A 57671-nucleotide genomic window follows, 5' to 3' on the forward strand; every position below is an offset into this window, starting at 1 on the left:
GACTGCCCTGAACTGTGGCGTTGAGTTGGACAAGCTCGGAATCCTTGATAAGTATGGGGTGAAAGTGCTTGGTACGCCGGTTAGGGCTATCATGAATACGGAAGACCGTGAACTTTTTGTAGAGCAGCTTGACGAAATTAGTGTAAAAACCATCAAAAGTGAGGCTTGTGAAAATATAGAGAATGCCCGTAAGGCTGCCCAAACATTGGGTTATCCTGTCATTGTTCGTGCTGCCTACGCATTGGGTGGACTGGGTAGCGGTTTTGCTGACAATGAAGAAGAACTCAATAAACTTTGTGAGAAAGCGTTCTCCTTCTCTCCCCAAGTGCTCGTAGAAAAAAGCCTGAAAGGGTGGAAAGAGATAGAGTATGAGGTGGTTCGCGACCGTTATGATAATTGTATCACGGTCTGTAACATGGAGAACTTCGACCCTTTGGGTATCCATACGGGCGAATCTATAGTCATTGCTCCATCTCAAACCCTCACCAACAGCGAATATCACAAGCTCAGAGCTTTGGCTATTAAGATAGTGCGCCATATTGGAATCGTAGGTGAGTGTAACGTTCAGTATGCTTTTGATCCGCAAAGCGAGGACTATCGGGTCATTGAAGTAAATGCACGGCTTTCCCGTTCTTCTGCATTGGCAAGCAAAGCGACGGGCTATCCGCTTGCCTTTGTGGCTGCCAAACTTGGGATGGGCTACGGACTCTTTGAGCTGAAGAACTCTGTTACAAAAACGACCTCAGCTTTCTTTGAACCTGCCCTTGACTATGTTGTCTGCAAGATACCACGCTGGGACTTGAGCAAATTCCGTGGCGTGGACAAGGAACTCGGCTCCAGTATGAAGTCGGTTGGTGAAGTTATGGCTATCGGGCGTAATTTTGAGGAAGCTATCCAAAAGGGATTGCGCATGATAGGACAGGGGATGCATGGTTTTGTTGAGAATAAAGAACTTGAGATTGTTGATATAGATGCTGCTTTACGCGAGCCAACGGATAAGCGAATTTTCGTCATTTCAAAAGCTATGCATAAAGGCTATACGGTTGATCAAATCCATGAACTTACTAAGATTGACGGTTGGTTTCTCTATAAACTCAAGCATATCATTGATATTGACGAGGAGTTGAAGACAAAAAATGTCAATACCCTTGGCAAGGATTTGCTGCGTGATGCAAAGGTTTACGGCTTTACTGACTTCCAGATAGCTCGTGCGGTAGGGTTGGAAGGTGAGGCACGCAATATGCACAAGGCGATGCTGATTGTTCGTAAGCTCCGTAAGAGCTATGGCATCCTTCCGGTCGTCAAACAGATAGATACTCTTGCTGCCGAATATCCGGCACAGACCAATTACCTCTACGTTACTTACGCAGGAATAAATTCTGATATCAATTTCAGCAACGACCGAAATAATGTTATCGTCTTGGGATCAGGAGCTTACCGCATAGGCAGCTCCGTAGAGTTTGACTGGTGTGGCGTACAGGCCTTGAACACCATTCGTAAACAGGGCTACCGCTCCATTATGATTAATTATAACCCCGAAACCGTATCGACCGACTACGATATGTGCGACCGGCTCTACTTTGACGAGCTGACATTCGAACGTGTCATGGACATTGTTGATATGGAAACGCCACATGGCGTGATTGTCTCCACGGGCGGACAGATTCCAAACAACTTGGCAATGTATCTTGATGCAGAGAATGTTCCTATCCTTGGAACAGCAGCCAAAGACATTGACAATGCCGAAGACCGTGCTAAGTTCTCGTCAATGCTAACTAATAACGGCATCAACCAGCCGGAATGGAGTGCACTGACGAGTATGGAAGACATTGGGGAGTTTGTTGACCGTGTTGGTTTTCCGGTTCTCGTGCGTCCTTCCTATGTTCTTTCGGGTGCAGCTATGAACATCTGTTCCAATAAGGACGAGCTGACCCGATTCCTTCAGCTGGCTGCCAACGTTAGTGAGGATCATCCGGTTGTCGTCAGCAAGTTTATAGAAAATGCTAAGGAAATAGAAATGGATGCAGTAGCACGCGACGGAGAAATCCTTGCATATGCTATTTCCGAACACATTGAGTTTGCCGGTGTACACTCTGGCGATGCTACGATTCAGTTCCCACCACAGAAACTTTACGTAGAAACGGTGCGTCGCATCAAGCGCATTAGTCGTCAGATAGCAAAGGCTTTGCATATCAACGGTCCATTCAATATTCAATATATGGCTCGTGAGAATGATATTCTTGTCATAGAATGTAATCTTCGTGCAAGTCGTTCCTTCCCGTTTGTCAGCAAGGTTTTGAAGTTGAATCTGATTGATTTGGCTACCAAGGTGATGTTAGGATTGCCGGTAGAGAAGCCTAATAAGAACCTTTTCGATCTCGACTATGTAGGCATCAAGGCAAGTCAGTTTTCGTTTAACCGACTGCAAAAGGCAGATCCGGTGCTCGGAGTAGACATGAGCTCCACTGGGGAAGTCGGTTGTCTTGGAGACGATACTTCCACAGCCTTACTGAAGAGTATGCTTTCGGTTGGTCAACGTATTCCGGCCAAGAACATTCTCCTCTCTACAGGTGGTGCTAAGCAGAAAGCTGAAATGCTTGATGCAGCCAAAATGCTGAAACAGAACGGCTATAACTTGTTTGCCACAGGTGGCACTTCTAAATATCTGGCAGAGAATGGCATTGAAAACACGTTGGTCTATTGGCCTTCAGACGAAGAGAAACAGCCTCAGGCATTGGACTTACTGCGTGAGAAACAACTTGATATGGTAGTTAATATTCCGAAGGACCTTACTCCACGCGAGTTGACCAACGGCTATAAAATACGCCGTGCAGCCATAGACCTTAACGTCCCGTTGATAACGAATAGCCGACTGGCAAGTGCATTTATCTATGCCTTCTGTACCGTCAAGCCCGATGATATTGACGTCAAGGCTTGGGGTGAGTATTAAAATTGAAACAATCATCATGCGACAGGCTCATCTTCATCGTGAGGGTGAGCCTGTTCTTTTTATGGAGAATCAAGAAAATGCAGCTGAGAATAAAGTTCTTTGCCAATTCTTTGAGAAGTTTACTAAAATTAGAAAACCATGCTTGTATGGTTCTTGGTGATGGGGAACATTTTGCAGGTAATGGATATGACAGTACCAATTATGTGCGACTTTATGCTGAAGGCCGGGAAATAGGACAATATGAGTATCACCCCGAAAAGTCGAAGTAAACGGATACAATTTATATAGACAAGCCATTAGCCTTTATTTCTCACATGAAAACTTACCGGTCTGTAAAGATTGAGACTGCTACTTCCACGAGCGGAACGTTGGTTTATGAATTTGATGCTCCGTCGAGGCTTGACAAGAAGAAATCCTAAGTAATGTAAGTTCGATGAATTATAAGTTTTTAGGTGTAATGGACATTTGGCAGGCTGAAAATCATCTTCAATGTCCATTACGCCTGATTAAGCCTTATTTGCTCGTGATTAGTCCACTACGCTTAGGGCGTTTGTAGGAGCGATAGTCGTCAAGCTCTATTTCGACATCAGGCTCTTGCAGATTGCCATTGACAGGCAGATGGAACTTCATATACTTGATGTTCAGTCCCCGTTCAATCCATTGGTTCTCATAGTATGTATGGATACCGAGGATTTCGCGTGTACTTTCGTCCATTGTGGATAAAGCACTTCCGTACAGGTCTTCGGTCCGAAAGAGGGTGGGCAGTTGGTTACATTCTACCAAATAGCTGTATAGGTAAAGAGAAAGTTGGAGTCTGTCTTCAGATGTATTATACCGCCATCAATAAGGAAATGGCGATAGCGTGTAAGAAAGAAAGTAGAAGTCAGCCGTTTATGAACATTCTTCATCTGTGGGTCTGAGAATGTTAACCAGATTTCCTGTACTTCGTCTTTGCCAAAGAAACGGTCTATGATTTCAATGTTAGTGCGGAGAAAAGCAACATTGGACAGATTTTCATCCAGCGCCTGTTTAGCCCCCGTATAGATGCGTGCTCCCTTTATGTCTATTCCTATAAAGTTGATGTTAGGATAAAGCCGTGCCAACCCTACGGTATACTCTCCCTTTCCGCAGCCCAGCTCCAAAATGACGGGATTGTCATTATGGAAATATTGTTCACGCCAGTGTCCCTTCATATCGAAAGGAATCTTGCTGATAACGCCATAGGGATACTGGAAGACGTTGCTGAACGTTTCCATTTCTGCGAACTTCTGTAGCTTACCTTTACTCATAGGGTGCAAAGATACAATAAAATTTGGAATTAGGAATGTCAAATTCAGAGTTCAATCATTCATGGACAGGAAAGATTGAATAAAGTTCTCTCCGCTCTTGCTGCATTTCCATTCATAATGGGCAATGCGGATTCTGAACCTAACATTCCTAATTGACATTATCTTATTCTATTACCACCGTGGTCCAACCATGCTTGTCTTCTATAGTGCCGTACTGGATACCCCGCAGCGTATTATAGAGTTTGGTAGACCATGGTCCCGGCTTTTCACCAAAGTTATATACTTTCCCCGTATCCATGTCGTCCAGATGGGAAATCGGTGATATGACGGCTGCCGTTCCGCAGGCACCCGCTTCCTCGAACGACTCCAGCTCCTCTTCCGGGATAGGGCGGCACTCTACTTTCATGCCCAAGTCTTCGGCTATCTGCATCAGGCTCTTGTTGGTAATGGACGGGAGAATAGAGGACGACTTTGGAGTAATGTATGTGTTGTTCTTGATGCCAAAGAAGTTAGCCGCCCCACACTCGTCTACATATTTCTTTTCCCTTGAGTCGAGATAGAACTCGGAAGCATATCCCTTGTCGTGAGCAATGCTGTTTGCCTTCAGCGAGGCTGCGTAGTTGCCGCCTACCTTATACGTACCGGTACCCAACGGGGCTGCACGGTCAAAACCACGGATAATGGTGTACGGGTTGCTGGAGAAGCCTCCCTTGAAATACGGACCTACCGGCGTAACAAAGATTAGGAAGCAGTATTCTTTTGCCGGCTTGACCCCGACCTGTGCCGACGTGCCGATAAGCAGCGGGCGGATATAGAGCGTGGCTCCACTCTCGTAGGTCGGTATATATTCTTGATTGAGGCGAACAACTTTCTTCACCATTTCCTCAAAGATGCCTGTCGGAAGCTCGGGCATCATGATGCCCCGGCAAGTACGTTGCAGCCGTGCTGCATTTTCCTCCATTCTGAACACACGCACTTTCCCATCCGGACATCTGAAGGCTTTCAGCCCTTCGAATGCTTCCTGTCCATAGTGGAGGCAGGTTGCTGCCATGTGGAGTTTCAGGTATTCGTCAGAACAAACTTCTATTTCCCCCCACTTGCCGTCGCGGTAGTAGCAACGGACGTTATAGTCGGTTGGCAGGTAGCCAAAGGACAAGTTTCCCCAATCTAAATCTTTCATGTCGTTTTATTTTAAGTCCTTACTCGTTATGTCTCGTGGCAAAAGTACAAACATTTCTTTTAATCTGCAATTGTTTTTCTGATAATAATTCGGATAATAAAGCAAAATTGCCTTAAAAGAACGAAACTTTTGCTACTTGGCTTTCAGAAGTTTCTTTATCTCCATATCGGTTTTCTTGAGTCTGTCCCTGCACATTCTGACCAGCATCTGCGCTTGCTTCAGCTGTCCGGCCATCTCATCGAGGTCAAGTTCTCCGTTCTCCATTCTGGTTACTATCGCCTCAAGCTGTGCGATAGCTTCTTCATATTTCATGTCCTTCTTATTCATTGTATCTATATATTGGTTCCTGTTTGTCTTTCTCATTATGCGGATAGTCCGACGGCGTCTGGGATGCCGGCTTGTTCTTCTTGCCGGCTTATACAACGGTCGACTCCACGCAGCCCTTTTCGGTTTTCGTCGTCAGCCTGTCGCCTGTCCGGAGCTGGCGTGGGTTTCTTACAATCTGTCCGTCGTAGTAGGTTATTGAGTATCCGAGCCTTAAAAGGCGGTCAGGGTCAAGTGATTCGGCACGCTGCGAAAGCATTTCCAGTCGGTGGCGCCTTTCTGCAAAATTTCTCTGCAATGCCTGCGGAATGGCCGTGGCAAGCATTTCCAGCCGGTGGGTGCCTTTCGTCTGTCTTTCTGCGACGGCGACGGTAATGCGTTGCAGTTTTCTCTCTATGCGCATCTCCTGCCGTTGCCTTACCAGCGAGAATAGGGTAGGGATATTGGCCGAAAGCCGTTGCAAGCGCAGGTGCTCGCGTTCCATTCGTTCCCTTGTCCGTATCGAAAGCCGTTCCTGTGCGGTCTCTATCCTCTGCAACGTGCCGGCAAGATGCCCGACAAGGAAGGCTGCGGCTGCCGTAGGTGTCTTTACCCGTGTGTGGGCAATCATGTCGAGAATACTCTCGTCGCGCTCGTGCCCTATGCCGGTGATAACGGGCAGGGGGAAGTTGGCTACGTTCTCCGCCAGTTGCAGCGTATCAAATCCGCTGAGGTCTGCCGTAGCTCCTCCTCCGCGTATAATGACTACGCAGTCTGTCTCTTCTTCCCTTTTGTTGATGGCGTCAAGTGCGGCTATGATACTCCTCTCAGCCTGCTCGCCTTGCATGATGGCGGGAAAGAGCGTCACGTCGAAGGCGAATCCGTATTCATTGTTTTCCAACTGATTGCAGAAGTCTCCATAGCCTGCTGCCGTTTCGGAGGAGATAACGGCTATGTGCCGGGCAAACAATGGCAGGCGCAGTTCTTTCTGAAGGTCGAATACTCCCTCCGCCTTCAGTTGCCTGATGATTTCCTGCCGCCGGCGTGCCATGTCGCCCATCGTGTATTCGGGATTGATGTTGTCGACTATCCACGAAAATCCGTATTGCGGATGAAACTGGGCATGCACTTGCAGCAGCAGTTTCAGCCCGGCACGCACCTGAAGTCCTGTGATTTTTTCAAAATAGGGCTTCACCTGCGACCATGTCGTCCGCCAGCACTTTGCTGAAGCCCGGGCTATCGGTGTGTTAGTTCCTTCTTCTTTCTGAATCAGCTCCATGTAGAAGTGCCCGCGGTTCTCGCGCCCTTCGGAGAGTTCGGCCTCTACCCAATACGAATGTGGTATTGTTGTCGAAATGACATTTGCGACGAGCGAATTAAGCTCGTAAAGGGATATGTGCTGCTGCATGAGAGGCGGCTGAGGGGCTGTTCTGTGAATGTTCATAGCTGCAAAGTTAATAAAGAAATATCAGAAACATCCATCGCGGTGCGGTATTCTTTCTGCGCAATAGGCGAAAAGCGTCTTCCGTACAGGGGGTGGACGCCCCCTCCGCGGCATACGCATGACCGTGCAGGCAGGGCCGTAATGCAGCTTTTCGGAGAACTTTCATTAAAGAATGTTGAGAGTATGTGGCTGTCTGACAAAATATGCTTAACTTTGTTCCTCGTCGAAAAAGATTTGTTTTGCAAGAATGAAAAAAACGCTAACAACGTCCCCCTTGTCCTCCGTCAAGTTGTGGCTCTCACGCTTATCCTTCCGCACGGGCGTCATCGTCCTGCTGCTCTGTATACCTTTCTATATAGCGTCATTTGCCCAGATGCTGCTTCCGCTTTCGGTTGGCGCAAAGAGTATTCTGTGGGCTGCGCTGTTCGGGACGGCCAAGGCGTTTCAGTATAGCGGGCTTGCCATCCTCGGTGCAGAGGGCTATAGACGGTTAAAGCGTTCGTTGAGAAAGAGGGGAAAGGAGGCCGGGCTACCTGCCGTCAGGCTGATTATATTCGATTTCGACGGTACGCTGGGCGATTCGCAGAAGCTCATAACCGATACCATGCTCGCCACCATAGATCGTCTGGGACTGGAAAAGCGGAGTAGGGAGGAGTGCGCGCGCACCATCGGGCTGCCCTTGGCGAAATGCTTCTCCAGCATGATTCCCATGACCGACGGGCAGGCCGAACACTGTGCACAGACCTACCGCGAGATATTCGACCAGAAGAATGTCGCCGGAGCCGTGCAGCCGTTTCCCGGTGTCATCGGGATGCTGAAGCAGCTTGCAGCCAACGGCTATATTCTCTCCATTGCGAGCAGCCGCAGCCACCGCTCTCTGGCAGACTTTGTAGACCAGTTCGGGCTTCAGTCCTGCTTCTCCTATCTTGTCGGGGCAGACGACGTAATCCGGCACAAGCCCGAGGCAGAGCCCGTAACCAAGACCCTGAACCATTTCGGACTGCAGGCCGGCGAGGCCGTCGTGGTAGGAGACACGGCTTTCGACATAGAGATGGGGCGCAATGCCGGGACACTGACTTGCGGGGTGGACTACGGAAACGGAACGCGCGAAGAGCTGAGACAGGCCGGAGCTGACGGAATCATCAGCCATATCAGCGAACTCGCGTCGGAGTTTCTGCCCCGGCATACATTAGGCGGCAAGGCAAATCCCCGGCGGCAGAGCCGGTGTGACTGAAGAGAAGCCGGGCCGCATCAGGCGCCTGCGGCAGCAAAGTAACATGAATCCCCCCGTATCAGGCCATCCGGCACATGGAAGGCCCGAGACCGCACAGCGGGGATGACAATAAAGGAAAATAAGGACAAATATGTTTTACGTTTCAAAGGAAATGGAAATATCGGCTGCACATCAGCTGAAACTTAGCTACGAAAGCAAGTGTACGCAACTCCACGGGCACAACTGGCGTGTGCGAGTGTATTGCAAGTCGGAGGAGCTGGACGAAAACGGAATGGTGGCCGACTTCACTCACATAAAGCAGGCCATACACGGCTATCTCGACCACGGCTATCTGAACGAGCTGCTCCCTGTCAATCCGACTGCGGAGAATATTGCACGGTGGATAACCGGGCAGATTCCTACCTGCTATAAGGCCGAGGTGCAGGAGACGGAAGGCAACATAGCCGTGTATGTGGACGAGAGCAAGACCAACGGCAGGGAGGCCCTATGATGCAGGAAAGACAATATCGCATCAACGAAATCTTCTATTCCCTTCAGGGCGAGGGCTTCTGGGCAGGCCGTCCGGCCGTCTTCGTGCGCTTTTCGGGCTGCAACCTTGCCTGTCCGTTTTGCGATACCGACTTCTCCGGCTACGAGCTGATGGATGCCGGGACCATTCTGGAGCACGTAGAACGGTGGGGAAAGTGCCGCTTTGTCGTCCTTACGGGAGGAGAACCGGCACTTCAGGCAGACAATGCCCTAATAGACCTGCTTCACCGGCACGGCTACTATGTGGCCATGGAAACAAACGGAACCTGCCAGCCCCCACAGGCCGTCGACTGGCTGACGGTCTCGCCCAAGACGTCGTTCGTGAGAAGCAGGGGCGTGCGTCCCGTAGTGGAGCGTGCGCACGAGGTGAAGGTCGTATTCGACGGACAGGCCGAAGTGTCCGACGAGAAAATAAAGGCCATCCACTACTACCTGCAGCCATGCGATACGGGCGACGAAGGGCGCAACAGGGAGATATTGTACGCCTGTATAGAATACGTAAAGGCCCATCCGAAGTGGATGCTTTCGCTGCAGCAGCATAAGATTCTGAATATCAGATAACGGAGGACAGACGGCAGGTGATGATAACAAAGGACAGCATTGAGTCTGCATATTGCTTCTTCCATCAGAAGTATCGGGTCTATGCCTTCTCGCACAGCGACATGCAGCGAGACGACATAGAATACGCTATCAGCTCGTATGTGGAAGGCATGAGCCGGGAACTCTATTCGGCACTTGCCGGAAACCGCGGAGACTTCCTCCTCTGTCATGCTTCCTTCGACAGCGACATGAGAGAGGCCATTGCCCGTCTGGAGAACCTGATGGACGGGAGGCAGACAATAAAGTAACTTCAAAATAAGGAGCAGAACATGAACTTTGACAGAACAGAGAACGAACCCCGGAGGGCGGAACTGGTCCGTGCCTTGGAACATTCCATCAACCAGCTGACTTTGCCGGAACTGGAGGCATTGTACTATGACTTGGTGGCAAAGGACTATATCCGCTAAGCAAGCCGCCATGCAGAATGTACCGCATCTCCCGCAGACTTGCCAGCTTATCCCGCCCCCGTGTTTTATAATGACTATTAACAAATTTAGACTGTATGACTTTTGTTGGTTTGTTGTTGGTGGCAGGCATAACATTCGGCAGCATGGATTCCATTTCTTCTGCCAGAATATCGCCTGACGCATGCAGAGACACGGCGGCCGCCTCGGCCGCTACGGAGACTGCCGGCTCTGCCATTGTGGAGCAAAGAACAAAACGGCCGTGGAGAGCCGTTGCCGAAACCGCAGCATCCAACCTCGCTATTCTGGCCGTCGACCGCTATGTCCTCAACAAGGATTTTGCAAAGGTAACATGGCATACTATCGGGAAGAACTTCTCGCTTTCGAAGTGGTATTGGGACAGCGATGTTTTCCGTACAAACCTGATGCTGCATCCCTATCACGGCTCTCTTTATTACAATGCTGCCCGAAGCAATGGCATGAGCTACCTTGAGGCGATTCCTTTCGTCGTAGGCGGAAGCCTGATGTGGGAACTTGCCGGGGAAATGGAACAGCCCTCAATCAATGATTTTCTGACAACGTCGGCAGGCGGATTGGCCATAGGCGAGGTTACGAACAGATTGTCGGAAATGGTGTATGACGAGAAAGCCAGAGGGTTGGAACGGGTTGTGCGCGAAATCACCGGGGCATTGGTAAACCCGTCAGGTGCCATCACACGCCTGATGGACGGTAAGACCTTTCGCGTAAGGAAAGATTCTGATTCGCTTTATGGAAAATCTGTACGCCAAAGAGCTAAAATGGATATGTCCCTTCTCTTGAGCGGACGATACTTAGGAGTATGGAAAGAAACGGAATCGCGCCGTCTGGGGAGTACCTTGAATCTTGACATTCTTTATGGCTTGCCCGTTTCAGGAGCAAATTCCAAACCTTATGATTTCTTCCGGGCCAGCATCGGGGTTGATTTCTCAGGAAAAGAATCCTTGGTAAGCAACCTGAACATTATAGGACAGCTGAAAAACTGGATGCTGAAAGAAACAGAAGCCAATTGCCTTTCCTTGGGCATCTATCAGAATTTCGACTATTATTGCACAGATTCCATTCACGCCAAGACACCCTATAAAATATCCGAGGCTGCCAGCATTGGTATTGGCTTGGCATGGTATCGCCAGTTGGGCCGGACAAGAAATTTTCAAGAGCTTTATGTGAATGGCGTTATACTTGGCGGTGCGCTTTCAGATTATCGTGCGAACCGGTGTAGAAGAGATTACAGCATCGGAAGTGGCTGTAGTCTGAAAAGCCTGACGGGGTTTGATTACAACAACTGGTTGCGTCTACGGCTACTGGCAGACATGAAATTCATTCACTCATGGAAGGGCTACGAGGACGAAGATGAAACCAAGCAGTATATTGAATACAGCGTGATGGGGGACCGCGGAAATGTCGTTACCTTCCTTTTGCGCCCCTCCCTCGAGCTTTCTCTCAACAGGCATTGGGGCATGGAGGCTTCTGCATTTTACGTCTTCCGCGATTTCTGTTATAGATACCATGCTCAGGTTTCCTCTACGGCCTATGATTATAGGTTGGGAATAAAGTATAGGTTTTGAAATTGTCGTTTTCCGCCTCTGAATAGTCTGTCGTAAGATGTTTTCCGGCACTCTTGCCCGTTATGTCTCTTTCATTATCCCAAAGGGACGGTTTTACCAGACGTTGGTAATCCGGTTACCAGTGGTTGGTAATTCAATTACCAGTGGTTGGTAATCCGATTACCAGTGGTTGGTAATCCTGTTACCAGACGTCTGTAATCAAGGAAAGAGAGAACTTTGAAGGCAAGAACTCTTGTAAATATCCAAGTTGTTAATAAGAAAAACGCGCGGATGCATCCCTGCATCCGCGCATCTTTCTGTTGTCATGTATAACTCCAAACTGTCATTCTGAATAATCTTTATACCAAGAGGCCAACGCCCGGTTACCTGAAAACTCTCCTTTCTAAAAAACTACTTAAACACTATTATGATTGAATGATGGTGCAAAGATATTAATAATCCGGAAGATTGCCATTACGAATTAAACTTTATTTTTTGCGATTTTAACGGATAAGTCTTAATTCTGCTTAATCCTCATGGCAACAGGACGTTAGGGTAATGATATTTTTGTAATTTTGCAGCGTGAAAGAGATAAACAAAGACATATTGGCACTTGCCGTTCCTTCTATCGTCAGCAATATAACCGTCCCTCTCTTAGGCTTGGTAGACCTGACGATAGTCGGGCACATCGGCAGCGAGAACTACATTGGCGCAATAGCCGTCGGCTCAATGATATTCAATGTCATCTACTGGGTGTTGGGCTTTTTGCGGATGGGGACAAGTGGCATGACCTCGCAGGCTTACGGACGCAGCGATTTTGCCGGGAGTGGGCGCATCCTCCTGCGTGCCCTCGCCATAGGATGGGGAATGGGCATTGCCTTCATTGTCTGTCAGCGGTGGATGGAAAGTGCCATGTCGTTTCTGCTCCATACTCCACAGGATGCAGCATCGCTGGTTTCCGCCTATTTCCGGATTGTCATCTGGGGTGCCCCGGCCATGTTAGGGCTTTACGGACTGACTGGGTGGTTTGTCGGCATGCAGAATACGCGTGTGCCAATGATGGTGGCCATTGTGCAGAATGTGGTCAACATAGCATGCTCGCTTTTCTTTGTCTATGTACTGGGATGGAGGATAGAGGGAGTTGCGGCAGGAACACTGATAGCCCAGTGGGCAGGATTCCTGATGGCGTCGGGCTGCCTTGTCTTTCTGTCGCGTCCGGGCAGGGCTTTTGAAGAGCTGCGCCTGATAAAGGGAAAACTTACGGACTTCATACGCACAACTTTGTATGAAGGTTCGGCTTGGAAACGCTTTTTCGTTGTCAACCGTGATATTTTTCTGCGCACGCTCTGCTTAGTGGCTGTCAATATGACCTTTACTGCTGCCGGGGGCAGGCAGGGGGCAATGATGCTGGCTGTCAATACGCTGTTGATGACGATGTTTACGCTTTTTTCATACGTGATGGATGGATTCGCATACGCCGGAGAGGCATTGAGCGGAAAATATTACGGAGCAGGCGATAGGGTAGGGCTGCATCGTGTTGTCCGTCAGCTGTTCCTCTTCGGGGCAGGCATGGTGGTGCTGTTTACGGCTGTCTATGTCGCTGGCGGTACACGATTCCTGCATTTTCTGACCGATGACGGGAATGTTGTCTTAGCTGCCCAGCCCTATCTTTTATGGGCTTATCTCATTCCGACAGCCGGCGTGGCAGCCTTTATATTCGATGGCGTATTTATCGGAATAACGGAGACAAAAGGAATGTTGGTCTCGTCGATGTTGGCGGCTGGCATCTTCTTTGCCGTGTATAGGGAAGGATGGACGGCTTGGGGCAACCATGCGCTGTGGCTGGCCTTCCTGCTCTTCCTGTCGGTGAGGGGCATTACGCAATGGTTTTGGGCAAGAGTGCGTATTTTTCCTGCTTTTAGGAAATGATGACTTTGGTTGAATGGTAAAATGAATAATGTAAACAGAATGTGGATAGTATTCTTTCTTTTGTTGCTGCTTGCGGGATGCGGCTATCTGAGTTGGCATATATGGAACATCTTGCCTTTCGGAAATATAGGGAAGTGGCTGCTTGTAGGCTTATTGGCAGCCTGCATGGTGTGTTTCTTTACCAACTTTATTTTTGGACTGGACAACAAGCCGATGGCAGTGGGTTCGGTACTTTATGAAGTCGGCAATTCGTCAATCTTCGTGGCGTTGTATCTTGCAATGATATTTATCGCGCTCGATTTGGGACGTTTGGCGCGCTTGATTCCCAAATCGTTTTTCTATCATAACGGTGTGGCATCGTTGGGTATCTTTCTTTTTGTCTTCGGTCTTTTCCTCTATGGAAACCTACATTATTATAATAAGGTGAGAGTGCCGTTAGTCCTGAAGTCTGCAAAGCCATTGTCCAAGCCTGTCAGGATGGTAATGATGACCGACCTGCACTTAGGCTATCACAACCGCGTGGATGAATTTCGGAAATGGATAGACAAAGTGAATCTCGAGCAGCCCGACCTTGTGCTGATAGGTGGTGATATTGTAGACGGCAGCATCCGTGCTATCCGCGAGCAGGGGATGGCGGAAGAGTTCCGCAGGCTGAAGGCTCCAGTCTACGCTTGTCTGGGTAATCATGAGTATTATGGAGGACGAAAAGAGGCAATGCGGTTTTATGAGGATGCCGGTATTAGGTTGCTGATAGACGAGGTTGCAAAAGTAACGGTAAGGATGGTGCCGACACGCTTATCGTTATCGGACGCGACGATCGTACCAATAAGAGCCGGAAGAGTGTACGGGCACTGATGGCAGAAGCACCGAAAGGGTATTATACTATTTTGATGGATCATCAGCCTTATCACTTGGAAGAAGCCGAACAGGCCGGGATTGACTTCCAGCTGTCAGGACACACACATCATGGACAGGTCTGGCCCGTCAGTTGGATAGAAGATTTGATTTACGAGAAAGCTTTCGGCCCGTTGCGGAAAGGCAAGACCGACTATTACGTCTCGTCGGGTATCGGCATTTGGGGCGGTAAGTTCAGGATAGGAACCCGGTCAGAGTATCTTGTGGTCGACTTGAAATAGACGGCTGTAGAACGTATCTATAGTCTGTTGAATCATTCTTTTGCCTTTTTCTTCCCGCCTTCTGCATCAAGTCCGGCAATGCCAAATGTACCGGGAATATATGGGCATCGGGAAAAGTTTGGTGAACTTAGTTTCTGTAAAGCCAATATACTGCACACGCTATACAGAGGGCCAGAACGCATGCTAAGATGAGAAAGATACGGCCTATAAGTTTGCGTCGTCGTACATCAGCAGAATATCTATTGCTGTTAAAAGCCGTATAATGACTTTCATGATAGTGACGACTACGATGATGATGCTTGCGAGAGTTTGATAAATCTTCAGACATAGTTTGTAAAATAATAAAATAGTCTATATTAATTTTTTAGGGTTGCAAAGGTAAATAAAAATGCGGACATAACCTAAGTTATCCCGCATTTTAATACATTCTTCATTAAGACTTTTATAGCAAGGCTTAAAAACGGAAGCTGAGTTGCATATCTATAATAGAATAGTTGGGCTTTGCCAATGCACGGTCGTGTATGTAGGCATATTCACCGGAAAGTTTGATGTTTTTGCTGAACTCATAATCTATACCGATTTCATATTGTGTGCGCTGCTTGGCTGCTCCCTTGGATGGCTGATACATGTCGTAGCGTGCCTTGGCATGTAGTTTTTCCTTAATAATAGGTGCAATAACCATAGCATAGACACCCTGTGCCTTATCCCCATTGCTGCTCAGTGCACAATCTGATGCCGAGGCATCATTGGTGTTGTTCATCGTTTTTGCAAATGCGTAGCCTGTGGAATGTGCATATTCCGAACGGATAGTCCAGTCGTTGGTGCAGTATTCTGCCGAGAACGCATAACGTCTCTGTTGCAACTTGCGTATACCATTGTGGTCGCCTTCAGCATCGGTCCATTGCCCTTTACGTGCATACGAACCTCTCCATCCGAACCATCCGAGTCGCATTCCCTTGACAGGCATTACCCACAGACCTCCTATGAGATTCTTCTGCTGGTCAATATCTTTCACATTGATACCTTGACCGTCGGTAACTGCCACCTGATAGTGAATCAGATTACGGCCCTTGCTGTTCTTGAGAAAGTCTCCCTGAACCTGCACACCGATGTCGCGGCCGTTAGAACTATGTGTGCCGGCACGGTCAGAAAATCCTGCCAGTTTGTCAACCACCTGTGCATATCCCATAAATCCTTGCTCTACAGGGTGGATAGGATTCTCAAAAGTAAACGGATTCTTGAATTGTCCTGCTTTTACACGGAAGAAACTATACTTCTGCCATTCTACGAAAAGGTCTACTAAGCGTGGCGAAGAGCCAAGCGTAGAGGTGTTTCCATTGAATTGTATCTGCATTTTCCAATACCAGTCGCTGAGAATCCTTCCGTCTAAAGCAATACGTGCATTTCTGAGGTTGAACGAATTAGACTTGGAGTTTTCTTTTCCGTTGTACTGATACTGTACAATTCCAAATCCCGAAAGTTTCACATTATTAATCCATTTCGGAGTTTGTGCCGTCGCAGTAAGGCTGCTGAATATGACGGCTGTTGCCAATAAAAGTTTTTTCATATTATTTGTTAGGTTGTTAGTTGTCTCTATTTGGTTATTCGGCATGCTTTATGCTGTTGCATCATAACTTAAGGGCAAATAGGCAATATGTCCACCTCCTTGCAAAATTAATAATTATAAATTATAAATCAAAATCATTCGTTGTTTTTTTGTTTACTTTTGATTAACACAAGCTATTTATTTATCATAATGCCGATTATGCGATAAATTTGCGGAATCGTAAAACTGGCTAACGCAGATACAGATATTGATTAAAATGGATACATAAGAAAATCTCCTCATATTTCTGAAACAGAAAAATGAGGAGAAGTTATTTGTGAGGAGAAAGATATTAATCTACATTCAAACTCTTCTTGATAGCAGCAATTTTCTTTCTTGCACGCTCTTCGCAAATCTTGTAGTCATTGGCTTCCTTCATAATATCCTTGACCTCAAGATAGAACTTTATTTTAGGCTCAGTCCCAGAAGGACGAACACTTACCTTCGTGTCATCATCACAGAACCATTGCAGTACATTGCTGGTTGCCGGCATATCCAGTTTTTCTATCGAACCATCAGCTTTCCTCACTTCTAAGGTCTTGTAGTCTTTCCATATACAAACCTTGCTGCCACCAAGTTCCAGAGGCGGATTTTCACGGAAGTTCCTCATCATATTCTGGATTTCTTCTGCTCCGCTCTTGCCCGGACGCTCTACATTGATAGTAAATTCGTTACTATAGCCATATTCCAGATAGATGTCCATCAAAATGTCATAAAGTGTCTTGCCATGGTCTTTGGCGTATGCACAAATTTCAGCCAGCAGTGAGCAAGCACTGACTGCATCCTTATCGCGTACAAAATCCTCAGCCAAAAAGCCATAGCTTTCCTCACCGCCACCGATATACTGCTTCTCGCCTTCAGAGACGGCAATCTCACGGGCAATCCACTTGAAACCAGTATAACAATCACGCATTTCGATGTGCTGTTTGGCAGCAATCTTGGCAATAACCTCTGTTGTAACAATGGTTTTCACGATAAAATCGGTTGGTTGCATCTTGCCGACTGCCTGACGATTGGTTATGATATACCACAAGAAGAGTAAACAAGTCTGATTGCCATTTATCAGCACCCATTCGCCCTTATCGTCCTTGCAAGCCATTCCAACACGGTCGGCATCAGGGTCGGATGCCATCAGAATGTCAGCATCTAATGCCTTTGCATCACGCAAGCCCAATGTCAATGCTTCTGCAATCTCCGGATTCGGACGGTCTACCGTCGAGAAATTGCCATCTCTTACCATCTGCTCTTTCACGCAGTTCACATTATCGAATCCCCAGAACTTCAGAGATTGCGGAATCATCATCATGCCTGTACCATGAAGCGGCGTATAGACAATCTTCAGGTCGTGTTGACGCTTGATAACTTCAGGGTCAATGCAGATTGTCTTTATTTGCTCCAGATAAATCTTGTCGATTTCTTCTCCGATAATCTGAATTAGCTCCTTGTTTCCGTCAAACTTAACGTCTTCAACCTTTACTTTGTTTACTTCGCCAATGATACCTGTGTCGTGCGGACTCAATACCTGAGCACCGTCTTCCCAATAAGCCTTGTAACCATTATATTCGCGTGGGTTGTGGCTTGCTGTAATATTGACACCTGCCTGTGCCTTCAAGTGGCGGATGGCAAAGGAACATTCCGGGGTCGGACGCATGTCTTCAAAAAGATAGACCCTAATGCCATTAGCTGAGAATATATTGGCAACAGTCTCGGCATACAAACGCGAATTGTTGCGGCAATCGTGGCAAACGACAACGCTGATTTGCTCTTTATCCTTAAAGTTTATTTTCAGATAATTGGCAAATCCCTGTGTGGCCATGCCTACGGTATAGACATTCATTCGGTTAGACCCTGCCCCCATGATACCGCGGAGACCGCCTGTTCCAAACTCAAGGTCTTTATAGAAAGATTCAATAAGGTCATTCTTGTCTTCCTTATCTATCATGGCCTGAACGACTTTTCGTGTTTCTTCGTCAAACGCTGGCGACAACCATTGTTTGGCTTTTGCTTCGCACTGGGCGATGAGTGTCTGATTATTTTCCATAATAAAAATATATTGGGAATAATTGATTTATTATTATCTGCAAATATACTCATTTATTCCGAAAAGCAACACTTCGTTGGATTATTTTTTGTATTTTTGTACCTGATTTAATCAATATTGATGATGGTGCCAACAACCTCCATTCATCATTTGCTGTTGTTTTTCCGTGCTGTCCGAGGACAACTATGGAGAGCACGAAAACTGGTCATTATATGGATTTATATTTTGAAGGCGTCATTTTAGCCATTTGTACATTTCTAATCATAGGATTCTGTCATCCTTTAGTAATAAAGACCGAATACTATTTCGGTACCAAGCCGTGGACTCTATGGCTGATAGGCGGTGTTGCCTGCTGTACGGGAGCATTGTTCATTGCCAACATCTTCTGGTCTGCCCTGTTGGGTGTTACCGGTGCATCCCTGCTTTGGGGCATCGGGGAGCTTTTCGAGCAGAAGCGCAGAGTAGAAAGAGGTTGGTTCCCGATGAATCCCAAACGGAGAAATTGCTATAAGACTGATAGTCGTCCCTCCGAAACAGAGCAGAAAGCATAGACGTATGAAGGCTGTACTTATATTGGTCGGGAAGACGCAAAACAAGCATTTTATTGCGGGAATCAAGGATTATGTTGAGCGCATCTGCCACTATCTCCCCTACTCCATCATTGTTATTCCAGAATTAAAGAATACCAAGAATATCACGGAAAACCAGCAAAAAGAGCGTGAGGGAGAATTAATTCTCAAGGAAATTCAGCTATCCGACACGGTTGTACTTTTGGACGAACACGGCAAGGAGTTTCGTTCAGTGGAATATGCAGACTGGTTACAGAGGAAACTGAACACTGCGCGAAGGCTGGTCTTTGTCATCGGTGGCCCATACGGGTTTTCAGATGCCGTTTACAAGCGTTCAAACGAGATGATTAGCCTCTCCCAAATGACTTTCTCCCACCAGATGGTTCGCCTCATCTTTGTAGAACAGCTCTATCGTGCGTGCACTATTATAAAAGGAGAACCCTACCACCATGAATAGTCCGTCCATGATGAAAACTGGACAAACCGGACGTTGACGCTAAAAAAGAACATATATACATTTGCATGAAAACGACACCCTTTCGTTTAAAATAAGGTCTATCCGTAGAATACAATTACAGAGTATTCTACCCCATTTCCAGTGTATAAAAGAATAAACAAACCGTACAAAAAAATGCTTTAAGTTTATATCTTTATAGTATATCAAAATGCGCTCTTACAGAGCATGATAGAGGCGTTTACCGAAAGTGCCACTTTCACCATGCGAAAGTGGCACTTTGACTTGCTAAAACAGCCACTTTCGTTTTCCGGCTATCCCTTGTTGACCTGCTCGCCGTTGCTTTCTCTGTTCAGACTTTGCCCATGCTCGCTACCACACAATACGATAACGATGAGAACAAGGAAAATAAAAAAGTACATCAAGATGTTATTTTACCAGTTTTTTTAGTATCTTTGCACATTCATAGTTGGTTAATTTTACGATTATTCCGATTAAATATAAACATAACAGATAAACTATCGTGGCTGAAACAAAGTACATCTTCGTTACTGGCGGTGTCGTATCATCGTTGGGAAAAGGAATTATTTCGTCGTCAATCGGTAAACTTCTGCAAGCAAGGGGGTACAATATCACCATTCAGAAGTTTGACCCCTACATCAACATCGACCCGGGTACGCTGAACCCTTATGAGCATGGGGAGTGCTACGTAACGGTTGATGGTATGGAGACCGACCTTGACCTTGGACACTATGAACGGTTTACAGGCATCAAGACTACCAAAGCCAACTCCATGACGACGGGTAGAATCTACAAGAGCGTCATCGACAAGGAACGCCGAGGCGACTACTTGGGCAAGACCATTCAGGTGGTTCCCCATATCACAGACGAAATCAAGCGAAACATCAAACAGCTCGGACTAAAATATAATTACGACTTTGTTATAACGGAGATTGGCGGTACTATCGGTGATATAGAGTCGGCACCATTTCTCGAAGCCATCCGACAGATGAAGTGGGAACTGGGTAAACGCGCCATCAATCTACATCTTACATACGTTCCTTATCTGAAGGCTGCAGGCGAACTGAAGACCAAGCCGACCCAGCACAGCGTGAAGGAACTCCAAAGCGTGGGTATTCAGCCCGACCTTCTTGTCCTTCGCACAGAACAGCATCTCGGAGACGGCATCCGCAAGAAGGTTGCAGCTTTCTGCAATGTAGACTTCGACTGTGTCGTGCAGAGCGAGGACCTGCCTTGTATATACGAAGTTCCTGTCAAGATGCAGGAACAGGGACTTGACGTTGCTATTCTCCGCAAGTGCGGTGAAGAAATTAAGCCGACACCGGAACTGGGTCCTTGGAAGGCTTTCCTTGAGCGACGGAAAAATGCAACCGAAGAGATACACATAGGATTGGTCGGTAAATACGACTTGCAGGATGCCTACAAGAGTATTCGTGAAAGCCTCTCACAGGCAGGAACATACAACGACCACAAAACCGTTCTGACATTCATCAACTCCGAAGAACTTACAGAGGAGAATGTGGCAGAGCGTCTGGCAGGTCAGGATGGCATAGTTGTCTGCCCGGGATTCGGACAGCGTGGTATTGACGGGAAAGTTATCGCAGCCCATTACACCCGTACCCACAACATTCCCACCTTTGGCATTTGCCTCGGAATGCAGATGATGGTCATAGAGTTTGCCCGTAACGTTCTGGGATATAAGGATGCCAACTCACGCGAGATAGACGAGAAAACTATCCACAACGTTATAGACATCATGGAAGAACAGAAGAACATTACCAATATGGGGGGTACCATGCGTCTCGGAGCCTATGAATGTGTGCTGCGGCAGGATTCCCGTACTTTTGAGATTTACCATCAGGAGCATATTCAGGAACGCCACCGCCACCGCTATGAGTTTAACAACGACTATGAAAAAGAATACGAGAAGAACGGCATGATGTGCGTGGGCCGCAATCCAGAGAGCGACCTCGTAGAGATTGTTGAGATTCCCGGGCTGAAGTGGTATATCGGAACCCAGTTCCACCCCGAGTATCAATCCACCGTTCTTAACCCACATCCACTCTTCCTCGACTTCATCAAGACAGCAATAGAAAACAAGCAAAAATAATCAATGGATAAGAATACAATTGCAGGGTTTGTACTGATAGCCCTCGTACTCTTCGGGTTCGCTTGGTGGCAGCAGCCATCGGCTGAACAGATAGCAGAACAACGGAAGGAATTTGTAAAAGATTCGATAGCTGCGGTAAAGAAGGCGCAGGCGCAGAAGGCGGCCGACCTGAAACAGCAGCAGAAAAAGGCGGCAAGCGTAGCCGACTCTACAGCCCTTTTTCATGCAGCCTTGCAAGGAACAGCCCAAGACATCGTACTGAAAAATGGCAACGTAGAGCTAACCCTTGGAACAAAAGGCGGTGTAGTCAAGAAAGCCGTTATCAAGAACTACATCGGGCACGATGTTAAGGTGAAGGATGGCTCTAATGACAAGGGAGATGTTACCCTGTTTGACGAGAATGACCATAGCCTAAACCTCATGCTGGCCGCCAAGGAGGTCAACATCGAAACCAAAGACCTCTACTTCGTTCCATCCAATCAGACCGACTCTACCGTAACGCTGACAGCTACGGCTGGTGCAGGCAAGACCCTGACCCTCAATTATCGCCTTGGAAAGACCTATATGCTCCATGTAGACTTCCGCGCTACTGGCATGAGCGGACTTTTCGCACCGGGATACAACAAGATGGACATTGACTGGCAGGAAAAATGCCGCCAGCAGGAATTGGGCTATACTTTTGAAAACCGCTATGCCACCCTTACTTATAAGGAGGCCGAGGGTGGTACTGACTACCTGAGCGAAACCTCCGAGGCCCATGAAACGACCGAAGAAGCCATAGACTGGGTAGCCTACAAGAATCAGTTCTTCTCGGCAGTGCTCATTTCCAAGGACGGATTTGCCCAAGGGGCTTCTCTGGCCAGCACGCCTCTAAGCAAGGACACACACTATCTGAAGCAGTATTCCAGTCAGCTGAAGACAGCTTTCGACCCTACAGGCAAGAAAGCTTCGGAGTTTGAACTCTACATTGGCCCCAACGATTTCCGCCTTTTGCAAAAGGTTGAAAAGGAAAGCACCTTTGGCAAAGACCTTGACATGCAGCGTCTGGTATATCTCGGATGGCCGCTTTTCCGCACCATCAACCGTTGGTTTACTCTCTATGTGTTCGACTGGTTGAGTAAGATTTTCCCAATGGGCGTCGTGTTGATTCTCATCACTATGCTGTTGAAGGCTATTACCTACCCGATGGTAAAGAAAAGCTATATGAGTTCGGCCAAAATGCGCGTATTGAAACCGAAACTTGATGAGGCTACTAAGCAGTACAATAAACCTGAAGACCAAATGCAGAAGCAGCAGGCCATGATGCAGATGTATTCAGAATACGGAGTGAGTCCGCTTTCGGGCTGTCTCCCCATGCTTATTCAGATGCCTATTTGGATTGCTATGTTCAATTTTGTTCCCAATGCTATCCAACTGCGTGGTCAGAGTTTTCTTTGGATTGACGATCTCAGTACCTTCGACCCAGTCTTTACATGGAATCAGAACTTGTGGCTCATCGGTGACCACCTGTCGCTGACTTGTATACTCTTCTGTGCAGCCAACGTTCTGTATTCTTGGTTCACCATGCAGCAGCAGAAAGACCAAATGGTGGGTCAGCAGGCAGACCAGATGAAGATGATGCAGTGGATGATGTACCTCATGCCTGTCTTCTTCTTCTTCATGTTCAACGACTATTCTTCCGGCCTTAACTTCTACTACTTTGTTTCTCTTTTCTTTTCAGCGGCCATTATGTGGATGCTCCGTAAGACAACCGACGACGAGAAACTTCTTGCCATACTGGAAGCACGCCGTGCTGACAACAAGAAGAATCCGAAGAAGGCAAGCGGCCTGATGGCCCGTATGCAGGCTATTCAACAAATGCAGCAACAGCAGCAGGAAGAGCTGAGACGCAGACAGGAAGAACTGAACAAAAAGAAAAAAGGAATATAAGATAGTCTATAAAACAGGCTTCTAACCAAAAATCAAGAATATGAATAAAAACATTTCAGTTGCCATAACTGCTGCCCTGCTGATGGGCAGTGGTATGGCTCAAGCACAAGACGTGAACATCGGAAAGAGCAACATTACGTTGTCAAGCGATCTGATGACCCCAGAGGCTTTATGGGCTATGGGGCGAATCGGATCGGCACAGGCTTCGCCTAACGGACAGAAGATAGTCTACCAAGTAGGCTATTATAGTGTGAAGGAAAACAAAGGGCATCAGGTTCTTTGCATCATGGATGCTGACGGCAAGAACGCACGCCAGTTGACAACTTCGGCAAAGAGCGAATCTGACGCTGCATGGCTGGACGACAACACAATAGCTTTCCTTTCGGAAGGCCAATTGTGGACAATGGATGCCAATGGGGGGAGTAGAAAACAATTGTCTCATTCTAAAATTGATATTGAGGGATTTCGCTTTTCTCCCGACCGTAGCCGTGTGGTGCTGATAAAGAGCATCCCTTACTATGGAACCATCAGCAAGAATCCATCCGATTTATCAAAGGCAAGCGGAATGCTCATTACCGACATGAACTACCGTCACTGGGATCACTATGTGAAAACAAATACCCATCCTTTCCTTGCCAATGTACAGGCAAGCGGAATTGATGAAGGAATAGACATCATGGAAGGGGAGCCATACGAAAGTCCTGTTGCTCCGTTTGGTGGAATAGAACAAATAGACTGGAGCAAAGACTCAAAGACAATTGCTTACACAAGTCGCAAGCGCGAAGGGGTTCAGTATGCCATCTCTACTGATACAGACATATACCTTTATAATATAGAGACAGGCAAGACGACAAACATCTGTAAGCCGGCAGATTATCAAGAACCTGCGGTAGATGCAACCAAGTCAATGCGTAATCAGGCTGTCAACCATCAGGAGGGCGACATGAATGTGGGATACGATGTTAATCCTAAATTCTCTCCCGACGGACGGTATATTGCATGGCAAAGCATGGCCCACAACGGATACGAAAGCGACCGTAACCGCCTTTGTATCTATGAGCTGAGCACTGGCAAAAAGAGCTATGTAACCGAAAGTTTCGACTCTAATGTTGACGACTATACATGGGCACCCGACTCCAAGCAACTTTATTTTATTGGCTGCTGGCATGCTGTTATCAATGTATATCAGACCAATCTGAAAGGTGAGGTAAAACAACTGACCGATGGACAGCACAACTATGTTGGAATTTCTCTCCTTGGCAAGGATGGCAAGAAGCTCCTCGGGCTTCGGCAGAGTATGTCGCAGGCTACCGAACTATATGCCGTTACACCGTCGAAGAAAGAAAAGGACAGCAAGCAAGAGCAGATTAGCTTCGAGAACAAAGCCATCTACGACCAGCTGGCATTGGGTGAAGTGCATGACCGCTGGGTGAAGACCACCGATGGAAAAGACATGCAGGTATGGATTATCACTCCTCCTCACTTCGACCCCAATAAGAAGTATCCAACCCTTCTCTATTGTGAGGGCGGTCCGCAAAGCCCTGTATCGCAGTTCTGGAGCTTCCGATGGAACTTCCAGATGATGGCTGCACATGGCTATGTTGTTGTTGCTCCTAACCGTCGCGGCCTTCCTGGATATGGTAGCGAATGGAACGAGGAAATCAGTAGTGATTGGACAGGGCAGTGCATGAAGGACTATCTTTCTGCCATTGACGATGCTGCGGCCAACCTGCCTTTTGTTGACAAAGACCGGCTTGGTGCTGTAGGTGCTTCGTTTGGTGGATTCTCCGTCTACTATTTGGCAGGACACCATGACAAACGCTTCAAGTGCTTTATTGCTCACGACGGAGCTTTCAACTTGGAAAGCATGTACACTGATACCGAAGAGGCATGGTTCAGCAACTGGGAGTATGACGATGCTTACTGGAACAAAGACCAGACGGCGGCAGCCAAGCGGACATACGCTAACAGCCCACATCTTGACGTTGACAAGTGGGACACTCCTATCCTATGTATCCACGGAGAAAAAGACTACCGCATCAATGCTACGCAGGGCATGGGGGCCTTCAATGCGGCACGTCTCCGCGGTATCCCTGCAGAACTTCTCCTCTTCCCGGACGAAAATCACTGGGTGTTGAAGCCACAGAATGGTGTCCTGTGGCAGCGTACTTTCTTCAATTGGCTTGACCGTTGGCTGAAGAAGTAAGCTTTATTTGCCTATCCACAAAGTACAATTCAAACGAAATATAAGTTATAAATTAAATAAATATCATGACAGAAAAAATGAAAACAACAACTGAGAGATTCGGCGGCAATGCGCTGGACGGCTCTCCTCCTTTTGTCTTTGGCAATGTTCTGTTCCTACATCTTTGTAGACATCCTTTCTCCTATTAAGGATTTGATGCTTCAGCAAAGAGGTTGGGACTCCACTGCGTTCGGTACTATGCAGGGTTCGGAGACATTCCTCAACGTCTTTGTCTTCTTCCTTATCTTTGCAGGTATTATCCTTGATAAGATGGGCGTGCGCTTTACGGCTGTTTTGTCGGGAGCGGTAATGTTGGCAGGTGCGCTTATCAAATATTACGCCATCAGCGAAAGTTTTGCAGGCAGTGCCCTTGACGTTTGGTTTACCAATAACCTTAACCACATTCCTGTCTTTGAGCAGTTGGGCGTTTCTCCTTTCTATGAGGGCATGCCGTCATCTGCCAAGGTTGCTGCTTGTGGCTTTATGATATTCGGCTGTGGTACCGAGATGGCAGGTATCACGGTTTCACGTGGTATTGTAAAGTGGTTTAAGGGACGCGAGATGGCACTGGCCATGGGTTCAGAAATGGCTTTGGCTCGTCTTGGTGTTGCTACCTGTATGATTTTCTCTCCGTTCTTTGCCAAGTTGGGCGGAAGCATCGATGTTTCCCGTTCGGTAGCGTTCGGTGTCGTGCTTATCTGTATTGCGTTGATGATGTTCGTTGTTTATTTCTTTATGGATAAGAAGCTTGATTCTCAGACAGGCGAGGCCGAAGAGAAGGAAGACCCATTCAAAATCAGCGATTTGGGCAAGATTCTCACCAGTATGGGCTTCTGGCTCGTAGCACTGCTCTGCGTGCTCTATTATTCGGCTATTTTCCCATTCCAGAAGTATGCCGTAAACATGCTCCAGTGTAACCTTACATTTACAGAGCTTCCTGCCGACTCTTTCTGGGCATCCTCAAGCGTTACCATCGTTCAGTATGTTATCATGTTGGTTGTTGCAGCGACAGCATTCATGTTCAACTTCATGAAGAATAAAGCAATCAAGAATTTGACGCTTGTGCTCTCTGTTGCAAGTCTTGTACTCTACTGCTATATGGGCTACATGCGCCAGTCGGCAGAATCCATCTTTGCTGTATTCCCACTCCTTGCAGTAGGTATCACACCAATTCTGGGAAGTTATGTAGACCACAAGGGCAAGGCAGCTTCCATGCTCATCTTAGGTTCTATGCTCTTGATTCTTTGCCATCTCACCTTTGCCTTTGTTCTTCCGATATTCAAGACAAGTCAGGTAGGAGGCGTCATCGTAGCCTATGTAACGATTCTCATCCTTGGAGCATCATTCTCTTTGGTTCCAGCCTCTTTGTGGCCAAGCGTGCCGAAGTTGGTAGATGCAAAGATTATCGGCTCTGCTTATGCCTCATCTTTTGGATTCAGAACATAGGCCTATGGCTGTTCCCACTGCTTATTGGCAAGGTTCTTGACAAAACGAATGTTGGAGTAACCGACCCTACGCAGCTCAACTATACAGCTCCGCTGATCATGCTTGCCGGTTTGGGTGTAGTCGCCCTGATTATTGGACTCATCTTGAAGGTAGTTGACAAGAAGAAGCACCTTGGACTTGAAGAGCCAAATATTAAAGGCTAAATAATTATAATCAAGACAAAAGGCAGGAAACCATTTGGATTTCCTGCCTTTTATCATACCATTCTATTTATTTTCAATCAGATACAGGAGGAGTATAGATGTTTAACGTTATCTTTAGACGCCATCTGCCTCCTTGCCGATAATCTTTTTGGGAAGTACAGAGTCTACATAACCCCATCCTCACGAAGTTTCTGCTGCCACTTCCACGCACTGGCAAGAACATCAGCAAGCGGTGTGTCAGCCTTCCACCCCAATACGGTGTTAGCATGGGTACAGTCGCCCCAAATCTTCTCAATGTCTCCTTCACGACGTGGTCCATATTTCCAGTTCACCTTTACACCCGTTGCCTGCTCGAAAGTTGTAACGATTTCGAGAGTGGAATTACCACTGCCCGTCCCTATATTGAAATATTCGACAGGTTCAGTCTGCTTATCAAGTACACGGGCCATCGCGGCCACATGTGCCTTGGCAAGGTCTACGACATATATATAGTCGCGGATACAGGTGCCGTCGGGGGTATTGTAATCGTTACCAAAGATTGTCAGCTGCTCGCGGATACCCATCGCGGTTTGGGTTACATAAGGTATGAGGTTGTTGGGAACGCCATTGGGCAGTTCGCCGATAAGGGCTGTAGGATGCGCCCCTATAGGATTGAAGTAGCGGAGCACGATACTCTTGATGCCGGCACCGCTGTGGATATAGTCGTAAATAATCTGTTCGTTGATTTCCTTTGTATTGCCATAGGGCGATGTTGCCTTTTGGTGCGGGGCACTCTCGGTAACAGGAAGATGCTCGGGCTTCGGCTGGCCATAGACGGTACAGGAACTGGAAAAGATAATGCCTTTTACGCCATATTCGGGCATCAGTTCAAGAAGATTGATAAGCGAAATTACATTGTTGCGGTAGTACATCAAGGGCTGTTGAACACTTTCGCCCACTGCCTTGGAGGCAGCAAAATGAATGATGCCTTCTATGGCAGGATATTTTCTGAATACGCTTTCGGTCGCTTCTTTATCGCGAAGGTCCACTTGCTCGAAAGCCGGCCGAACACCCGTAATCTTCTCTATGCCGTCAAGCACCTCAATCTTTGAATTGGACAGATTGTCTACAATAACTACATTGTAGCCTGCCTCTATCAGCTCTACCGTCGTGTGCGAACCGATGAAGCCCGTACCGCCAGTTACTAAAATGGTCTGTTTCATATAGCCTGAATATTTGGGAGTTAAAGGAACTAAGGGAGTTGGAAGAATGAAAGCCTGATATACGACGGCTTATCGCTCCTGATATGTTTTCCCGTATGTCCGATGCAGCATCACCAAGCCATTTGTTCCGATGCGCCGGCGACAATCTGCCGTGCAAAGGTAGGGAATATTTCAGACCCTAACAATAAAAAAAGAGAAAAAGGCGAGAAGAATAACCAAATAACTAAAAGTTTCTGTATCTTTGTAGACATAGAATAAATTAGTCGTTATGAAACCAACAGAACAAACACAGCAACAGACTGAACGCTTTCTCAAGAAAGTGGCACAGAAGTTCCTGCCGACGAAGAGGCTGGGCTGATGACGGATATTCACATCAGGGTATCACAAGACAGCGGAGACTTGATGGCGTTCGACGATGATGACAAGGAAATTACCCGATGCGTCGTAGACCAATGGATAGACAATAAAGACGACAAGTTCTACCGGGATGTTGCAAACTTTCTACGTCTGGAACTAATGCGGATGAAAGAGATGGTAGACAACTTCGGCATTATGAAGCCCTACAGCTTTGTGCTCGAAAACGACGACAAGGAGAATATTGCCGAGCTTTATGTTGCAGACGGCGACACTATAATTATCGGAGGCGATTTGATGCAGGGGCTGGACGAAGAACTCAACAGCTTCCTGAAAGTATTATTAGACGAGGAATAACAAGATACAATAATATTTGTCCGATGCCCCCGGCAAAGAGACTATTAGCTTCACTTGAACAAACTTGTCCGATTTCCGCTTCATGGAGAGTACTCTCATGGCAGCCTTACCATATCAGGGAAATCGGACACATACATTTACCCTGACACAAGCAGCTTATACAGATAATTCAAACAAAAAACAACACGATGAAAGGAAAACTACTGCTGCTCTCCGTATTCTTCACGTCCTGCCCGATATTGGCGCAACGCCACGAGATACTATCGCCAGACATTCGTTCCCTTCAGGTTGTAGCCAATGGCGACTGGCTCTCTCTACCAGTGGCAGAGCTGGGTAACGGAAGCATCAGCATCGATTTTGACGATACAACCCACGAATACCGCCGATATACCTATAGGATAGAACATTGCGAGGCAGACTGGACGACATCAACCGGACTCTTTGACAGCGACATCGTGAGCGGATTCATCAACGATAATACCATTGACGACTATCAGCAATCGCTCCTTACCAATACACTCTATACACATTACCATATCACTTTACCGAATGAGAAGTGCCGTCCGAAACTATCGGGTAATTACCGCCTGACCGTACTTGACACTGACGAACAGCCCGTGCTCTCAGCTTGCTTCATGCTGACCGAACCACAGGGAATGGGTGTGGGGCTGTCGGTAACAACCCAGACCGACGCCACCATCAATACGGCTCATCAGCAGGTAGGGATGGAACTCAGCTATGGAAACTATACCGTAACCGACCCAAACAGACAAATAAAGACCGTGGTACTGCAAAACCGAAGGTGGGATGATGCCCGATGGAACTCCCGGCCACAATACGTCATGGGCGACGGACTGCGGTGGAGCCACAACAAGGACTACATCTTCATGGCAGGAAACGAATACCGAAAATTTGAAATACTGTCCACCGACTTTGCCACAATGGGCATTGAGCGGATTGGTTGGGACGGCAGCAACTTCCAAGCCTACCCGTTTACAGCCCTTCCACGTCCCAACTACCTTTACGACGAAGATGCTGACGGAGCCTTTGTAGTCAGAAACTCTAATGACGTGGAAGTCAACACACAAAGCGACTATATGACCGTCCACTTCCAATACGCCTGTCCACGCCTGACTGCAGGCGAGATTTACCTGAACGGGGACTGGACTTACGACCGCTTTGAACCGCAATACAGGATGGAATACAACGAAGACGCGAAGTCTTACGAGGCTGCCATCCCCCTGAAATTAGGCTACTACAACTACCAGTTCCTGCTCCTTGATGCCAATGGGAGGACGAGTTTTCTACCCAGTGAAGGCAGTTTCTACCAGACAGAGAATACCTATCAGGCACTGGTATATTATCGTGAAACAGGCGGAAGAACAGACCGCTTGGTAGGTTATCGCAGCATCAAAAAATAATATTCCCACACTTCGATTATCCACCGGGGACTATCGAAACGTGGGAAGAAAAGTCTGTTTAATTGCAAAGAGGCAATAGGCTTCTCAATTATCAAATATCCAAATCCGGTGCATTTTCCGCACCAGAAGCAGCCTCAAACTTTGCCATTTTGTTAAAGCCGAAAATGCCTGCGAGCATTGAGTTGGGGAAATGGCGGACTGTCTGGTTATACGCCTGTACCGATTCGTTAAACTTTCTTCGCGCCTCGTTGATTCTGTTCTCGGTTCCCTCCTCCTGTATCTGAAGCGACTTAAAATTCTCGCTTGCCTTCAGTTCCGGGTAGCGTTCGGAAACAGCAATCAGACGCGAAAAAGCCTGTGCAACTTGGTTCTGTGCCGCTTCATATTGTTTCAATTTTTCCGGGGTAAGATTGCTGGCATCTAAGTGTATTTGAGTCGCAGCATTGCGCGCCTTTGTAACCTGTTCAAAAGTCTCACGCTCATGCTTTGCATACGCCTTGACAATCTTGGCCAGTTGCGGCATCATGTCAGCCCTGCGCTGATAGGCAGCCTGTACATTACTTAAGGCCGTCGTAGCCTCCTCCTCCTTATCAACCATTCCGTTGTACCCTGAAAAAGCCCACATTCCCACTACAACGAGGACGGCTACTAAAATCCATAAAGTCTTATTCTTCATTGTTTTATACTATAATAGTTATATTAATTGTTTATTCTGAAATTGCTACCAGCCACCACCGGCACCACCACCGCCAAAGCTGCCACCACCAAAACTTCCGCCCGAAAAACCACCGCCAAAGCTATGGTCGTTCAGATGTCCGGGATTTCCCCATATAATAGGCCCCCAACCACCCGTTCTGCCGCGTCCGCCACGTCCGCCTCCACGGTTGCCATTGCGCAGGACACTATAAATCCAAAACGCAATAAGTGCTATCAGGAAAATCATTGCTCCTACACCGTCGTCGTCGGCATCTGCTTTGCTTTCTATTCCAGTCTTTCCCGTCCTGAACTTAGAGTATACGGCTTTAGCAGTAGACAACACAGCCAGACTGACATTACCTTGCCGCATATTCTTCACTATACAGGCACGGCCAATGTCATCACATTCGGCATCGGTCAAATCGCCTTCCAACCCTTCTCCCGGAGCTATGAAATACTTTCTGTCGCCGACGGCTATGACCACGACAAGCCCCCTGTCGGTCTTCTTGTTGCCTACGCCTGCCTTGTTGCCTATATCCTGTGCTACCCTGAAGACGTCTCCGTTCTCAACATTCGAGACCACTACCCAAACGGTTTCTATGCCACATTCCTTTTCAAGCCTGTGCGCATAGACATCCGTAGAATCCCGTATGGCAGCATCCATCAGCTGTTCCGGATCGCATACATATCTGCGTGCATCCTGCAAATGTACCATCGGTATGTCAGTGGCTGTCCAGTCCTTTGCCATCAGCATAGGGTGCACAAACAGCATCAGGTACAGGGTCAATATATAGCCAAATTGCTTCATACTGCAAAATTAGGCAAATTCTTTCATTGAAATCTTAAGGTTTATGTTTTTTTCTACATTTTTGAGAAATGAGAGAAAGATAGTCATATATCTCCACACTGCCATCTTACATGTTGTCTTCCATATAGGGAAGCTCTCTCCTGCTAACTGGCATCGCGCAATATCCCGTTTCAAATACAGCATCCTTCACATATCAGGTACATGACATCCTTGTTGTATATACCTCAAAAACACTATGCCAAAACATACTTATGCCATATTCTGCCACTATTTCCCGACATTCAATATAACTAAAGTATAAACATATAATAGTCAGCACTTTACGAAGATTATGCCAAAAAGGCTTTTTCACCTTGTCAAACGGGCACTTTCATAGGGTCAAAGTGTCCGTTTCACTTGGCCAAAGTAGCTGTTTCGTATGATGACCCAACATAAGCGGAAAAGAAAAAGCAAGAAAGGAAGGAGGAAAACTAATAAAAAGAAATTATAGAGATAGCCTTGTCTTGTTATTTGCAGAATCAAATTCGTCCAAGAGATGATAGTATTTTGACTCGTTCTTCTACATATAAATAAAGGTAGGAATAAGGAAGCCGCCTTATTCCTACCTTGATATTCTGAGCGATAGAAATACTATTTCAGCAATTCTTCTATCTGTGCCTGAATATGCTCTATCTTCTCTGTTGGCTCGAAACGGGCTACAACTTGGCCTTTCTTGTTGATGAGAAACTTTGTGAAGTTCCATTTAATCTCCGCACTTTCCTTGTAGTCGGGGTCAGCTTCGGAAAGCATCTTGTCGAGAACAGGATAGATAGGATGAGTCTCGTCCCAACCTGCGAAGCCTTTCTGCTCCTTGAGGAACTTGAAAAGTGGGTCTGCATCCTCTCCGTTTACCTTCACTTTCTTAAACCGCGGGAAGTCTGTGCCATAGTTGAGCTTGCAAAACTCGTGGATGCTTTCATCGGTACCCGGAGCCTGCTGTCCGAATTGGTTGCAGGGAAAGTCAAGGATTTCAAATCCCTGTGTATGATATTTCTTGTAGGTTGCCTCCAACTCGTCATAGGTTGGAGTGAAGCCGCACTTCGTTGCTGTGTTTACAATGAGTAAAACTTCGCCGGAATACTCTTTCAGTGAAACGTTTTTTCCTTTTCTGTCTTTAACAGAGAAATCGTAAACTGTCTTCATTTCTTGTTTTGAAATCTTTTTGTTATTCAATAAATTGGTATTGTATTTTTGCAAATTTACGATATTTATTTCACAAAGCATTTGGAAGTTATATTAAAAGTCCTAAAATCAAGGAGGATATGTTAATCTGCCGACTACTTTTTTACAGGATAGGGAAATCCCTATATTAAAATAGTAATTCTATTCTTCATTTTATCCGATTAATTGTCTAATTTTGTATCGTCAGAAGAATTATAAATGCTTATAATATCAAAAATTATGAAAAAAATAATGAATTACTTGATGGCATTTGCCCTGTGTGCAATGCCGTTGGCGTTTGCAAGTTGTGACAGTAGTGATGATTACTGGGGAAGTCCCCGATATGAAATCAATATCGGTCAGGCAGTTTCTGACTATTTCAACCTCTACGGAGCCTTTGGCACGGATAGGCAGGAAACTGACAGGTGGTTTTTTTCCCATTATCCGATGCCTATGACAGCGAATACAACGATTTCATAGCAGCTCTTAACAAGTATATTCTTAATATTGATGAAGTACTGGACGCTTATTTTGACAGCGAAAAAGGATTCGGAACATTTGGAACAGACGAGACTACGGCGCGGAGATGGTTCTTTTCCAACTGCGATTATGCCATAGAAAGCGACTTCATCTATTTTTGGAAAGAAGCGGCCAACGATATCCAGAAGTCCAAGGCATTGATGGCAAATATACTGTCAGGAGCCGCATGGAGGGGAAACCTGACCATGCACTACAAGAACACTGCCGCTGAGACTCAATACACGGCTGTCGGCTGTACCGAAGAACTTGACTTTGACCTTGCCGCCACGGGGGCAGCCTATGGCCGCGGCAGGGAAGTGCGGACGGGAAAAGCCGACGGCTCGCCCGACAGCGAGGATTTCTTCAGTTGGTCGATAGATGATTACGGGAACATCATCATAGACTTTGACGACGCTGAGTTAGGGCAAGGCAAGGGTGTAGAGATGGTTATCTACTATAAGGACCTGAACTATCTAGACGATGATTCCTTTTCCGGGATAATGACCAGCAACACGCAGGGATTGCTTGAATATGATGAATTCTCCCTTTCCCGCGCGACATACGCCAAGGCAAAGGGCAAGAAGACGAATCCCGCAGCCGGCAAAGTCTTCAGCGGAAAGAATACGAAGAGGCAAGACCTGAAACAAAAGAAGGTTGTTTCTACCCTCAAAGCTCCCATGAGATAATTCCGTCATGCCTGAAAAGAGAAAGGATAGCCGATTTTTCCGGCTATCCTTTCTCTTTGGGACGGACGGCTTCCGCGATAGCCCCGCACCTTTTTCATAAACCGGGAACGGGTGCAGACGGCGGCGAGTAATGGGAAGCAGAGTTTTGCAGAAAGAAAAAATATACTTAACTTTGCATGCCCTATCGGTGCCTTTCAATGAGGCCACACGCTCCATAAAGTAAAAATCCAGAAAAGAGAATGAAAGTTTGCATAGCAGAGAAACCGAGTGTCGCCAGAGACATTGCCCGCATCCTCGGAGCCAACAGCCCGCATGACGGATACATGGAAGGCAATGGCTATCAGGTTACATGGACGTTCGGGCATCTCTGTGAGCTTAAGGAGCCGAACGACTATTGCGAGAACTGGAAACGGTGGAGCCTTGGGGCACTTCCCATGATTCCCCCCCGATTCGGCATAAAGCTCATAGAGGACGAGCGCATAAAGAAGCAATTTTCCGTCATAGAGAAGCTCTACCAGTCTGCCGACGAAATCATCAACTGCGGAGACGCCGGACAGGAAGGCGAACTGATACAGCGGTGGGTGATGCAGAAGGCCGGCGTGAAATGTCCCGTAAAGCGGCTGTGGATTTCGTCAATGACCGACGAGGCCATCCGCGAAGCTTTGCCACGCTGAGAGAGCAAGAACAATATCAGCCTCTCTACCTTGCAGGCCTCTCCCGCGCCATCGGCGACTGGCTGCTCGGCATGAACGCTACCCGCCTCTACACCCTGAAGTACGGGAACAACGGCTATGGGCAAAACAGCCACGTCCTGTCCATAGGCCGGGTACAGACTCCCACGCTTGCCCTCATCGTACGACGCCAGAAAGAGATAGACAACTTCAAGCCGGAGCCTTACTGGGTACTGGCAACCATCTACCGCGACACCCAGTTCACAGCCACCAAGCAGATTCGCTTCCAAGGAAGAGGGCGGACTGGCCTTTGCCACCATCGAGGGAAAGCCGTTCGCCATCACGGGCGTAACGAAGAAGAAAGGAGCGGAACAGCCCCGGCAGCTCTACGACCTCACGTCCCTGCAGGTCGATTGCAACCGCAAGTTCGGCTACTCGGCCGAAATGACGCTGAACACCGTCCAGAGCCTCTACGAGAAGAAAATCACGACCTATCCCCGTGTCGACACGCAATATCTCTCGGACGACATTTATCCCAAGTGCCGCAAACCATGAACGGCCTTTTCCAAACGGAATTTGCAGGGAAGCGGCCCTATGCAGAGTGGGTAAAGGCACTCGGGGGAAGGCAGCTGCCGAAGCCCAAGCGCGTCTTCGACTCTTCCAAAGTAACCGACCACCATGCCATCATACCCACGGGGATTCCCCCGAAGGGGCTGACTGATGCCGAGCACAATGTCTTCGACCTCATTGCCCGCCGCTTCATCGCTGCATTTTATCCCGACTGCAAGTTTTCCATCACAACGGTTTTGGGGATGGTCGACGAGGTGGAGTTCAAGGCATCGGGCAAGGAGATACTGGATTTGGGATGGAGGGCAGTTACCGCCCCGACCTCCCCTGAAGAAGACGACGTGAAGTCGCCGGAAGCCACAACTGCAGGCAGACAGGCAGGCAAGTCCCCGTCCGCCTCAGGGAAATCAGGAGAAGCCCTCCTCCCGGCCTTCGTGAAAGGAGAGTCCGGCCCCCACGCCCCTACCCTTACGGAAAAACAGACAACGCCCCCAAAGCACTATACCGAGGCCTCGCTTCTCCGTGCCATGGAGACGGCAGGGAAACTGGTCGACGACGACACGCTCCGGGCAGCCCTGAAAGAGAACGGAATAGGCCGCCCCTCGTCGCGCGCAGGCATCATTGAGACCCTGTTCAAGCGGCATTACATCCGCAGGAAGAAGAAGAACCTTGAAGCTACGGAGACGGGCATTGCCCTGATTGACACCATTCACGAGAAGCTGCTCACCTCGGCAGAGCTGACGGGAATCTGGGAGAAGAAACTCCGCGACATCGAGCACGGGAAATACGATGCGGCACAGTTCATCGACGAACTCAAGGTGCAGATAACCAATATAGTCTATGATGTCCTTGCCGACAATTCCAACAGAAAGATAATTCAGCAAGAAGCCGATTCTTAGACTATCCCCGTGCCACATTCCGGCAGCTGCCCGGAACAAAGCCGGACGACCTTCTGCGAAAAGCCACCGGAAACGACTCCAAAAGCGAAAAATATGACGTCATATTTTTGCATCAAATCTTGCTTTTGCCCCCTATAAGAGAACTTAAAATGTCTTATAAGACATTTTCGGTTTTCATGTATCGCTGATTATCAGCTGTTTACAGACTTCACCTTACACCTTTCAGAAGACACGAATGTAAATGCTTTTTACGGCCGGGGCCAACGCTCCTCCCACAGCGAAAGACTATTCTGCACGGTCGGCCAGCAAGCCGGCATAGAAAGCCTCGTACTTCCGGGCAACTTTCCTGTAGTCGTGATGCTTCGCAACGTATTCCACGCTTTGCCGCCTGAGGCTTGGAATCATGTCCCTGTGGAGGACCAGCCGCTCAAGCTCCTCAAGGCAGCTTTCGTAGGTAGGCAGGACATTGATGATGGGATGCAGCTCCCGTTCTCCGAGAATCTCATAGTTCTCAGGCTCTCCTCCGCCCACGCATATTATGCCGCGGGCCATAGCCTCCAATGGATTCATGGAGGGAGTATAGCTGTACAGCTGGTCCAAGATGGCATCGGCACCCGACATCATCTTCACATACTGGCTGAAGGGAACTCCCTCGGCTATTTTCAGGTCGACCTTATCGGGATATTTGCTCCGGAGAGCCTGTGCGGCGGCCAGCATCACGTCCGTTCCCTTGTATTCGGAGCGGTTTCTGCTGATGCCTATAAACAGATGCACTTTCTCTGCGGAAGCCGTATCCGCCGGCCGCTCCCGATATTCCTGCACCTGAACGGGGAAAGGAATGAAGACGGTCTTGGAGGGAAAGAGAGGCTCGTAGCACACCCAATATTCGTAAAGGCCCGCGACTATGCCGTCGCAGTCCGCTGCTATCAGCCTGTTCAGCCGTTCCTTCGCCGTCCCTGCCCAGTCCCGTCTTGCCTCCGTTGCCTCCTTGTTGCTGCGGAGCTTGTTCCCGATGTTGAAGTCGCTGTATCGCAGGGGCATCCGGGTACTGCACACGTCAACCCAATAATAGTCCATGCCAAAAGCGCATAGCACCAAGCGTCCGTTATGCTTCCTGAGATACCGGTAGACGGCGAAAAGCCGCTCCGCCCTCAATTCGAGGAACATGGGATTGATAAGCTGCACGATGTCGAAGCCCCTCAGCGACGGCAGCAGCCTCCATACCTTGCAGAGCAGCCGGATTCCGCCCAGCTTCCCGGGCTTGCGGCTCACGTCTATGTCTCTGGGGTAATCCTTCCAGAAGTCTCCGTTCGAGACGACCGTAACGGAATGGCCGAGTTCGCGCAATCCCTTGGCAAGGGTGTTGTGCACATTACTGTACTCTCCTATCAGAAGTATCTTCATAGTCCGCCCTCCTACTTAGTCAGGGGAAGAAGCGTCCAAAGCGCCCTCCTGCCCAGCTTTGTGTTTGCCAATTTGCTGAAATACCTGTATTTCGGCGTGTAATTCTTCTCGGGCAACGGGAACAGCCCGCGCCGCGACAGCCGACTTAGGGCATGGTCGAGGAAAGAACGGCCGCGCGTCTGAACCATGATGTTGTAGATGTAGTCCATCGTGAGCTGGGAAACCCGCCTCCGCAGTGCCGCCTTGTCTCCGGCAGGCAGACGGTCGGCCTTCTCATGCAGGCTGACTATGATGCTTTCCATATCCATGAAGCGTCTTACCTTGGACCTTATATCTGCCTGTGCGTAATGGAATTGCTGCGGACACGGTAGTAGTAAGCCTGTGATTCCGTGGAAAAGACCCTGTCGGCACGCAGCACCAACTGTGGGGTGAACTCTTCGTCCTCATGGAGAATCCCCGGACGGAAACGCAGGTTGAGCAGAAGGGAGCGGCGGAACAGATAGCCGCAGGCAGAAGCCCTCAGGTTATGATGCCGCATAAGCTCGCTCCCCGTCAGGGGTCCCTCGTAGGAGAACCTTGTCTTGCCCTGCACCTGACTGGTCTCGCGGAACAGCACCATGTCCGCGTCTTTGTAGCGCAGCAAGTCTATGCACTGCTCGTAGGGAGGCCCTATCAGGTAATCGTCCGCATCGACGAACTGTACGAAGCTCCCCTGAGCCAGTTCTATGCCGGAGTTGCGGGCCTTGCTCAGGCCTCCGTTCTTCCTCCTGAAATAAAAGACCTCGTCGGCATAGCTCCCAGCTGTCCGAGGGGAGAAGTCTGCGAGCCGTCGTCGACTACTATGATTTCCCTCTCGTCCTCTCTCAGGCTCAGCGCAAGAATACTGGAGATACACTGCTTCAGCATCTCCGTCGGCTCGTCATAGTAAGTTATTATAAAACTTATCAACGGCTTGTTCTCGCTTTTTCTGTTGCAAACTGGCTGAGTCGTCATGGGGCTTCAAGTTCTGTTATATGGTAGGATGGCTGATTTGAGGGTGCCGCTATGGTTCGTCCGAAGTTGTCAGCTACAATTATGTGTCGCATGTCTGACGTACCATACTCCGCAAGCCGAAAGAATTTGCCCGGCGCGGAAAACACCTTATCTATATGCAAAAGTAATAAAAAGATTTTAGTTTTTCCAACATAAAGCCAAAAACATTCTCCTGTCATGCCGCGGTACGTTCCGGCTTCACGGCTTTACATGCCGTTACGCACGCTTTATACAGACACCAGTCCCCCTTTTCCGTTTCTCCCTGCCCACCTTATTATAATTAAGACATATATCAATAACGCCGATATATTCTCCATGAAAAGACATGCCGACGATATGTGCCTGCCCGCCTTGTTGGTGAAAGATATTGACATCACCTCCAATATTCTGCAACCTATCCCCTTAAGTGCGGTTTATCGGTCAGCGGAAACTAACCTACTGAAAATAAAGAATATATGTATAATCACGATAAAAGCATGGCGATGGCAAGGCGAAAGTGCCTCTTTCATGCAGCCAAAGTGCCGTTTTCGTCGGCTCGCCAAGCCCGTATCGCGGAATGGCAGGGGCTTGGCAGAAGTTTAGACTGGCAAGCCCCATGAAATTAGTTTACCAAATACCTCTCCCTATAAGCCTGATTCCTGAATGAAGTAAGACGCCCGTATGCTTGCCGGGCAGATGCTATGACAGGCTGACGGGAGTGCCAACAAATCGGCATTGACTTCCACTTTGAAAGAGGTTTCTATCCTTTATTACTATTAAATCAACTTAAACAATAAAAAAACAGCTTGGTTCTTTGTTTATAAGTATTTATTTGCTAACTTTGTAGCAACTTTTTGAAAAGGACAATAAAACCGTATCTATACATAGTATGGCTAAAATCAAGACAATCGGCATACTGACCTCTGGTGGCGACGCACCGGGAATGAATGCAGCCATCCGGGCAGTAACGCGGGCAGGCATCTTTAATGGATTTTCCATTAAGGCTGTCTATCGGGGTTTCGACGGGTTGGTAACAGACGAAATAAGGCCATTTACTACAGAGAATGTCAGCGGAATCATTGGACAGGGCGGAACTATCCTGAAGACAGCACGCTCGAAGGCCTTTATGTCCGCAGAAGGACGCCAACAGGCATACGACAATCTTATAAAGGAGGGCATTGACGCCTTAATAGTGATTGGCGGAAACGGCTCGCTGACAGGAGCCATGAACTTTGCCCAAGAGTTCGACTTTTGCTGCATAGGGCTTCCCGGAACCATTGACAACGACCTCTACGGGACTGACAATACCATCGGCTATGACACTACTATGAACACTATTGTTGAGTGTGTAGACCGAATCCGCGATACAGCACAAAGCCATGAACGAATCTTCTTTGTCGAAGTAATGGGACGCGATGCAGGCTTCCTTGCCCAGAACTCCGCCATAGCCAGTGGTGCCGAGGCAGCGATTATCCCTGAAGATTCCACCGATGTAGACCAGTTGGCAAGATTCATGGAGCGCGGTATCCGAAAATCGAAGAAGAGTTGCATCGTCATCGTCTCTGAAAGTCCCAAATGCGGTGCCATGTACTATGCCGACCGCGTCCGCAAAGAGTTTCCGGATTATGATGTACGCGTGTCTATTCTCGGACATCTCCAGCGTGGCGGCCGTCCGTCTGCACGCGACAGAATCCTTGCGAGCCGCACCGGAGTGGGCGCAATTGAGGCCATTATGCAGGGACAGCGCAACATCATGGTCGGGGTACGGAACAACGAGGTCGTTTATGTACCTCTGTCCGAGGCCATACGCTCGGATAAGCCGTTCGACAAGAAACTAATCAAGGTGCTTGATGAGCTAAGCATCTAAAAGAAAGACAAGCAATTCCTCCTGTGATAGAGCTTACGCTTCAGGAGATATATACCAGATTAAAGAAATATCAAATAAAAGCAAAGATTATGTCACAAATTAATGGACGTATTTCCCAGATTATCGGTCCTGTCATTGACGTCTACTTTGACACCAAAGGAGAAGATCCTGAGAAGATATTGCCTAAGATTTACGAAGCACTTCGCGTAAAGCGTCCCAATGGACAAGAACTTATCATTGAAGTGCAGCAGCACATCGGAGAAGATACCGTGCGGTGCGTAGCCATGGACAACACCGAAGGACTACAGCGCGGCTTGGAGGTCATCCCGACGGGCAGCCCCATTGTAATGCCGTCAGGAGAGCAAATCAAAGGCCGTATGATGAATGTCATCGGGCAGCCTATTGACGGCATGGAGCCGCTAAAGATGGACGGTGCTTATCCTATTCACCGTGAAGCCCCGAAATTTGAAGACCTCTCTACCCATAAGGAGATGCTTCAGACGGGTATCAAGGTGATTGACCTTTTGGAACCATATATGAAAGGTGGCAAAATCGGACTTTTCGGTGGTGCAGGCGTAGGCAAGACCGTGCTGATTATGGAGCTGATCAACAACATTGCCAAGGGACACAACGGCTACTCTGTCTTTGCCGGTGTCGGCGAACGTACGCGAGAGGGTAACGACCTTATCCGAGATATGTTGGAATCTGGCGTAATCCGCTATGGCGAGAAGTTCCGCAAGGCCATGGATGAAGGCAAATGGGACTTGTCGCTTATAGACAAGGAGGAATTGCAGAAGTCGCAGGCAACGCTTGTGTACGGCCAGATGAATGAGCCTCCCGGGGCACGTGCGTCAGTTGCACTTTCGGGTCTGACGGTTGCCGAAGAGTTCCGCGATCATGGAGGAAAGAATGGTGAGCCTGCGACATAATGTTCTTCATCGACAATATTTTCCGATTCACGCAGGCAGGTTCTGAGGTTTCGGCACTTTTGGGACGTATGCCCTCTGCCGTAGGCTACCAGCCAACCTTGGCAAGCGAAATGGGAGCAATGCAGGAGCGCATTACCTCTACAAAGAAAGGCTCTATTACATCTGTGCAGGCAGTTTACGTGCCGGCTGATGACTTGACCGACCCGGCCCCGGCCACGACGTTTACCCATTTGGACGCAACGACAGAGTTGAGCCGTAAGATTACGGAGTTGGGAATTTATCCGGCTGTTGACCCGTTAGGAAGTACCTCGCGTATTCTCGACCCGCTGATTGTTGGCAAGGAGCATTACGATTGCGCTCAGCGTGTAAAACAGCTCCTACAGCACTACAATGAGCTGCAGGATATTATAGCCATCCTTGGCATGGACGAGCTTTCAGACGAAGACAAGCTGGTTGTAAACCGTGCCCGTCGCGTCCAGAGATTCCTGTCCCAGCCTTTTACCGTGGCAGAACAGTTTACGGGTGTCAAGGGCGTAATGGTTCCCATCGAAGATACCATCAAGGGCTTCAACTCCATCCTGAATGGTGAGGTTGATGATCTTCCTGAGCAGGCATTCCTGAATGTCGGCACTATAGAAGATGTAAAGGAAAAGGCCAAGAAGTTGCTTGAAGCAGCGAAGGGATAAGTCTGAATCATAATAAATCAATATATCAATGCTTACTCTGAGAATCGTATCACCTGAAAAGGTAATGTTTACAGGAGAAGTAGACTGTGTACTCGTTCCCGGTGAGAAGGGTCAGTTTGAAATTCTTTCCAACCATGCTGCCATCATCTCCACGTTGGTGGCAGGGAAGGTTGAGTACGGTGTCGGAGGCGAGAAGAAATCTTTTCAGATTCATAGTGGATTTGTTGAGGTGAAGAAAAATGAAGTCAGTCTCTGTGTTGAACTCTGATTGAATATCGAAAACAGCGAAAGAGCATAGAAATGAAGTATGGACAATATTGACAGAATTACACGCAAGTATACAAGGTTGTCGCTATGGATAATTGCAGGCATAACCTTGTTGGGCTTATTGTTAGTCCAGTTGTTTGTGCGTATTTCTTTCGTCAACATCTTGGCTATCAGTGCTGTTTATTCTTTGATAACAAGTTTTCTTTATGGGCTTGCTTGGAAGTATATAGCACAACGTTCTCCCAATGTACTCGGAAAGTTCTATTTGGGAGCCTCTGGGTTGCGAATGTTGTTGGCATTTTGCGTAATCCTGTTGTACGTTATGGTAGTAAAAGACAGAAACAACGTTGTTCACTTCTCTATAGTATTCATGCTGTATTACTTAGCTATGCTTTTCTTTGATACATTTTACTTCTCGCACATTGAGAAAAAAAGAACATAAAAGATTAGAAGATGAAATATTTCAGACAATTGCTCTGCGCTTTACTCTTTGCTTTTTTAGCATTGCCTGCAGCATCTATGGCCCATGAGAAAGGCAATGGATTAGATTTGCAAAGTGTCTTGTGGGGGCATATCAAGGATTCTTATGAATGGCACGTTACCAATATCGGCGATACCCCAGTCATAATAGATTTGCCTGTAATTGTCAAGACATCTACCGGATGGTATACCGGATGGGGTTCGGACTTTGAGGAAGAATCTTTGGCAACAGGAGCACACAAAGGCTATCGTCCATGCAAGAAATCGTCTTCTTTGTTCATTGCAACAGTGGGCAACTATGAGCGGCGTATTGTTGAAATCTTGCCTGACGGGAAAGAGGTACGCCCCTTTGACCTCTCTATAACGAAGACCGTCTGTGTCTTGTTCATAGATGCTATCATTTTGTTGCTTTGTATCTTGCTTCCTGCACGTTGGTGCAAGAGGCATAGGATTGACGACCCTGCCCCAAAAGGTTTTACAGGTCTCATGCACATGTTTATCATGTATGTCTATGATGACGTGATTAAGCCAACGTTGGGAAAAGAATCCGACAAGTATGCTCCGTATCTTCTTACGTGCTTCTTTTTCATATTCATTGCAAACATCATGGGAATTATGCCATTCCCCCCGGGTGGTGGGAACCTTACGGGTAACATAGCCTGTACATTTTTCCTTGCCGTTTGTACATTCCTCGTAACAAACTTTACGGGTACGAAGCACTATTGGAAAGACATATTCTGGCCAGATGTTCCTACTTGGTTGAAAGTTCCTGTACCTCTGATGCCTGTTATAGAGATATTCGGTATCTTTACAAAGCCGTTTGCCCTGATGGTTCGACTTTTTGCCAATATGATGGCAGGACATGCCATAGCCTTGGCATTGACCTGTATCATCTTTATTATGGCTACTATGGGAGCCGTATTGGCATCTACCATGACAGCAGTGAGTGTCGGAATGAGCGTATTCATGATGCTGTTAGAGGTGTTGGTAAGTTTCATTCAGGCATTGGTATTCACTATGTTGAGTGCTGTCTTCATTTCGCTTGCCCATGTACATGAACCCAGTGAGGCCTAAAACACCTATAGACATAAAAATAGAAATATCATAAAATAATTAATAATTAAAAGTTAAAACTATGTTGACATCATTGTTATTAGCAGCAGAAACTGCAAAGTTAGGCGCCGCAATCGGTGCAAGTATCGCAGCCGTAGGCGCAGGTCTTGGTATTGGCCGTATTGGTGGTCAGGCTATGGATGCCATGGCTCGTCAGCCGGAAAAGATTGGCGACCTTCGCTCCTCCATGATTATCGCTGCTGCCCTTGTTGAGGGTGTTGCTTTCTTTGCTGCCATCATCGCTCTTCTTTGTGTATTCTAAGCAGAATGCACAAAGGGTGAGTGAATATAAATAGAACAAAGAAAAGTAATTTAGCAGCTTATGTCATTATTATTGCCAGATAGCGGCTTGTTGTTTTGGATGACGTTAGTCTTTCTTGTCGTCTTCTTGATTTTGTGGAAATATGGTTTTCCCTCTATCATCAAGATGGTAAACGACCGAAAGGCATATATAGACGAAAGTCTCCGAAAAGCTGGCGAAGCCAGTGAAAAGCTAGCCAATATCGAGAAAGAAGGCGAAGCCCTGCTTCGTACTGCTCGCGAAAAGCAGGCAACCATCTTGAGAGAGGCTTCAGAGACTCGCAATGCTATAGTCGAAAAAGCCCAAGCTCAGGCTCACGAAGAAAGTGCTCGTATTCTTGCTGATGCAAAAGTAGAGATTGAAAGTGAAAAGCAGGCTGCCATTCGTGAAATCCGCACACAGGTAGCAGACTTGTCTGTACAGATAGCAGAGAAGATTCTACGCCAAAAACTTTCAAGTGAGGATATGCAGAAAAATCTTATTGACAGATTGCTGGATGAAGTTACTTCTGCCAAACAGAGTGACCGTAAATAGATAGCTTATGGACTTAGGTGTAATATCTGTTCGCTATGCTCGGGCACTTCTAAAAAGTGCAATGGAGCAGAAAACGGAAGATCAGGTATATAGAGACATGCAAACACTTGCAGAAAGCTATATCGAAGTGCCTGATTTGCGGTCTGCCATAGCCAACCCTATGCTGCCGAAAGACAGGAAAGAGGAGTTGTTGGCTACTGCCTGTGGTATCAGTTCAACAGAACTCACCAAGAAGTTTTTAGGGCTTGTGCTTCAGGAAGGTAGGGGAAACGCCCTGCAATTCATGGCAGCCTCTTATCTAATGCTTTACCGCAAGCAGAAGAATATCATCCGGGGCAAACTGACTACAGCCGCTCCAGTCTCTCCTCAAACGCAAGAGAGAATGAAGGCTGTTGTCCAGACAAAGAGTCAAGGAACTGTAGAGTTTAATACCGAGGTTGATCCTGAAATTATCGGAGGGTTCATTCTGGAGTATGATACCTACAAGATGGATGTTAGCGTCAAGTCTAAATTGAATGCCATCCTCACACAATTAACGAAATAAAAAAAGTAATACATGTCTGAAAGAATAAAACCAAGTGAAGTGTCAGAGGTCTTACTTCGCGAACTAAAAGGCATAAACTCGGAGGAGAAGTTTGACGAAGTGGGCACCGTACTGACCATTAGCGATGGTGTTGCTCGCATTTATGGACTTCGCAATGCCGAGGCCAATGAGCTTTTGGAGTTTGAGAATGGCACGATGGCCATTGTGATGAACTTGGAGGAGGACAATGTCGGTTGTATTCTTCTTGGTCCTACAGCAGGTATCAAGGAAGGTCAGAGTGTGAAGCGCACCCATCGTATTGCATCCATCCGGGTTAACGATAACTTTTTAGGACGCGTCGTCAATCCTCTTGGTGAAGCTATTGATGGCAAAGGCGACATTGATTTGTCTGACGCATTTGAGATGCCGCTTGACCGCAAAGCTCCCGGTGTGATTTATCGTCAGCCAGTAAAGGAACCATTACAGACAGGCTTGAAGGCCGTTGACTCAATGATTCCTATTGGACGTGGTCAACGTGAGTTGATTATCGGCGACCGGCAAACCGGCAAGACTGCCATTGCAGTAGATACCATCATCAATCAAAAAAGTTTTTACGAACAAGGGAAGCCTGTTTACTGCATCTATGTTGCTATCGGACAGAAGGCATCTACGGTTGCCAATCTTGTTCAAACTTTGAAAGAGCATGGTGCCCTGCCCTATACAATTATTGTTAGTGCAACAGCTGCCGACCCTGCCGCTATGCAGTATTATGCTCCTTTTGCAGGAGCTGCCATTGGCGAATACTTCCGCGATCGCGGCATGTCAGCCTTGTGGTTTACGACGACTTGTCCAAACAGGCTGTCGCCTATCGCGAAGTCTCCCTGATTCTACGTCGTCCATCAGGACGTGAAGCATATCCCGGAGATGTATTCTACCTCCATTCCCGCTTATTGGAGAGAGCAGCACGCATCAACGATCAGCAGGAGATTGCCGAGCAAATGAATGACCTGCCTGAATGTATGAAAGGTAAAGTAAGAGGTGGCGGCTCTCTGACTGCACTTCCGATTATTGAAACACAGGCAGGAGACGTTTCCGCATACATTCCGACCAATGTAATTTCGATTACCGATGGCCAGATTTATCTTGAGACAGACCTGTTCAATCAGGGTTTCCGGCCGGCTATCAACGTTGGTATTTCCGTATCACGTGTAGGCGGTTCTGCCCAAGTCAAGAGTATGAAGAAAGTAGCAGGTACTCTTAAGATTGATATGGCACAGTATCGTGAGTTGGAAGCCTTCTCCAAATTCTCTTCAGATATGGATAAGGTTACAGCCATGACACTTGACCGTGGACGCAAGAACAATCAGCTGCTTATCCAGCAACAATACACCCCGATGCCTGTGGGCGAACAGATTGCCATCTTGTATTGTGGTGTGAATGGATTAATGTCCGCAGTTCCAGTAGAGCGCATCAGAGAATGTCAGAATCAGTTCCTTGAAAGCATGCGTTCAAGCCATGCAGATATCATTACCAACCTCAGTTCAGGAAAGCTCCTTGATGGAGACGTGAAGGTAATAGAGGAAGTGATGAGTAACATATCCGGTCAATTCAAATAATCACAATCAACAATGCCATCTCTAAAGGAAATAAAAACTCGTATAGCCAGTGTCAACAGCACGCGTAAAATTACCAGTGCTATGAAAATGGTTGCATCGAGTAAACTCCATCACGCACAGGTAGCCATTGAGAACATGCTTCCATATGAACACATGTTGGAGCATATCTTAAAGACTTTTTTGGTCTCTACCCCTGACACGGATACCCCGTACGACGTAGTTCGACCTGTCAGAAAGGTTGCATTAATCGTCTTTTCTTCCAATAGCTCTCTATGTGGCGGCTTCAATGCCAACATCATCAAGATGATGCAGAATACCCTTGAGGACTATTACTCCAAAGGACTGACCAAGGACGACATTCTTGTATATCCGATAGGCAGGAAGATAGCAGAGAAAGTGGCAAAGATGGGACTGAAGAGCATTGGCCGGTATCCAGATTTGGCAGATAAGCCAAATTCGGAAACATGCAGACAGATTGCCAGTGAAGTTGAACAAAAATGGCTTTCAGGAGAAGTTGACAAAGTAGAATTGATTTACCATCACTTCAAGAGTGCCGGTAGTCAGATTCTTACCCGCAAGACTTTCCTGCCAATAGACTTGGAAGCAGAGCTGTATGCCGACAACGAGCGTGATCTCTCGTCCAATATAGCTACTCAGAAAGCACAGCAATACTTGAAGGAACATGGGAAGAGTTCATCTTCTAAACCCAAGGAGAATGTTGTTCCGCTGAATGACAATTTCATTGTCGAGCCAGACTTGAAAACCGTATTGACGTCGTTGGTGCCCAAGCAGCTGCATCTAATGGTATATACATCTCTTTTAGACAGCAACGCCTCTGAACATGCAGCCCGCATGGTAGCCATGCAAACGGCAACTGACAATGCTGATGACCTGTTACGCAGTCTGAACTTGCAGTACAACAAGTCCCGACAAGCTGCCATTACCTCAGAATTGCTTGACATTGTGGGAGGTTCCGTCAATAGTTAAGTGCTCTGATATGATGCAAAAGAAGCCCGGCAGGAGTAGCTCCTGCCGGGTTTCTTTTATTACGACAACCGGCTGATTACGTGGAGAAAATAATACTTCGTGTTGAAACTTTTTCAACTTTATATTTGGTATATTTTGGGAATATCATTAATTTTGCAATATAAATAAATGACAGTACAATAAATGAAGTTTGATCCCGCATATAAAAAACTGATGGAATGTGGCATTCGTCCATCCGTACAGCGGTTGGAAATTATGAGATACCTCCAAACGCATTTCACTCATCCCACTGTGGATGAAATCTATATGGGACTAAAGGAAAGGATACCTACCGTCAGCCGCACCACGGTATATAATACTCTGAGAATGTTTTCGGAGAAAAATGCTGCGCTGATGATAACCATAGACGAACATCGCGTATGCTATGATGGAAATACAACCCCACATGCACACTTTTTCTGTAGGAAATGTGAAAAAATATATGACTTGATGGATATAAAACCATCAAGAGAATATTGCAAAGATATAAAGGGATTTGTCGTTGAAGATGCACAGCTCTACTATAGAGGCGTGTGTCCCAACTGCCAAAAAGAAGCAGAGGCAAGATTTGTTGCAGGCGAAGTAATAAATTAGCAACAAACAGCTGCATGACAAAGATGTAAGAGATTGTCAGATTTGCATGCTTTGCCATAGTTTGCTTGGTTTTTAGCTTTGCGCCTCTGTCTTGATGCTTTTCCATCCGTCAGGGTGAGGGGATTTCCTTGCCGGTTGGCATATCTTCAGGCTTTCACGGGCAAATACACAAAAATATGACGTCATATTTTTGCACTTCGATTTGGAAAGTACAGCCCGAAATAATGTTTTTTGAGAGGATAGTAATAAAAACGCATGCTCTCATGGCAAAAGAGGTTTCTCCATAACGGAGAAACCTCTTTAAAAATGTTCTATAAACTGCTATTTGCCCGGAATTTATACTTCCTCGCTCCAGTCTTCCTTGCTCTTGCGGACATAGCTTTGGTAGCGAAGCTTGGCCATGTCCTCGCACGACTTGAAGAGTTCCTCACCTTCATTTGGATATGCCTTGAGAACAGAGAGGAAACGGACTTCGCTGCGGAGGAAGTCTTGGAACTTAGCCCAGTCTGGGACCTTGGAGTCGAGAGAGAACGGATTCTTGCCTTCCTCTGCCAACTGCGGATTATATCTCCAGAGATGCCAGTAACCGCACTCAACGGCATTGGCCTCCTGTGCCTGACTGCGTCCCATGCCACCCTTAATCTTCAGACCGTGGTTGATACACGGAGCGTAGGCGATGATGAGCGATGGGCCGGGATAGGCTTCTGCCTCGCGGATGGCCTTCAGGGTCTGCGCGTTGTCGGCACCCATGGCCACCTGTGCTACGTAGACGTAGCCATACGTGGTGGCCATCAGGCCGAGGTCCTTCTTGCGTATGCGCTTTCCCTTGGCTGCAAACTGTGCGATGGCACCGAGTGGAGTAGACTTGGAACTCTGGCCACCCGTATTGGAGTAGACCTCCGTGTCAAGAACGAGGATGTTGACGTCCTCGCCCGATGCAATGACGTGGTCGAGACCGCCATAACCGATGTCGTAGGAAGCACCGTCGCCACCGATAATCCACTGGCTGCGCTTTACGAGATAGTGGTCGAGCGTCTTCAGTTCTGCGCAAGCTGTGCATCCACTTTCCGCGCCTGCTGCAATCAGCGGCTTCAGCTTGGCGGCTGCAACCTTCGAGGCATCGGCATTGTCCTTACTGTCAATCCATTCCTGTGCAGCCTCCTTGAAGTCTGCCGGAGTCTTGTCATCGGCAAGCAATTCGCTCAAGAGAACGGTGATGCGCTCACGCATCTTTTTGTTACCCATTGCCATACCCATGCCAAACTCGCAGAAATCCTCGAACAGGGAGTTGTTGAAGGCTGGGCCCTGACCATTCTCATTGGTTGTGTATGGAGTTGAAGGAACCGAGGCAGAGTAGATAGAGGAACAGCCCGTAGCGTTGGCTATCATCTCGCGGTCGCCGAAGAGCTGCGAAACGAGCTTGACATACGGAGTCTCGCCACAGCCTGCACAAGCACCGGAGAACTCAAAGAGTGGCTGGGCAAACTGAGAGTTCTTGGCGTTCGACTTGATGTCGACAAGGTTCTGCTTGCTCTTCACGTTCCTGACGAGGTAATCCCAGTTGGCTGCGCGGCGGTTGGCTTCTTCCTCACCGGCTACAAACTGCGTCATGGTGAGAGCCTTTTCTCCCTTCTTGCCCGGGCAGACGTCGGCACAGTTGCCGCAGCCCGTACAGTCAAGAACGGAAATCTCAATGCGGAACTGCATGCCCTTCAGCTGCTTGGGCGCAATGATGTCAAGGGTAGTCTCGTTGAAGTTCGCCTTCTCTGCCTCGTCAAGAACGAATGGACGGATAACGGCATGGGGGCAAACAAACGAACACTTGTTGCACTGAATACAATTCTCGGCGTTCCATGACGGAACGAAGGCAGCCACACCACGCTTGTCGTAAGCGGCTGTACCTACCGACCATGTACCGTCAACGGTGTTGTGCTTGACGAAATCAGAAACCTTCAGCAAATCGCCTGCCTGTGCGTTCATCGGACGGACGAGTTCCTTTACGAAGGCCGGGGCGTCGTCCGCCTTGCCGTCGTTGTCAGCCAGAGCAGCCCAAGCCGGGTCAACAGCCAGCTGCTTGTATTCGTTGCCACGGTCGACAGCTGCATAATTCTTGTCGACAATATCCTGTCCTTTCTTGCCATAGCTTTTCTCTATGAATTTCTTCATCTGTTCAACGGCAAGGGCAATGGGAATAACCTCCGTAATGCGGAAGAAGGCAGACTGGAGGATGGTATTGGTACGGTTGCCCAAACCTATCTCCTGTGCAATCTTGGTGGCATTGATGTAGTAAACGGTGATATTGTTCTGTGCAAAATAACGTTTCACCTTGTTGGGGATGAAATTGACCAACTCTTCACCGTCGAATATCGTATTCAGCAGGAACGTGCCGTTCTTGCGCAGACCGCGTGTTACGTCGTACATATTCAGGTAGGCCTGAACGTGGCATGCTACGAAGTTGGGAGTGTTCACCTGATAGGTAGAACGGATTGGGCTGTCTCCGAAACGCAGATGAGAGCAGGTAAAGCCGCCTGACTTCTTGGAATCGTATGAGAAATAAGCCTGACAATGCTTGTCGGTATTATCACCGATAATCTTAACAGAGTTCTTGTTCGCTCCGACAGTACCATCGGCGCCCAGCCCGTAGAACTTAGCCTCGAACATACCTTCGCCACCCAATGGAATCTCCTCTACTTCTGGGAGAGAAGTAAAGGTTACGTCATCAACAATGCCTACGGTAAAATGATTCTTTGGTTCCGGCAACTCAAGATTGTCATATACCGCGATTATCTTGGCAGGTGTGGTGTCGGCCGAGCCGAGACCGTAACGGCCTCCTACAATCAGCGGTTTGTCTTCTACATCGTAGAATGCACTCTTTACGTCAAGGTATAATGGCTCCCCCTCTGCTCCCGGCTCCTTCGTGCGGTCAAGTACGGCAATGCGCTTAACCGTCTTGGGAACTGCTGCAAGCAGATGCTTGACAGAGAATGGGCGATAGAGATGAACGGCAACCATACCTACCTTCTTGCCTTGCTTCAGCAAGTAGTCGATAGCCTCACGGGCAGCCTCGGTAGCAGAACCCATCAGAATAATGATGTTCTCTGCATCTTCCGCTCCATAGTAGTCGAAAAGGTGATGTTCACGGCCGGTAATCTTGGTCAGCTCGTTGAGGTAGTGCTCGACAACTTCTGGCACATTCTGGTATGCAGCGTTGCTTGCCTCACGGTGAGTGAAGAAAGTCTCCGGGTTCTCGGCTGTACCGCGTACTACTGGCCTCTCCGGAGTCATGGCGCGGTCGCGGAAACGCTTGATGTCTGCTTCATCAACCAACGGACGTATATCCTCATCGCCCAGACTTTCTATCTTGTGATATTCGTGCGATGTACGGAAACCGTCAAAGAAGTTGATAAATGGAACAGATGTCTTCAGTGTTGCCAAATGAGGAACTGCTGAAAGATCCATTACTTCCTGAACAGAGCCAGAACAGAATATGGCGAAGCCTGTCTGACGACATGCCATGACGTCCTGATGGTCGCCAAAGATGCAGAGAGCGTGGCTTGCAAGCGTACGTGCAGAGACGTTGAACACACATGGCAAAAGTTCACCGGCAATCTTATACATGTTGGGAATCATCAAGAGAAGTCCCTGAGAAGCGGTGAAAGTTGTCGTGAGGGCACCCGACTGCAATGAACCATGTACGGCTCCGGCGGCACCTCCCTCTGACTGCATTTCCTGAACGCTGACAGTCTGACCCCACAGGTTCTTGCGCCCGCGTGCCGACCACTCGTCAACGTGTTCCGCCATCGGAGACGACGGAGTGATAGGATAGATAGCAGCCACCTCTGAGAACATATAGCTCACGTGGGCAGCGGCTTCGTTACCATCACAAGTGATAAACTTCTTTTCTTTAGCCATTTTGTAATTTATTAAATGAATGTTGTTATAATGTTTTTGTCTAAATCGTTATCAATGAGTCGTTATCTTTTTGTAAATCTCTTAATCTTCTTGCTGTCTACGTCTGACGCTAATAAAGAAACCCGAATAGCCATAGCGGGATTCGGTTATCCTTTCCTATTTCTGTGTTGTAACGTGCGTAAATGGTGTCGGGGCTGAACCGCATCTTTTTGTTTTCCGCATCGCAGACACGGAATTTTGTTGTCCCGTCTATCAGGTAGACTCCCGGCTTGTTTCCCTCGTTTATTACGTGGCACCTCCACAGGGTGTTTACGAAGAATGTCTCCATCAGGTCCTGCCGTTCAAGCTGTATCGGATAGATGGCGTAGATGAGATTGGTATTGTTCAGCATCACCTTTGCCGGCTTTTTGGGAAATTCCTGTCCGATGGGATAAATAATATTAATCAGCCGGGCGTCTGCAAGGTACTTGATGTAGTTCATTACGGTTGCGCGGCTCGCACTGATGTCCTTTGCAAGACTGCTTATATTAGGCGACCTCGGCCCTTCCAATGCCAGTTGATAGAATAGTTTCTTTATTTTTGTAAGGTATTTCAGTTCTATCTGCTTGATGAGCAGAATGTCTACTTCCGTCATCATGTTCATTGTTTTCAGCAAGTTCTCCGAGAAGTTCCGATTCTCAAGAAAAAAAGGATAGAACCCGTGATGAATGTAATCCTGAAAATACTTGAGCGGACTCACCTTGGGCAAAATCTGCTTGGCGATGTGCTCGTGATTATGTATGATTTCTTGCAACGTGAAAGCCGGGAAACTGTTGCCTGTCCGTAGGTTGAGAAATTCCCGAAAAGAGAATCCGCTAAGGTTATAGCTTTTTACAATACCGTTCAGTTCAGGGTTCTCATCCTTCAGGCGCATTACGCTTGACCCTGTAAATACAATTTTCAGCTTGGGATAGTAATCGTAACAGCGTCTCAATTCACTGCTCCAGTTCGGCTGCTTGAAGACTTGGTCTATTAGGAGAACCCTTCCTCCGCGGCGATAGAACTCTCCCGCAAAGTCTGCAATGCCTCTACCCTGAAAGTAAAAATTATTCATGTTGATGTATAGGCATCCTCTGTCTGTAGTCCCAAAGTGTTCTTTGGCATATTGGAGCAGGAAAGTGGTCTTGCCGACCCCTCTGGTTCCCTTTATGCCTATCATACGGTCGTCCCAATTTATCTCGTCCATAAGGATGCGACGGACAGGGGCATAGGTATGCTCAACAAGATAGGTATGGGTTCGGTAGAATGCGTCCATCTTTATTCGTTGTTATATTAGTGCAAAGGTACTACTTTTTCCCAATATTGCAAACTCTATATTGCAAAAATGAGATATTTTTTTGTTTTTATTTTGTGTAGACTTGGCTTTGCTGTAACTTTGCAGTCCAAATATTACGACGATGAGATTGCATGTTTTCAATCCAGAACACGAGATGGTTCTGGCACACAATGATAAGTATTTCACGCTCCGCATGCCGGCCGGCAGTTACGGGCCGACTTAGGTTTCCTTCCTGTATTCTGGGCGGCAGATGGAGATATAGTGTTGGTAGACGATGCACCTGCAGCACTTCTTCATGTTGGTCGTTTCTCGCAATACGCCCATCGGGTGATTTTCGTTGAGAAGAAAGATGTTTGGAAATATGTCGACAATATAGAGGCCATAGAACCTTGGGGATGGGATTTGGCTCTCGCCTTTCAGCTAAGGCAGGCAGGAATACCTCAGCATTTGCTGCCGCCTGATGATGAACTTGCCGTGTTGAGAAAACTTGCAAGCCGGCATACTTCGGCAGCAGTCCTGCAAATATTGAAAGCTAACGTAGGAAACAAGGCTTTGACGGGCGAGTCGAAGTATGTGGAAGGCTTGCCGGAATTGAAGGCAACAATAGCTGAGTACGGACAGGCTGTACTGAAAGCCCCTTGGAGCAGCAGTGGTCGGGGTATCAGATATGTATCGGGAGAGCTGGATAGCCTCATGGAGAATTGGGCAGGAAAGGTAATGGAGCGGCAGCAAGGACTGACAGTAGAGCCATATTATAACAAGGTGAAAGACTTTGCAATGGAGTTTTCTGTCGTCAATGGAAAGGTGAGTTATTGCGGATTGTCTGTTTTCTATACGGCAAAATCAGCTTATACGGGTAACGTACTGACAGGTGAAGAGGATAAGAAAGCCGTGTTGGAACAATACATAGACCCGATTGTGCTTGAAAAGGTCAAGGATGCTATTGTACGTTTGATCGGAGAGATGCTTCCGGCAGGATATTGTGGCGCATTTGGCGTAGACATGATGGTGGTGGCATGCCACAGCAACAAACAGACAGAACCGTCAGGATTTCTATTGCATCCGATGGTGGAAATCAATCTGCGCCGTACCATGGGGCACGTAGCCTTGTCCTTGTCTTCAGGCTCAACGGATATAAAACGAGTGATGAGAATAGACTATGACGGCTCCCACTATCGTTTACATATCAACAAAATCCGTTAAGGCAGGACACAGGAAGAAGACAAGCGGAATTTCTTGAGAAAGACAACAGCCTGTAGGAACAGGCACGGCTTTTGGTACTTGCATGTTGGATACATCTGTTTGCCTGTAGGAACAGTTCCTTGAGCCTGTTCGGAAAAATTATAGAAAGAGAGCGTGTGCAGGGCAGACCTGAAACAGCGGACAGACGGGGATGCTTGTCCCTACGCAAGATAGTCGTCTAAAAACAAGAATGGGCTATCCTGCCTCTTTGTACACGCAAAGTTGCCTTGCTACAAGATTGTCAGTCTAAGTCAATCTCAATGATGCCGGAGAGCGGAATCGCCTGTCCTGTGTCCAAAATTATCTCGTGCGTATCTTCATTTATTGCCTTGATGGTCTGGGTTATGGTCAGATATGCCCCACCGTCTTTATACCCGTCGGGCTGAAAATACGTGATGGATGCCGCAGGATGTTCATTGACGTGTGCTGCAATGGTGGTCATCTTGCGGTTAAGTTCCCGATAGTCATCCTCTGCCAGCTCTATCCTCTGTTCGGTATAGCGTGCCTCCTCTTCTATGGCAGCCTGATAGCCTGTAAGGGCAGCGAAGGGAGCGAACTGAGCAGCGCGGTTGTAAAGGCTCATCGGTGGGTGAGTCTTCGATACAGGATGGGGAAGATGAATAATGTCGTCGTACGATTCGTTCATGCCTTGTGTCCTCCTATTTGCTGATTGCGTTCTCTCGCCGTAGCTCCTTCTTCAAAGTTAAGGCCCCGCAGAAGCGAGTTTCTTCCAAATTTTTGTTTGATGCTGATAGTCGTTTCCTGTATTCTGCGCTCCTTTGCCAATGCTTTTTCTTCCTTTTCCCTTTTGTCTGCTAAGGCTTCATAGTCGGTAAACATGTCAAGTTGTACAGGTACGGCAGTCTGTCGGTGTGCCTGCTCTTCACTGACGACGTGGTTGGTAGAAATGTTAATGCGTCTTACCAACAGCTGTGCGTCTACAATCTGGTCGTAAAGCTGCACAACGGATTGGGTTATGAGGCGGGTAGACGAAGTGAAACGGTGAAGATTGGCTGTTCCATGGGCATATTTGGTACTTTCCTGCCGTACCAATCCGTATCTACCGGGCCTGTATAGTGGATGGATTGCCGGTTGAGGCTTTCTTTATCGTAGCCGATGCTGATGACAAGCTGGTCGGTAACGCATTGTTTCTCCACCAAGCTGAGAGCTATGTCTTCCGCCATTTCCTGCACGACGATGCGGGCTTTGGAAAAGGTGTAGGCTTCCTGCAATACCTGTCCGCTACTCATAGAATTGTTTTCCGGACGATAGGCCTTTATCATCTCCATCGTGCAGGGCTCCCATCCCCACGCATGGTCAATGAGCAGTTCGGCATTGATACCGAACAGGTTATACAGCAACTCCTCGTGGTTGATGGAACAACGGGCAATCTTTCCCATGGTGTCCAGTCCGTAGCAGGCAAGCCGCTGAGCCGTCCCTCTGCCCACTCGCCAGAAATCTGTTATAGGCCGATGATTCCAGAGTTTCTCCCGGTACGTCCTCTCGTCCAACTCCGCAATCCGCACCCCGTCCTTTCCGGCAGGAATATGCTTGGCCACAATATCCATGGCCACCTTGCAGAGATAGAGGTTGGTGCCGATACCTGCCGTTGCAGTGATTCCTGTCTGTCGGAATACATCCTGAATCATCTTCATTGCCAGTTCACGGGCGGTCATCTTGTAGCTCTTGAGGTAGTTGGTGGCATCAATAAACACCTCGTCTATGGAGTAGACATGGATGTCTTCGGACGAAATATACTTCAGATAGATGCTGTATATACGAGAACTATGTCTGATATAGTATGCCATACGTGGCACAGCGGCTATATAGTCTATTTCCCAATCAGGATGCTCTTTCAGCTCTTTGTCCGATATGGATTTCCCTGTCAGCCGCTGACGGGGCGATTTTCTCCTTCTCTCCTCGTTTACTTCCTTTAGCCGTTGGTTGACTTCAAAGAGCCGTGCACGTCCGGGAATACCGTATGCTTTCAGCGATGGCGACACTGCCAAGCAGATAGTCTTCTCTGTACGGCTGACATCGGCAACGACAAGGTTGGTCGTAAGTGGGTCGAGACCGCGCTCGGCACACTCCGCGCTGGCATAAAACGACTTGAGGTCGATGGCTATGAAAGTGGGCATGGGTGGAAATTGATATGCTCCTAAAGCGTTATTGACTATTTTCCCTATTGTTTTGGATGAAGAGAGACAGGACGGAAGCGAAAGGGGAATAACACTCTGAAAAAGTCGTATTACAGGGTTATGGGACTT

Annotated in this window: 40 protein-coding genes and 8 pseudogenes; 32 read left to right on the forward strand and 16 right to left on the reverse strand. The window is 47.7% G+C overall.

Going from position 1 to position 57671, the window contains the following annotated elements; all coding sequences use genetic code 11:
* A partial coding sequence (gene carB, locus JCM15908_RS06155; protein ID WP_025002685.1) for a carbamoyl-phosphate synthase (glutamine-hydrolyzing) large subunit occupies positions 1-2950 on the forward strand: 2950 nt, incomplete at its 5' end.
* Positions 2951-3463: 513 nt separating this feature from the next.
* Here carB and trmB read toward each other — a convergent pair.
* From trmB to xseA, 4 genes and pseudogenes are all read right to left on the reverse strand, one after another.
* Positions 3464-4239, reverse strand: a pseudogene (trmB, locus tag JCM15908_RS12705) (tRNA (guanosine(46)-N7)-methyltransferase TrmB).
* Positions 4240-4402: 163 nt separating this feature from the next.
* Complete coding sequence (locus JCM15908_RS06170) at positions 4403-5419, reverse strand: branched-chain amino acid aminotransferase (RefSeq protein ID WP_025002686.1); 1017 nt, start codon at positions 5417-5419, stop codon at positions 4403-4405.
* Positions 5420-5551: 132 nt separating this feature from the next.
* A complete protein-coding gene (gene xseB, locus JCM15908_RS06175) occupies positions 5552-5746 on the reverse strand; it encodes an exodeoxyribonuclease VII small subunit (RefSeq protein ID WP_025002687.1) in 195 nt (64 codons plus the stop codon).
* Positions 5747-5834: 88 nt separating this feature from the next.
* On the reverse strand, positions 5835-7130 hold the full coding sequence (xseA, locus tag JCM15908_RS06180) for an exodeoxyribonuclease VII large subunit (protein ID WP_025002688.1): 1296 nt from the start codon (positions 7128-7130) through the stop codon (positions 5835-5837).
* A gap of 283 nt (positions 7131-7413) precedes the next feature.
* On the opposite strand from xseA, the gene JCM15908_RS06185 reads away from it, so the two are divergent.
* From JCM15908_RS06185 to JCM15908_RS12710, 8 genes and pseudogenes are all read left to right on the forward strand, one after another.
* On the forward strand, positions 7414-8400 hold the full coding sequence (locus JCM15908_RS06185) for an HAD family hydrolase (RefSeq protein ID WP_084607831.1): 987 nt from the start codon (positions 7414-7416) through the stop codon (positions 8398-8400).
* 130 nt (positions 8401-8530) lie between these two features.
* The gene (gene queD, locus JCM15908_RS06190) at positions 8531-8890 is read left to right on the forward strand and encodes a 6-carboxytetrahydropterin synthase QueD (protein WP_025002690.1); all 360 of its coding nucleotides are present in this window, start codon (positions 8531-8533) and stop codon (positions 8888-8890) included.
* Positions 8887-9489, forward strand: coding sequence for a 7-carboxy-7-deazaguanine synthase QueE (locus JCM15908_RS06195; RefSeq protein ID WP_025002691.1), 603 nt, complete (start codon positions 8887-8889; stop codon positions 9487-9489). The genes queD and JCM15908_RS06195 overlap by 4 nt, the downstream gene beginning before the upstream one ends.
* A gap of 20 nt (positions 9490-9509) precedes the next feature.
* A complete protein-coding gene (locus JCM15908_RS06200) occupies positions 9510-9776 on the forward strand; it encodes a hypothetical protein (protein ID WP_025002692.1) in 267 nt (88 codons plus the stop codon).
* 21 nt (positions 9777-9797) lie between these two features.
* Positions 9798-9935 (forward strand): hypothetical protein, encoded by a 138-nt coding sequence (locus JCM15908_RS14890; protein ID WP_199897207.1) that lies wholly within the window; start codon positions 9798-9800, stop codon positions 9933-9935.
* 95 nt (positions 9936-10030) lie between these two features.
* Positions 10031-11536 carry a DUF3943 domain-containing protein gene (locus JCM15908_RS06210; RefSeq protein ID WP_025002693.1) on the forward strand — a complete coding sequence of 502 codons (1506 nt, stop codon included), beginning with the start codon at positions 10031-10033 and terminating at the stop codon, positions 11534-11536.
* A gap of 561 nt (positions 11537-12097) precedes the next feature.
* Positions 12098-13444 carry an MATE family efflux transporter gene (locus JCM15908_RS06215; RefSeq protein WP_025002694.1) on the forward strand — a complete coding sequence of 449 codons (1347 nt, stop codon included), beginning with the start codon at positions 12098-12100 and terminating at the stop codon, positions 13442-13444.
* 21 nt (positions 13445-13465) lie between these two features.
* Positions 13466-14580: pseudogene (locus tag JCM15908_RS12710) on the forward strand (metallophosphoesterase).
* A gap of 454 nt (positions 14581-15034) precedes the next feature.
* On the opposite strand, the gene JCM15908_RS06225 reads toward JCM15908_RS12710, so the two are convergent.
* Complete coding sequence (locus JCM15908_RS06225) at positions 15035-16147, reverse strand: porin (protein ID WP_025002695.1); 1113 nt, start codon at positions 16145-16147, stop codon at positions 15035-15037.
* A 331-nt stretch (positions 16148-16478) separates the two neighbouring features.
* Positions 16479-18227 (reverse strand): phospho-sugar mutase, encoded by a 1749-nt coding sequence (locus JCM15908_RS06230; RefSeq protein ID WP_025002696.1) that lies wholly within the window; start codon positions 18225-18227, stop codon positions 16479-16481.
* Positions 18228-18439: 212 nt separating this feature from the next.
* Between JCM15908_RS06230 and JCM15908_RS06235 the strand changes: the two genes are divergently transcribed.
* From JCM15908_RS06235 to JCM15908_RS12715, 6 genes and pseudogenes are all read left to right on the forward strand, one after another.
* On the forward strand, positions 18440-18778 hold the full coding sequence (locus JCM15908_RS06235) for a DUF4491 family protein (protein ID WP_025002697.1): 339 nt from the start codon (positions 18440-18442) through the stop codon (positions 18776-18778).
* A 4-nt stretch (positions 18779-18782) separates the two neighbouring features.
* Positions 18783-19253, forward strand: coding sequence for a 23S rRNA (pseudouridine(1915)-N(3))-methyltransferase RlmH (rlmH, locus tag JCM15908_RS06240; RefSeq protein ID WP_025002698.1), 471 nt, complete (start codon positions 18783-18785; stop codon positions 19251-19253).
* Positions 19254-19773: 520 nt separating this feature from the next.
* Entirely contained in the window at positions 19774-21381 is a 1608-nt protein-coding gene (gene pyrG / locus JCM15908_RS06245; protein ID WP_025002699.1) for a CTP synthase, read from the forward strand.
* 3 nt (positions 21382-21384) lie between these two features.
* The gene (gene yidC, locus JCM15908_RS06250; RefSeq protein ID WP_025002700.1) at positions 21385-23310 is read left to right on the forward strand and encodes a membrane protein insertase YidC; all 1926 of its coding nucleotides are present in this window, start codon (positions 21385-21387) and stop codon (positions 23308-23310) included.
* 40 nt (positions 23311-23350) lie between these two features.
* Entirely contained in the window at positions 23351-25516 is a 2166-nt protein-coding gene (gene dpp5 / locus JCM15908_RS06255; protein WP_025002701.1) for a dipeptidyl-peptidase Dpp5, read from the forward strand.
* 65 nt (positions 25517-25581) lie between these two features.
* Positions 25582-27204 (forward strand): annotated as a pseudogene (locus JCM15908_RS12715) (MFS transporter).
* 164 nt (positions 27205-27368) lie between these two features.
* Here JCM15908_RS12715 and galE read toward each other — a convergent pair.
* Positions 27369-28406, reverse strand: coding sequence for a UDP-glucose 4-epimerase GalE (gene galE / locus JCM15908_RS06265; protein WP_025002702.1), 1038 nt, complete (start codon positions 28404-28406; stop codon positions 27369-27371).
* 268 nt (positions 28407-28674) lie between these two features.
* Between galE and JCM15908_RS12720 the strand changes: the two are divergent.
* Positions 28675-29117: pseudogene (locus JCM15908_RS12720) on the forward strand (hypothetical protein).
* Between the two features lie 188 nt (positions 29118-29305).
* Positions 29306-30538: a type IX secretion system plug protein gene (locus tag JCM15908_RS06280; RefSeq protein ID WP_025002703.1), complete on the forward strand. Its 1233-nt coding sequence runs from the start codon at positions 29306-29308 to the stop codon at positions 30536-30538.
* 91 nt (positions 30539-30629) lie between these two features.
* Here JCM15908_RS06280 and JCM15908_RS06285 read toward each other — a convergent pair whose 3' ends face one another.
* The 3 genes from JCM15908_RS06285 to JCM15908_RS06300 form a co-directional block, all read right to left on the reverse strand.
* Positions 30630-31214 (reverse strand): LemA family protein, encoded by a 585-nt coding sequence (locus JCM15908_RS06285; RefSeq protein WP_025002704.1) that lies wholly within the window; start codon positions 31212-31214, stop codon positions 30630-30632.
* 45 nt (positions 31215-31259) lie between these two features.
* Positions 31260-32042 (reverse strand): TPM domain-containing protein, encoded by a 783-nt coding sequence (locus JCM15908_RS06290; RefSeq protein ID WP_025002705.1) that lies wholly within the window; start codon positions 32040-32042, stop codon positions 31260-31262.
* Between the two features lie 630 nt (positions 32043-32672).
* Positions 32673-33224, reverse strand: a complete 552-nt coding sequence (locus tag JCM15908_RS06300; RefSeq protein WP_025002706.1) for a glutathione peroxidase — start codon at positions 33222-33224, stop codon at positions 32673-32675.
* 258 nt (positions 33225-33482) lie between these two features.
* On the opposite strand from JCM15908_RS06300, the gene JCM15908_RS15100 reads away from it, so the two are divergent.
* The 4 genes from JCM15908_RS15100 (at position 33483) to JCM15908_RS15665 (ending at position 36584) form a co-directional block, all read left to right on the forward strand.
* A complete protein-coding gene (locus tag JCM15908_RS15100) occupies positions 33483-33722 on the forward strand; it encodes a hypothetical protein (RefSeq protein ID WP_234396392.1) in 240 nt (79 codons plus the stop codon).
* Positions 33668-34447, forward strand: a complete 780-nt coding sequence (locus tag JCM15908_RS12725) for a hypothetical protein (protein WP_234396393.1) — start codon at positions 33668-33670, stop codon at positions 34445-34447. The genes JCM15908_RS15100 and JCM15908_RS12725 overlap by 55 nt, the downstream gene beginning before the upstream one ends.
* Before the next feature lie 239 nt (positions 34448-34686).
* Positions 34687-35121 carry a toprim domain-containing protein gene (locus JCM15908_RS15585; protein ID WP_373277410.1) on the forward strand — a complete coding sequence of 145 codons (435 nt, stop codon included), beginning with the start codon at positions 34687-34689 and terminating at the stop codon, positions 35119-35121.
* A complete protein-coding gene (locus tag JCM15908_RS15665; protein ID WP_444543840.1) occupies positions 35070-36584 on the forward strand; it encodes a DNA topoisomerase in 1515 nt (504 codons plus the stop codon). Before JCM15908_RS15585 ends, JCM15908_RS15665 begins: the two co-directional genes overlap by 52 nt.
* A 285-nt stretch (positions 36585-36869) precedes the next feature.
* On the opposite strand, the gene JCM15908_RS06315 is transcribed toward JCM15908_RS15665, so the two are convergent.
* Both JCM15908_RS06315 and JCM15908_RS12735 read right to left on the reverse strand, forming a co-directional pair.
* A complete protein-coding gene (locus JCM15908_RS06315; protein WP_025002707.1) occupies positions 36870-37988 on the reverse strand; it encodes a glycosyltransferase family protein in 1119 nt (372 codons plus the stop codon).
* Positions 37989-37999: 11 nt separating this feature from the next.
* A pseudogene (locus tag JCM15908_RS12735) lies at positions 38000-38981 on the reverse strand (glycosyltransferase family 2 protein).
* 907 nt (positions 38982-39888) lie between these two features.
* Between JCM15908_RS12735 and pfkA the strand changes: the two are divergent.
* From pfkA to JCM15908_RS06380, 10 genes and pseudogenes are all read left to right on the forward strand, one after another.
* Positions 39889-40866, forward strand: a complete 978-nt coding sequence (gene pfkA / locus JCM15908_RS06330; RefSeq protein WP_025002709.1) for a 6-phosphofructokinase — start codon at positions 39889-39891, stop codon at positions 40864-40866.
* Positions 40867-40955: 89 nt separating this feature from the next.
* Positions 40956-42481, forward strand: a pseudogene (gene atpD / locus JCM15908_RS12740) (F0F1 ATP synthase subunit beta).
* Positions 42482-42509: 28 nt separating this feature from the next.
* The gene (gene atpC / locus JCM15908_RS06340; protein WP_025002710.1) at positions 42510-42749 is read left to right on the forward strand and encodes an ATP synthase F1 subunit epsilon; all 240 of its coding nucleotides are present in this window, start codon (positions 42510-42512) and stop codon (positions 42747-42749) included.
* Between the two features lie 452 nt (positions 42750-43201).
* The gene (atpB, locus tag JCM15908_RS06350) at positions 43202-44302 is read left to right on the forward strand and encodes a F0F1 ATP synthase subunit A (RefSeq protein ID WP_025002712.1); all 1101 of its coding nucleotides are present in this window, start codon (positions 43202-43204) and stop codon (positions 44300-44302) included.
* A gap of 61 nt (positions 44303-44363) precedes the next feature.
* On the forward strand, positions 44364-44603 hold the full coding sequence (gene atpE, locus JCM15908_RS06355) for an ATP synthase F0 subunit C (protein ID WP_025002713.1): 240 nt from the start codon (positions 44364-44366) through the stop codon (positions 44601-44603).
* A 60-nt stretch (positions 44604-44663) separates the two neighbouring features.
* Positions 44664-45176, forward strand: coding sequence for a F0F1 ATP synthase subunit B (atpF, locus tag JCM15908_RS06360; protein WP_025002714.1), 513 nt, complete (start codon positions 44664-44666; stop codon positions 45174-45176).
* A gap of 7 nt (positions 45177-45183) precedes the next feature.
* On the forward strand, positions 45184-45720 hold the full coding sequence (locus JCM15908_RS06365) for a F0F1 ATP synthase subunit delta (protein ID WP_025002715.1): 537 nt from the start codon (positions 45184-45186) through the stop codon (positions 45718-45720).
* Between the two features lie 12 nt (positions 45721-45732).
* Positions 45733-47315: pseudogene (gene atpA / locus JCM15908_RS12745) on the forward strand (F0F1 ATP synthase subunit alpha).
* Positions 47316-47327: 12 nt separating this feature from the next.
* Positions 47328-48302 (forward strand): F0F1 ATP synthase subunit gamma, encoded by a 975-nt coding sequence (locus JCM15908_RS06375; protein ID WP_025002716.1) that lies wholly within the window; start codon positions 47328-47330, stop codon positions 48300-48302.
* Between the two features lie 183 nt (positions 48303-48485).
* Positions 48486-48935: a Fur family transcriptional regulator gene (locus JCM15908_RS06380; protein WP_025002717.1), complete on the forward strand. Its 450-nt coding sequence runs from the start codon at positions 48486-48488 to the stop codon at positions 48933-48935.
* A 336-nt stretch (positions 48936-49271) separates the two neighbouring features.
* Here the strand turns inward: JCM15908_RS06380 and nifJ are convergent, their stop codons facing one another.
* Both nifJ and JCM15908_RS06390 read right to left on the reverse strand, forming a co-directional pair.
* The gene (gene nifJ / locus JCM15908_RS06385; RefSeq protein WP_025002718.1) at positions 49272-52847 is read right to left on the reverse strand and encodes a pyruvate:ferredoxin (flavodoxin) oxidoreductase; all 3576 of its coding nucleotides are present in this window, start codon (positions 52845-52847) and stop codon (positions 49272-49274) included.
* A gap of 109 nt (positions 52848-52956) precedes the next feature.
* Positions 52957-54141 carry an ATP-binding protein gene (locus JCM15908_RS06390; RefSeq protein WP_025002719.1) on the reverse strand — a complete coding sequence of 395 codons (1185 nt, stop codon included), beginning with the start codon at positions 54139-54141 and terminating at the stop codon, positions 52957-52959.
* 282 nt (positions 54142-54423) lie between these two features.
* Here JCM15908_RS06390 and JCM15908_RS12750 point away from each other — a divergent pair, with 282 nt between their 5' ends.
* Positions 54424-55365, forward strand: coding sequence for a hypothetical protein (locus JCM15908_RS12750; protein WP_234396394.1), 942 nt, complete (start codon positions 54424-54426; stop codon positions 55363-55365).
* Between the two features lie 280 nt (positions 55366-55645).
* Here the strand turns inward: JCM15908_RS12750 and JCM15908_RS06400 are convergent, their stop codons facing one another.
* A complete protein-coding gene (locus tag JCM15908_RS06400) occupies positions 55646-56050 on the reverse strand; it encodes a YolD-like family protein (RefSeq protein ID WP_025002720.1) in 405 nt (134 codons plus the stop codon).
* A pseudogene (locus JCM15908_RS12755) lies at positions 56047-57542 on the reverse strand (Y-family DNA polymerase). Before JCM15908_RS12755 ends, JCM15908_RS06400 begins: the two are co-directional and overlap by 4 nt.
* Positions 57543-57671 lie beyond the last annotated feature (129 nt).

The sequence above is a fragment of the Prevotella dentasini JCM 15908 genome, from assembly GCF_000614065.1.
GTDB lineage: Bacteria > Bacteroidota > Bacteroidia > Bacteroidales > Bacteroidaceae > Prevotella > Prevotella dentasini.

Excerpts from the sequence above, each read along its gene's own strand:
- nifJ (WP_025002718.1), bottom strand. The coding sequence starts at position 52,847 with ATGGCTAAAGAAAAGAAGTTTATCACTTGTGATGGTAACGAAGCCGCT.
- JCM15908_RS06375 (WP_025002716.1), top strand. The coding sequence starts at position 47,328 with ATGCCATCTCTAAAGGAAATAAAAACTCGTATAGCCAGTGTCAACAGC.
- JCM15908_RS15100 (WP_234396392.1), top strand. The coding sequence starts at position 33,483 with ATGAAAAAAATAATGAATTACTTGATGGCATTTGCCCTGTGTGCAATG.
- JCM15908_RS14890 (WP_199897207.1), top strand. The coding sequence starts at position 9,798 with ATGAACTTTGACAGAACAGAGAACGAACCCCGGAGGGCGGAACTGGTC.
- xseA (WP_025002688.1), bottom strand. The coding sequence starts at position 7,130 with ATGCAGCAGCACATATCCCTTTACGAGCTTAATTCGCTCGTCGCAAAT.
- JCM15908_RS06390 (WP_025002719.1), bottom strand. The coding sequence starts at position 54,141 with ATGGACGCATTCTACCGAACCCATACCTATCTTGTTGAGCATACCTAT.
- JCM15908_RS06170 (WP_025002686.1), bottom strand. The coding sequence starts at position 5,419 with ATGAAAGATTTAGATTGGGGAAACTTGTCCTTTGGCTACCTGCCAACC.
- xseB (WP_025002687.1), bottom strand. The coding sequence starts at position 5,746 with ATGAATAAGAAGGACATGAAATATGAAGAAGCTATCGCACAGCTTGAG.
- atpE (WP_025002713.1), top strand. The coding sequence starts at position 44,364 with ATGTTGACATCATTGTTATTAGCAGCAGAAACTGCAAAGTTAGGCGCC.
- atpF (WP_025002714.1), top strand. The coding sequence starts at position 44,664 with ATGTCATTATTATTGCCAGATAGCGGCTTGTTGTTTTGGATGACGTTA.
- atpC (WP_025002710.1), top strand. The coding sequence starts at position 42,510 with ATGCTTACTCTGAGAATCGTATCACCTGAAAAGGTAATGTTTACAGGA.
- queD (WP_025002690.1), top strand. The coding sequence starts at position 8,531 with ATGTTTTACGTTTCAAAGGAAATGGAAATATCGGCTGCACATCAGCTG.
- JCM15908_RS06380 (WP_025002717.1), top strand. The coding sequence starts at position 48,486 with ATGAAGTTTGATCCCGCATATAAAAAACTGATGGAATGTGGCATTCGT.
- JCM15908_RS06285 (WP_025002704.1), bottom strand. The coding sequence starts at position 31,214 with ATGAAGAATAAGACTTTATGGATTTTAGTAGCCGTCCTCGTTGTAGTG.
- JCM15908_RS06210 (WP_025002693.1), top strand. The coding sequence starts at position 10,031 with ATGACTTTTGTTGGTTTGTTGTTGGTGGCAGGCATAACATTCGGCAGC.
- JCM15908_RS15585 (WP_373277410.1), top strand. The coding sequence starts at position 34,687 with ATGAAAGTTTGCATAGCAGAGAAACCGAGTGTCGCCAGAGACATTGCC.
- JCM15908_RS06195 (WP_025002691.1), top strand. The coding sequence starts at position 8,887 with ATGATGCAGGAAAGACAATATCGCATCAACGAAATCTTCTATTCCCTT.
- JCM15908_RS06235 (WP_025002697.1), top strand. The coding sequence starts at position 18,440 with ATGGATTTATATTTTGAAGGCGTCATTTTAGCCATTTGTACATTTCTA.
- JCM15908_RS06230 (WP_025002696.1), bottom strand. The coding sequence starts at position 18,227 with ATGGAAAATAATCAGACACTCATCGCCCAGTGCGAAGCAAAAGCCAAA.
- atpB (WP_025002712.1), top strand. The coding sequence starts at position 43,202 with ATGAAATATTTCAGACAATTGCTCTGCGCTTTACTCTTTGCTTTTTTA.
- JCM15908_RS06300 (WP_025002706.1), bottom strand. The coding sequence starts at position 33,224 with ATGAAGACAGTTTACGATTTCTCTGTTAAAGACAGAAAAGGAAAAAAC.
- dpp5 (WP_025002701.1), top strand. The coding sequence starts at position 23,351 with ATGAATAAAAACATTTCAGTTGCCATAACTGCTGCCCTGCTGATGGGC.
- JCM15908_RS06280 (WP_025002703.1), top strand. The coding sequence starts at position 29,306 with ATGAAAGGAAAACTACTGCTGCTCTCCGTATTCTTCACGTCCTGCCCG.
- JCM15908_RS06185 (WP_084607831.1), top strand. The coding sequence starts at position 7,414 with ATGAAAAAAACGCTAACAACGTCCCCCTTGTCCTCCGTCAAGTTGTGG.
- galE (WP_025002702.1), bottom strand. The coding sequence starts at position 28,406 with ATGAAACAGACCATTTTAGTAACTGGCGGTACGGGCTTCATCGGTTCG.
- JCM15908_RS06315 (WP_025002707.1), bottom strand. The coding sequence starts at position 37,988 with ATGAAGATACTTCTGATAGGAGAGTACAGTAATGTGCACAACACCCTT.
- JCM15908_RS06400 (WP_025002720.1), bottom strand. The coding sequence starts at position 56,050 with ATGAACGAATCGTACGACGACATTATTCATCTTCCCCATCCTGTATCG.
- JCM15908_RS06365 (WP_025002715.1), top strand. The coding sequence starts at position 45,184 with ATGGACTTAGGTGTAATATCTGTTCGCTATGCTCGGGCACTTCTAAAA.
- yidC (WP_025002700.1), top strand. The coding sequence starts at position 21,385 with ATGGATAAGAATACAATTGCAGGGTTTGTACTGATAGCCCTCGTACTC.
- JCM15908_RS06290 (WP_025002705.1), bottom strand. The coding sequence starts at position 32,042 with ATGAAGCAATTTGGCTATATATTGACCCTGTACCTGATGCTGTTTGTG.
- JCM15908_RS06200 (WP_025002692.1), top strand. The coding sequence starts at position 9,510 with ATGATAACAAAGGACAGCATTGAGTCTGCATATTGCTTCTTCCATCAG.
- rlmH (WP_025002698.1), top strand. The coding sequence starts at position 18,783 with ATGAAGGCTGTACTTATATTGGTCGGGAAGACGCAAAACAAGCATTTT.
- pfkA (WP_025002709.1), top strand. The coding sequence starts at position 39,889 with ATGGCTAAAATCAAGACAATCGGCATACTGACCTCTGGTGGCGACGCA.
- JCM15908_RS06225 (WP_025002695.1), bottom strand. The coding sequence starts at position 16,147 with ATGAAAAAACTTTTATTGGCAACAGCCGTCATATTCAGCAGCCTTACT.